At 35.9% G+C, this 53,968-nt stretch carries 47 protein-coding genes and 2 pseudogenes; 26 read left to right on the top strand and 23 right to left on the bottom strand.

The annotated features are described in order from the left end of the window. The 20 genes and pseudogenes from C6H17_RS00250 to C6H17_RS00160 form a co-directional block, all read right to left on the bottom strand. Positions 1-2,393 (bottom strand): annotated as a pseudogene (locus tag C6H17_RS00250) (autotransporter domain-containing protein); the annotation flags it as partial. A gap of 150 nt (positions 2,394-2,543) precedes the next feature. Continuing rightward, positions 2,544-3,203 (bottom strand): histidine phosphatase family protein, encoded by a 660-nt coding sequence (locus C6H17_RS00245; RefSeq protein ID WP_004088620.1) that lies wholly within the window; start codon positions 3,201-3,203, stop codon positions 2,544-2,546. 35 nt (positions 3,204-3,238) lie between these two features. Beyond that, the gene (locus C6H17_RS00240) at positions 3,239-5,731 is read right to left on the bottom strand and encodes an LPS-assembly protein LptD (protein WP_020995519.1); all 2,493 of its coding nucleotides are present in this window, start codon (positions 5,729-5,731) and stop codon (positions 3,239-3,241) included. Between the two features lie 8 nt (positions 5,732-5,739). Then, positions 5,740-6,291, bottom strand: a complete 552-nt coding sequence (locus C6H17_RS00235; protein ID WP_005217184.1) for an RDD family protein — start codon at positions 6,289-6,291, stop codon at positions 5,740-5,742. 300 nt (positions 6,292-6,591) lie between these two features. Next, the gene (locus C6H17_RS00230; protein WP_005217182.1) at positions 6,592-8,034 is read right to left on the bottom strand and encodes an NADH-quinone oxidoreductase subunit N; all 1,443 of its coding nucleotides are present in this window, start codon (positions 8,032-8,034) and stop codon (positions 6,592-6,594) included. Positions 8,035-8,036: 2 nt separating this feature from the next. Continuing rightward, positions 8,037-9,707, bottom strand: coding sequence for a complex I subunit 4 family protein (locus C6H17_RS00225; RefSeq protein WP_020995518.1), 1,671 nt, complete (start codon positions 9,705-9,707; stop codon positions 8,037-8,039). A 13-nt stretch (positions 9,708-9,720) separates the two neighbouring features. Then, positions 9,721-11,571: an NADH-quinone oxidoreductase subunit L gene (gene nuoL / locus C6H17_RS00220; protein ID WP_005217178.1), complete on the bottom strand. Its 1,851-nt coding sequence runs from the start codon at positions 11,569-11,571 to the stop codon at positions 9,721-9,723. 20 nt (positions 11,572-11,591) lie between these two features. Beyond that, positions 11,592-11,894, bottom strand: a complete 303-nt coding sequence (nuoK, locus tag C6H17_RS00215; RefSeq protein WP_005217175.1) for an NADH-quinone oxidoreductase subunit NuoK — start codon at positions 11,892-11,894, stop codon at positions 11,592-11,594. After that, positions 11,891-12,502 carry an NADH-quinone oxidoreductase subunit J gene (locus C6H17_RS00210; protein WP_005217174.1) on the bottom strand — a complete coding sequence of 204 codons (612 nt, stop codon included), beginning with the start codon at positions 12,500-12,502 and terminating at the stop codon, positions 11,891-11,893. The genes nuoK and C6H17_RS00210 overlap by 4 nt, the downstream gene beginning before the upstream one ends. Before the next feature lie 12 nt (positions 12,503-12,514). Beyond that, positions 12,515-13,132 (bottom strand): annotated as a pseudogene (gene nuoI, locus C6H17_RS00205) (NADH-quinone oxidoreductase subunit NuoI); the annotation flags it as partial. Between the two features lie 9 nt (positions 13,133-13,141). After that, positions 13,142-14,128, bottom strand: a complete 987-nt coding sequence (gene nuoH, locus C6H17_RS00200) for an NADH-quinone oxidoreductase subunit NuoH (protein ID WP_005217170.1) — start codon at positions 14,126-14,128, stop codon at positions 13,142-13,144. Continuing rightward, the gene (locus C6H17_RS00195; protein ID WP_005217169.1) at positions 14,125-16,890 is read right to left on the bottom strand and encodes an NADH-quinone oxidoreductase subunit G; all 2,766 of its coding nucleotides are present in this window, start codon (positions 16,888-16,890) and stop codon (positions 14,125-14,127) included. The genes nuoH and C6H17_RS00195 overlap by 4 nt, the downstream gene beginning before the upstream one ends. Position 16,891: 1 nt before the next feature. Further along, positions 16,892-19,330 carry a 2Fe-2S iron-sulfur cluster-binding protein gene (locus C6H17_RS00190; protein ID WP_005217168.1) on the bottom strand — a complete coding sequence of 813 codons (2,439 nt, stop codon included), beginning with the start codon at positions 19,328-19,330 and terminating at the stop codon, positions 16,892-16,894. Continuing rightward, positions 19,327-22,113, bottom strand: coding sequence for an FAD-dependent oxidoreductase (locus C6H17_RS00185; protein WP_005217166.1), 2,787 nt, complete (start codon positions 22,111-22,113; stop codon positions 19,327-19,329). The genes C6H17_RS00190 and C6H17_RS00185 overlap by 4 nt, the downstream gene beginning before the upstream one ends. Before the next feature lie 19 nt (positions 22,114-22,132). Next, positions 22,133-22,360, bottom strand: coding sequence for an NADH-ubiquinone oxidoreductase subunit E family protein (locus C6H17_RS00180; RefSeq protein WP_005217164.1), 228 nt, complete (start codon positions 22,358-22,360; stop codon positions 22,133-22,135). A 20-nt stretch (positions 22,361-22,380) separates the two neighbouring features. Then, positions 22,381-23,610 (bottom strand): NADH dehydrogenase (quinone) subunit D, encoded by a 1,230-nt coding sequence (nuoD, locus tag C6H17_RS00175; protein WP_005217162.1) that lies wholly within the window; start codon positions 23,608-23,610, stop codon positions 22,381-22,383. 8 nt (positions 23,611-23,618) lie between these two features. Next, positions 23,619-24,425 (bottom strand): NADH-quinone oxidoreductase subunit C, encoded by an 807-nt coding sequence (locus C6H17_RS00170; protein ID WP_005217159.1) that lies wholly within the window; start codon positions 24,423-24,425, stop codon positions 23,619-23,621. A 49-nt stretch (positions 24,426-24,474) separates the two neighbouring features. After that, positions 24,475-24,660: a hypothetical protein gene (locus C6H17_RS12020; RefSeq protein ID WP_020995516.1), complete on the bottom strand. Its 186-nt coding sequence runs from the start codon at positions 24,658-24,660 to the stop codon at positions 24,475-24,477. A 74-nt stretch (positions 24,661-24,734) separates the two neighbouring features. Then, a complete protein-coding gene (locus C6H17_RS00165; protein WP_004085715.1) occupies positions 24,735-25,244 on the bottom strand; it encodes a NuoB/complex I 20 kDa subunit family protein in 510 nt (169 codons plus the stop codon). After that, a complete protein-coding gene (locus tag C6H17_RS00160) occupies positions 25,226-25,624 on the bottom strand; it encodes an NAD(P)H-quinone oxidoreductase subunit 3 (RefSeq protein WP_004085718.1) in 399 nt (132 codons plus the stop codon). Before C6H17_RS00160 ends, C6H17_RS00165 begins: the two co-directional genes overlap by 19 nt. A 409-nt stretch (positions 25,625-26,033) precedes the next feature. Here C6H17_RS00160 and C6H17_RS00155 point away from each other — a divergent pair, with 409 nt between their 5' ends. The 12 genes from C6H17_RS00155 (at position 26,034) to C6H17_RS00100 (ending at position 37,951) form a co-directional block, all read left to right on the top strand. After that, entirely contained in the window at positions 26,034-27,092 is a 1,059-nt protein-coding gene (locus C6H17_RS00155; RefSeq protein ID WP_005217158.1) for a GDP-L-fucose synthase family protein, read from the top strand. A 2-nt stretch (positions 27,093-27,094) separates the two neighbouring features. Continuing rightward, positions 27,095-28,303, top strand: coding sequence for a replication-associated recombination protein A (locus tag C6H17_RS00150; protein ID WP_005217157.1), 1,209 nt, complete (start codon positions 27,095-27,097; stop codon positions 28,301-28,303). A 178-nt stretch (positions 28,304-28,481) separates the two neighbouring features. Further along, entirely contained in the window at positions 28,482-29,195 is a 714-nt protein-coding gene (locus C6H17_RS00145; RefSeq protein ID WP_005217156.1) for an outer membrane beta-barrel protein, read from the top strand. Positions 29,196-29,455: 260 nt separating this feature from the next. Further along, the gene (nhaA, locus tag C6H17_RS00140) at positions 29,456-30,751 is read left to right on the top strand and encodes a Na+/H+ antiporter NhaA (protein ID WP_005217155.1); all 1,296 of its coding nucleotides are present in this window, start codon (positions 29,456-29,458) and stop codon (positions 30,749-30,751) included. Between the two features lie 50 nt (positions 30,752-30,801). Beyond that, a complete protein-coding gene (yajC, locus tag C6H17_RS00135; RefSeq protein WP_004085733.1) occupies positions 30,802-31,134 on the top strand; it encodes a preprotein translocase subunit YajC in 333 nt (110 codons plus the stop codon). Between the two features lie 20 nt (positions 31,135-31,154). Next, positions 31,155-32,813 (top strand): protein translocase subunit SecD, encoded by a 1,659-nt coding sequence (secD, locus tag C6H17_RS00130; RefSeq protein WP_005217153.1) that lies wholly within the window; start codon positions 31,155-31,157, stop codon positions 32,811-32,813. 14 nt (positions 32,814-32,827) lie between these two features. Further along, positions 32,828-33,802, top strand: a complete 975-nt coding sequence (gene secF, locus C6H17_RS00125) for a protein translocase subunit SecF (protein WP_005217151.1) — start codon at positions 32,828-32,830, stop codon at positions 33,800-33,802. 34 nt (positions 33,803-33,836) lie between these two features. Further along, a complete protein-coding gene (locus C6H17_RS00120) occupies positions 33,837-34,628 on the top strand; it encodes a plasminogen-binding N-terminal domain-containing protein (protein ID WP_005217149.1) in 792 nt (263 codons plus the stop codon). Between the two features lie 158 nt (positions 34,629-34,786). Further along, positions 34,787-35,761 carry an aldo/keto reductase gene (locus C6H17_RS00115; RefSeq protein WP_005217148.1) on the top strand — a complete coding sequence of 325 codons (975 nt, stop codon included), beginning with the start codon at positions 34,787-34,789 and terminating at the stop codon, positions 35,759-35,761. A 52-nt stretch (positions 35,762-35,813) separates the two neighbouring features. After that, on the top strand, positions 35,814-36,233 hold the full coding sequence (locus C6H17_RS00110; protein ID WP_005217147.1) for a MerR family transcriptional regulator: 420 nt from the start codon (positions 35,814-35,816) through the stop codon (positions 36,231-36,233). A 208-nt stretch (positions 36,234-36,441) separates the two neighbouring features. Next, positions 36,442-37,305, top strand: coding sequence for a carboxymuconolactone decarboxylase family protein (locus tag C6H17_RS00105; protein ID WP_005217145.1), 864 nt, complete (start codon positions 36,442-36,444; stop codon positions 37,303-37,305). Between the two features lie 148 nt (positions 37,306-37,453). After that, a complete protein-coding gene (locus tag C6H17_RS00100; protein ID WP_020995514.1) occupies positions 37,454-37,951 on the top strand; it encodes a cupin domain-containing protein in 498 nt (165 codons plus the stop codon). Between the two features lie 332 nt (positions 37,952-38,283). Here C6H17_RS00100 and C6H17_RS00095 read toward each other — a convergent pair whose 3' ends face one another. Next, on the bottom strand, positions 38,284-38,616 hold the full coding sequence (locus tag C6H17_RS00095; RefSeq protein ID WP_005217141.1) for a hypothetical protein: 333 nt from the start codon (positions 38,614-38,616) through the stop codon (positions 38,284-38,286). Positions 38,617-38,872: 256 nt separating this feature from the next. Here C6H17_RS00095 and C6H17_RS00090 point away from each other — a divergent pair, with 256 nt between their 5' ends. The 8 genes from C6H17_RS00090 (at position 38,873) to C6H17_RS00060 (ending at position 44,885) form a co-directional block, all read left to right on the top strand. Continuing rightward, positions 38,873-39,307: a flagellar FliJ family protein gene (locus C6H17_RS00090; RefSeq protein ID WP_020995513.1), complete on the top strand. Its 435-nt coding sequence runs from the start codon at positions 38,873-38,875 to the stop codon at positions 39,305-39,307. Positions 39,308-39,351: 44 nt separating this feature from the next. Beyond that, positions 39,352-39,987, top strand: a complete 636-nt coding sequence (gene ribE, locus C6H17_RS00085; protein ID WP_005217136.1) for a riboflavin synthase — start codon at positions 39,352-39,354, stop codon at positions 39,985-39,987. Positions 39,988-40,189: 202 nt separating this feature from the next. Next, entirely contained in the window at positions 40,190-40,336 is a 147-nt protein-coding gene (locus C6H17_RS12660) for a hypothetical protein (RefSeq protein WP_194146753.1), read from the top strand. Positions 40,337-40,338: 2 nt separating this feature from the next. Next, positions 40,339-40,476 (top strand): hypothetical protein, encoded by a 138-nt coding sequence (locus C6H17_RS12015; RefSeq protein WP_020995512.1) that lies wholly within the window; start codon positions 40,339-40,341, stop codon positions 40,474-40,476. 258 nt (positions 40,477-40,734) lie between these two features. Continuing rightward, on the top strand, positions 40,735-40,974 hold the full coding sequence (locus tag C6H17_RS00075; protein ID WP_020995511.1) for a PKD domain-containing protein: 240 nt from the start codon (positions 40,735-40,737) through the stop codon (positions 40,972-40,974). 763 nt (positions 40,975-41,737) lie between these two features. Beyond that, a complete protein-coding gene (gene panC / locus C6H17_RS00070; RefSeq protein WP_005217134.1) occupies positions 41,738-42,565 on the top strand; it encodes a pantoate--beta-alanine ligase in 828 nt (275 codons plus the stop codon). 46 nt (positions 42,566-42,611) lie between these two features. Next, entirely contained in the window at positions 42,612-43,889 is a 1,278-nt protein-coding gene (locus C6H17_RS00065; protein ID WP_005217132.1) for a hypothetical protein, read from the top strand. 141 nt (positions 43,890-44,030) lie between these two features. Beyond that, entirely contained in the window at positions 44,031-44,885 is an 855-nt protein-coding gene (locus C6H17_RS00060; protein WP_005217130.1) for a transporter substrate-binding domain-containing protein, read from the top strand. A gap of 236 nt (positions 44,886-45,121) precedes the next feature. Here the strand turns inward: C6H17_RS00060 and C6H17_RS00055 are convergent, their stop codons facing one another. Further along, positions 45,122-45,868, bottom strand: a complete 747-nt coding sequence (locus C6H17_RS00055; RefSeq protein ID WP_005217129.1) for an NYN domain-containing protein — start codon at positions 45,866-45,868, stop codon at positions 45,122-45,124. Between the two features lie 217 nt (positions 45,869-46,085). Between C6H17_RS00055 and C6H17_RS00050 the strand changes: the two genes are divergently transcribed. From C6H17_RS00050 to infB, 6 genes are all read left to right on the top strand, one after another. Then, complete coding sequence (locus C6H17_RS00050; protein WP_004085759.1) at positions 46,086-47,255, top strand: DHH family phosphoesterase; 1,170 nt, start codon at positions 46,086-46,088, stop codon at positions 47,253-47,255. Between the two features lie 195 nt (positions 47,256-47,450). Then, complete coding sequence (locus C6H17_RS00045; RefSeq protein ID WP_005217127.1) at positions 47,451-48,245, top strand: ferritin-like domain-containing protein; 795 nt, start codon at positions 47,451-47,453, stop codon at positions 48,243-48,245. A gap of 899 nt (positions 48,246-49,144) precedes the next feature. Further along, positions 49,145-49,621 (top strand): hypothetical protein, encoded by a 477-nt coding sequence (locus C6H17_RS00035; protein ID WP_020995509.1) that lies wholly within the window; start codon positions 49,145-49,147, stop codon positions 49,619-49,621. Between the two features lie 91 nt (positions 49,622-49,712). Beyond that, on the top strand, positions 49,713-50,606 hold the full coding sequence (gene thrB, locus C6H17_RS00030) for a homoserine kinase (protein WP_020995508.1): 894 nt from the start codon (positions 49,713-49,715) through the stop codon (positions 50,604-50,606). Positions 50,607-50,612: 6 nt separating this feature from the next. After that, the gene (locus C6H17_RS00025) at positions 50,613-50,876 is read left to right on the top strand and encodes a DUF448 domain-containing protein (protein ID WP_020995507.1); all 264 of its coding nucleotides are present in this window, start codon (positions 50,613-50,615) and stop codon (positions 50,874-50,876) included. Beyond that, the gene (gene infB, locus C6H17_RS00020) at positions 50,864-53,716 is read left to right on the top strand and encodes a translation initiation factor IF-2 (protein WP_005217121.1); all 2,853 of its coding nucleotides are present in this window, start codon (positions 50,864-50,866) and stop codon (positions 53,714-53,716) included. The genes C6H17_RS00025 and infB overlap by 13 nt, the downstream gene beginning before the upstream one ends. A gap of 27 nt (positions 53,717-53,743) precedes the next feature. Here the strand turns inward: infB and C6H17_RS00015 are convergent. Next, positions 53,744-53,968: hypothetical protein (locus tag C6H17_RS00015; protein WP_158654995.1), on the bottom strand; the 225-nt coding region annotated here is incomplete at its 5' end.

Here is a 53,968-nt window from a genome sequence, read left to right as displayed (position 1 = left end):
GTTGTGCTTATGGTTGTGCCGTTATTGGTATCTTTGCCAAAAGTCGTAGTATAATCCCCTTGTGTGTAAGTGTAGCTTATAGATTCTGCTGTGATTAATTTGTATTCCACAGCATTACTACCATTAAGTTGATTACTTATACTCGATAAAGTCTTAGAATCTGCTATATCTGCTTGTAATGCCCCTGTGCTTCCGGGTGATATGTCTAGTGTTGCTTTGCCTTTGATATTCATACTTGCATTTTTTATTTCATTATTAGAATCATTTGGATTTGCTTGAATGCTAAAAAGGATTTTACCTTTGTTATTAAAGTTTCCTGTTACTTCTATATGTCCATTAGCTCCCAAATCTATTGTATTGTGGTTATTGAGATTACCTGTGAGATAGAGTGTCGGTTTATTTCCATCTACAAAGCCATCATCGATTAGAATCTTTCCATAGTTATTTAATGCACCTTTTGTGAGTTCGGTTTGCTCTATTAAGATATTACCACCATTTGCAACTTGTCCTGTGCTATTTGTAATATTTTCATTTGTCATAATATCTGGTAAGACTAGATAATGTTTGCCATCACTTGTTGTGATATATGTGCCACTTGCGTTTTTGTAGTCTGTTGTATTGCCATTACTTCCATTTGCTTCAGCTTTTTTAATGATTTCAGCTATCTCATCACCACTCATATTTTTTAAATCTTTAGAATCTACGCCAACATTTAGATATTTGTCAAATTCCTGTTTTATCTCTTCACTGCCATTTAGCTCAATTTTCATAACACCACTATGTTTGCTAGAATCTTTTATATGCAAAAGCTCATTGACATTTAGGGCGTTAGCTGTGATTTTTGAAGCACCATTTGTGATGATTGTCTGTCCTTTTTTGTTTGTAATGGTGTTAAAAATCCCTGTTTTCATATAAATATCAGCTTCCATTGCACTCAGCTCGTTGATATTTACTTGTTTAATATCCCCAAAGTTTATATAGCTTGTAGGTCTTGCGGCAACATAGTTAATATTTAGGATATCACCGCCACCTTTAAACCACAAAGCCGCAGAATCTGCTGTATGACTTGTGCCTATTTCCATTGACAGATTATTGATGAAGCTTTTACCGATATTTTCACTCACGGTTGTATATGCACTGCCATCAGTTGGATGCTCAAAACCCACACGATTTGCATTTGCTTTCCACACAGTGAAGTTATTAAAGTGAAAGTTTTTTGCTTTGAGTGTGCCATTTCTAAATTGCAAATCATCAATAAAGGTGGTGTTTTTTACACCGCTTAAATCAAGATAGCTATTATTTAGCGAAGTAACCAAAGAGATTGCTTCCACTTTACCAGCATAGAAGTTATTGCCTTTGATTTGAAGTGTATTAAATGAGCCAATACCGCTTTCATTCGCTGTGCCACCAGTTACACTTTTTACGATAACATCACCCTCTTTACTATTTAGCTCTATCCAACCCGCACAAGCTTGAGTGATACAAATATCAACGGCAAAACCGACATTCCCTACCACTATATCTTTTTTTGTATTAACAAAGATATTAGAATGTCCCATGCCTTTAATGCTATCTGAAGTAAAACCACCATTATTTGCATTAAATCTTATCTCACTTTTTGGAATCACCGCAAAGCCACCAACCCCATCAATACCATCAAAATACACATCTTTTGCAACAATGTTTTCCTCTGCATAGACGTTTAAAACCTGCGATAATCTACCAGCAGCTTTACCAATCGTAACATTTTTTGCATTTAGGTTGATTTTACCTTGAGAACCAGCAAGTCCATTTTGATTAAAAGATACTCTATCTATTTCTAAATTTTTTGTAAATTGTACCGAGATAGCAGTGGGATTTTGTCCGCCTAGTTTCCCAACACTCACTTCTCGCCCCACATTCACGGTTAGGGTTGTGCCACCACCCGCATTATTATGTGCTAAACCACCGATTTTTGTATTCGCATTAATACTGACACTTCCACCAAAGCCTACCGCACCAGTATGAGAAGTGTAGAGATCATCTATCGTGATTGTTCCATTATGAGGGTTATGTGATTCAATAGTAAGTCCCCTTTCCCCTCCAAAATTATTTGTTTCTAACTTTATGCTTGAAAAATTATAGCTACCGGTTCCATCCCCACCGTAAATGCTTAGTTTATCATATGCAGACTCTCCACCAAGATGACACGCAAAACTATGACAAACAACAGTCCAATCGCTTCTTCCACCAGCTTCCAGCCACTTATCCTCTGCATACCCCACATTACACAGCAATAGCGTAGTTCCAAATACAGAGACACATAAGTATTTTGTCTGCACCCGTTTTAGCAAAATACCACTTAATATAAAAGCTTTGCCCTTTAATTTCATTCCCCAATTTTTACCACTCATTACACTTACTCCCAAAAAGATAAATATTTGCAATAGCAAATAAAAATACTCATGTGATTCTAACAAAAAAAGAATAAATTTAAGTAAATTTACCACCAATTCTAGTTTCTTACTATATTTTACACACTATAATCCCATTTTCTCATAATCTCAAAACACAAAAGGGATTGATTTATCAATACCCCTAAAGATACAATGTATATGATTATTCTCAAGGTAGAGAAATGCACCCTCTAGCATATAGGGCCAGTTAAAGTCATCAAGCTGTGGTTGCAGGTTATGACAATAGCAAACAATGGCGATTAAGAAAGTATCATGCGTGATGAATATCTCCATATCTTCACAAGTTTTATCAGCAAAGATATAGTTAAAGAGTGTTTTCATACTCTCTTCCACACCACGCATACCGGGCAAACTCTCACCACGCAAAAACGCAGATATTATGGAATAAGGCGATTGTGTTTTAAATAACTCTACTGCTTTATCTAAGTCATTGATATAGGTATCTGTAAGTATATTTGTATGGATTATTTCTAATTCTTTATGTTTAGATTCTTTATAGCCTTTTGCAAAAAGATTTGCGGTTTGGATACACCGCTCAATTATGCTTGTGTGTATTTTAGCAATAGAGAAGTTACAATGCAATCCAAAATGCTCTGCCATGACTTCACCTTCACGAGTGAGTAAAATATCATTGCCTGTTTCATTTGGCGGTATCTTATCTCTTAGTGAATGTCGTAAAATCATTTTTGCATTTTTTGGGCTTATGGCTGCACTTTGTGCAAACCCTTTATATATCGTTGCTATCATATTTTTCCTCTATTATTTAGAATCTCTGTTAGAATCTATCTGTCTTGCTGCTCTATAACTGGTCGTAGCCTGTAAGTATAACCAAAGGTTGTTAAAGGCACGAATCTAAATTCTGCTTTCACATAGATATTATCAATTACACTGATTGTATTACCTTGTGATAGCATAGGCGTTCTATTACTCCCAGCCTTTAGTCCAATACCAAAGCATTTAATGTCTTTATATACGCCAACACCCACATTAACGATATTTTGCGTCCTGAAGTCATAACCTAAATCCGCTACTAATCCAAAATAGCCTAAATCTCCACGCAGTGAAGCACTCAAATAATTTGACGAGTCTATGGGCTTATAAGTAAGTGTGGTAGGATCAATACTCCATGCCGCATCATCTCGTTTTAAGAAGTAAGAAATACTTGCTGCATACGCCCCTTTTGTATATGAGGCATTTACCCCTATTTCAGTAAAATTACTATAAAACCATGAGTAAAAAAGGCTAAGATTTAAGCTTAATCCCGGTAGTGGCGTTGTGCCAAATTTATTTTCCATAGGGATACGCAAAGGTGAGATTGTATCATCAAAGTTAAAGGACTGACTAAGCTTCCAATAAAAGATTTCAGCACCATTACGATTATAGATATAGTTTGACATGCTAAGGTCAAGCCGCCTTATCATTTGATAGATATTGCCAAAATTTTGTGGATTCCAAATATTTGCACCATTTTGTATTGCATCAAGCACACCAACGGGTAATTGCGTATAGGTTTTTAGAATCTCTGGACTTAAGATTCCATTTGTAAATACCACTCTATCAACTGGGGCATTAAATAAAACTGCAGTTTGCATAGAGTGGAAAAAGTTCCCATATCTTCGCCCAATATCGCTATTTACAGAGATTCTATAATTAAGATTTGCGTAATTACCCATATTCTCTTGCATAGCGATAGAAGTATTTGGGGCGGTATAGATTATAGTATCTTTTGTATTTGTAGCATAGGTATTCCCCGCAAAGACATTTAGCCATGCTCCAATAGAAAAGTATTTATTGAGAAATGAAAACTGCATACCAATGGGAATGGAAAGCTCATTTGATAAATACGAATAGCCACTATCTCTATACGCATACTGCATTTTATAATCAAGCGAATACAATAATTCTTTTATAAATAAAGATCCCATGTATTTATGATATTGAATATTTGGGAGATTCTGAAATGTCGTTGAGTTATTTTGTGTGTAAAGGTTTAGATAATAGCGTAGATTTAAACCAAAATAGTGATTATCTGTTTGAGCGTAAAGATTTGCCTTTGAGATATATGAGGTTTGATTGAGAAAATATCTCACATCATCAAGTCGCATATAATCAATGTCATTCATAAATGCTAAGTCAAAAAACATAGCATTATCAAGCTTAGTTTTAGCACCAAAATATTTTTGAATCACATTTCTTTTGCTATGTTTGAAATCAAAACCATAAACATGCTGATTGAGTAGATTTAGCTTTTGCATATATTCATCATTATTGTAGAAATACTTGAAATGCAAGATATATTTATCGTTACTGCTATCAATAGCTCTAAACTCAAAATTTGCACCACCACCCCTTGAAGTCCTTACCTGTGGGCTAATAGTCATATCCCAGAAGTTTTGCAATGCTACATAATAGGGCTGAATATAGGTAAAGCCATCAGTGCTTGAGCTACCTAAAGTTGGGTATAAAATACCGCTTGTGCGTTTATTCTCAAGTGAGACTTTAAGGTAAGGCAGATAAAATACCGGCACATCGCCAATGTAGATTCTAGGATTCCATAAAGCAAGTGTATTTTTTTCCTTATCATACGCCCCTTTGCTTGAATCAATACGCCATGCAGGACTTACAAAAGAACAACCTGAAACCATAGAATCTGCAAAGCGATAGATTGACTTTTGAGAGCTAGCACTCTCTGCATGAGTCCAAATGCCTGTGTCTGTGTCCTGTATGTAAAAGGGTCTGATAATGCTAAAATCACTATTGAGATAAACTGTCGCCTGTTTTGCAATCACAGAGAGTGTGTCGCCTTTATAAATGCGGACATTACCCATTAATCTAGCTTGTTTTAACTCGGGATTATAGATAATCTCATCAGCGATGATATAGGCTTCTTTATTTTTCAATATCGCATTACCACGCACAACCATATAATTGTCATAATGCTCTATCTCTTCACCTAAAAGCTCAAAAAGTTTTGAAAAATCTGTATCTTTTTTGCTTACGCCTGTTTGCAAGCCCTTTTCATTTTCCCTCTTTTCACTCTCACTCATAGTTTGTTTTATGTCTTTAGAATCTTCTTTTTTAGTGTCTGAAAATGTCGGCAATACTTGTTGCTCTTTAGAATCATAAAAGAGTGTTGCGCTATTTTGATTCTGTGAAGTTTGTATATCCGTAAGCTGTTCTACTCCATAGACAAAATGAAAAAAAAGCAATACATACAGAATCCATTTTAGGAATATCACATTTTTTTTATGAATCTTAAAGGCAATATAATACATAAGAAACTCTATGCCGTAACCACGATGGTATGACTCATTTTATCATGTAATGCACGATAGAATCTATCCACAAACGCCACAATGAACCCAACATAAAGCACTGCTCCAAAGATACATTTTATTATCGCTCTTTTCATGCTTACATGCAAACTTGGCTTATCAAAGCGATACGCATCCACAACCCTTATACGCAATATAATCTGCCCTAAAGTCGCCCCATAATAATACACAAAGAAGAAATAATACACAATCTCTAGCCCAATGTATATCGCCATATAAAGCAATAATATCTCAAAGGCTTCTTTTGAAGTTTTACGCATATCTTCTAGTATTTTGCTATTATCTGTTGTGCTATTTAGCGTTGTTTGCGTGTTTGGCAAACTATAAGTTTTTTCAATCGTCTCTTTTGCAAGCACTAATCTTTCTTGCTGTGCTTGTGAAAAAAATAGCGTAATAACAAGACTTAATAGAATCATATCAATCAAATACGCACCAATTCTTAAACTAAGCGGTGCTATCTTGATATTTTCTCTAAATAAATCATTCTCCAATCTATCCATAACCTTTCCTACTTTTTTATAATCTTATTTTATCGCCTTTGGTTTATAATCTCTAGGGCTAGATTCTTATGGAATCTATCTTTCATATTTTGCGATCGATAATTACTAGAATCTGGCTTTTTTGTCGTTTTAAACCAATAAGCAAAATATCTCTTGTATAATCTCTATTAGATACTCCGCTTTCCTTTATGTAGCAATTGCCAGAAGCTTAGATTCTAAAAATCCCACTCCAAGCCCCACAACCCATACAAATGCTAACACAATACTAGATTCTATGCACTAACTTTATATATCATCTCTTTATATGCCAAGCATGGGGATATATTGAAACAAATAAGACACAACAAAGATTGAGAAAATACAAAGGATAGCACACATAAAGGCTACAAAGCGAATGGGAGCGGTGCTATTGTCTTCATAAAAGATTTCATTGCTGCCTTGTTTAAAATACATAGCAACGATTAATTTTAGATAATAGCACACTGCAATGGCACTATTTAACATCATCATAAATGCAAGTAGCATTTCATTTTGCTGCAAGGCATTTGTAATGATAAAAATCTTACCCCAAAAGATAGAAAATGGCGGTATCCCAGCAAGAGATAACATAAATAACGCCATGCTTAAAGCCATTATAGGATGCTTTTTCCCAAAGCCATAGAATCTTTGCAAGTCGTAATCATAGCGAGTTTGCGTATTAAGCGGCTTTGCTATCCATAGCATTGTAAATGCTCCAAGATTTGTTATCAAAAACAATACCCAATAAAGTATCAAGGTATCAAATGTCCCAAGATAGATACAAGCAAGGGCAAAACCAGAATGCGAAATCGAGCTAAATGCAAGCATTCTTTTCACATCTTTTTGCACTAGAGCCATAATATTTGGCAAAGTAATAGTAATGAGTAAAAGGATTCTAACAAGATATTCAATGTAATTATGCGATGCGTTCTCACTCTGTAAAAGCGGTAAAAAGAGTATAGCAAAAAGACCAAAACCAGCAATCTTTGGCACAACAGAAACATAACCTGCTAACACAGGATTACTTGCCTCATACACATCTGGCATCCAGCTATGCCATGGGACTAATGAGACTTTAAAGCCAAGCCCTGCAAGCATGAAAAGCATACTAAAAAGCAGCAATAAAACATCTAAAACATGTCCGTGTAATAAGACATTTTTGTATTCAATAGCATTTCTTTGTAATGAAAAATCACCAAAATAAAGATAAAAAAGCATGATTCCAAGTATGAAAAATATACTTGCAAGCGCACTTGCTACAAAGTATTTTATCCCTCCCTCAATGCCATAAATCCTGCGATTAAACGCTAACATCGCCGCTAAAGGCAGACTACCTATCTCTAATCCAAGTAACACTAATACTAAATTATTACCTTGCACCATAAGCATAAAGCCTGATATGGAGAATAGATAAAGCGGATAAAACTCTGGTGTTTGAAACTCAACAAATTTATATTTTGAAAAAGTAAGCAATATAAACCAAAATGATGCGATGAGAATAATATATTCCGCACTTAGAGTAATGGCTGAAACATTCTCAATATGCCCAACGCTAAGACAGAAAAAGAAAGCCGCTGCGATAAAAATCATACATAAAGATAAGCTTGTATTGCGTGAAAATTGACTTGCAAATACATTGCTAAATAGCACAACAATAGCCCCTAGCACTAAAATGACAGAAGGCATATACATGTATAAATAAGTGTAAAAATCTAGCGTATTCATATTTACTCCTCTTTATTTGTGCTATTGCTTTGATTGTCTATACTTTGAGATTCTGTATTAGAATCCATGCTGTCTCTTTGCGGTGTGGGCGGTGGTAATTCGCCAAGATTATCCATTATTGTATTATTTAGCATTGCCCTTTCTATGACTAAGCCATTATTGACTTTAGCGATATGCTCTTTTGTTGCTTTCTCTTGTGCTAGAGTATAGGTTGTGCCTACAAGTTGCTGCACAGAGACTTGCATAGGTTTTAAAAGCGTATTTGGAAACACACCAAGCCATATAATCACAAATGCGATAGGACCTAGCACACAGAACTCTTTAAATCCTAAGTCCTTTAGAGATTGTGTGATATGCGTTTGTTTGAGTGTGCCATAGAATACATTTTTAAAAAGATAGAGCATATAACTTGCCGCGATAATGAGTGTAGTCCCAGCGATAGCCGTCATAATAGGCGAGGTTTGAAAATATCCATAAAGTGATAAAAACTCTCCTACAAAACCGATAGTAAGCGGCAAACCAACATTTGATAGCATAACAATGGCAAAGAAAGTTGAGTAATGCGGCATAACATGTGCGACACCGCCAAAATCATCAACATGCCTTGTCATTGTGCGATAATAAAGCATACCTGCCAACATGAAAAGCCCCCCGCTTGTAACACCATGTGCTACCATCATAAAAATCGCACCGCTAATGCCCTCATTATTAAACGCAAAGATTCCAAGCACAACAATACCCATGTGTGAGATTGAGCTATATGCAATAACCTTTTTTATATCCTTTTGTTTAAAGGCAATAATACCTGCATATACCACCATAATAACGGCTAAAACGCTTACAATCGGCATGAAATGCACGCTTGCATCAGGAAATAAAGGCAGGACAAAACGCAATAACGCATAAGTCCCCATTTTTGAAAGTAAAGCAGATAGCATAACACTGCCAAGGGCTGGGGCTTCACTATAAATATGTGGTAACCATGTATGCAAAGGAATGATAGGAATCTTTACAGCAATGGATACAAAAAAGCCTAAGAATAGCCATATTTGTGTATCTAATGGAATCTTTAAATCTCCACTCAACCACACGCCTAAATCAAAGCTCCAATATCCAAGCTGCTCATAACAGAGATAGCCAATATAAAGGATTGCAAGTAACATCATAAGGCTTGATGCAAAGGTATAAACAAAGAATTTTAAACCAATATAAATCTTTTGTCCGCTACCCCAAACACCAACCATATAAAGCACAGGTAATAATGCAAGCTCCCAGCATGTATAAAACATTAATACATTCTGTGAAACAAAGAGAGCCATAAGTATAGCTTCAAGTGATAGCAAACATACAACAAAAGGCTTTGCGTCATCTCTTCTTTGCAAATAGATATTCGCAAGGAAAATAATAAAAGCGGTCAAAATAATCAAAAACAAAGAGATTCCATCAACAAATACAATATAATCAATACCAAGGGCTGGAATCAAAAATATTTTTGTAAAAAACTGCGTATCCGCTATATCCACACGATAGCTAATCCATAAAGCGATAACAAGCCCAAGCTCAATAAAAGAAATAATTCGCCCAAATCGCTTTGCCCCGCTATCATCAAACATGAATATAAATAAACATGCTACAAGGGGGCAACCAATAATTAAGCTTAATAAATATTCCACTTTTACTCCTTGCTTAATTCATTATAAAATACATAAGCGTTACACATAATAAAATGGCAACACCAGCACTCATTAACCGCAGCATACTGCTTAGATTCCCATTTTGCAATGGTCGCAACATATAGCTACATAGCACAAAGCACTTTGCAATACCATCAACTATTTTATCTAGAATCCCCATATCGATAATATGATATAAGAAATCTGATATAAAGCCAAAAGGTTTCACAATAAAGATTCTATATAAATGCGGAATGTAGTATTCATTTTCTAGAATCTTATGTAAGATATTTTTCTTACCATCTTTATAGCCATTTCTATACATAAAATACGCACTCACAATAGAGAGTATCACAAGCCCTAGAGTAAGTGAGATAAGCATGATAATATTATCTACATGTATTTTTGCTGGAACAAGCACAGATGATAAGAAAGTATCAAATTGAGTATAAAACAACCCAGCAACAATAGCTAAGAATGCTAAAGGAGTCATAGCATATAGCATAACCTTACTTGCTTCATGTGGATGCTCATTGTGATTTTTTGGAGCTAAGAATACTAAAGTAAAAAGTCTAAAGCTATAAAAAGCCGTGCAGATAGCACCAATAAGCAGCACAATCCATAATTCATAGGAGCTTGTAAATGCGACTTCTAGAATCTTATCTTTTGAGAAATAACCAGAAAGTGGCGGGATACCACAAAGGGCAATAGAGCCTATAAACATGAAAATCATGCTAATTTTTAAAGGCTTATTTAAAGCCCCCATTTTTGTAATATCAAGCTTATCATTCATAGCGTGCATAACATTACCCGCACCTAAGAATAAAAGCGATTTAAAAAAGGCATGTGTGAAAAGGTGAAAAAGAGCTATTGTATAAGCCCCAAGTCCAGCCGCTACAAACATATATCCAAGCTGTGAAAGCGTAGAGTAGGCAATAATCCTTTTTAAGTCCTTATTTACAATTGCCATAAGTGAAGCAAACACGGCTACAAATGCCCCAAGACATGCGATAAAGTAAGCAACTTGTGGGACACTATTATAAAGTGGGGCTAGTCTAATGACTAGATATACTCCAGCAGTTACCATTGTAGCAGCATGGATTAGGGCTGAAACAGGTGTAGGTCCCTCCATAGCGTTTGCAAGCCATGTATGCAGTGGAAATTGTGCGGATTTTCCCATAGCACCAATAAAAAGCAAAATAGCCGCCCATGTCAGCACAGAATCTTCTGGTGGATTACTTGCTAATTGTATAAAAATCTCATTATATGAGAGTGAGCCTACACTTGTATAGACTAAAAAGATTCCAAGTAGCATACCTAAATCAGCGATTCTATTCATCACAAAGGCTTCAATAGACGCTGCATTTGCACTCTTTTTTTGATACCAAAAGCCAATGAGTAGATAAGAGCAAGTCCCAACACCTTCCCAACCGATGAAAAGCACCATAAGATTATCGCCACCAACAAGAAGTAGCATTGAGAATACAAATCCGCCAAGATAGGCAAAAAAGCGATTGAAACCTTTATCGTGAGCCATATAGCCGATAGAATAAAAATGCACCATACTTGAAACAAGTGTAACAACTAGAATCATCACTGCATTAATATGATCAAACATGAAAGAAAAGGTTACTTGAAACTGCCCTGTTTGGATAAAATCCCACAGCACAACATGAAAACTCTCGCCACCATTCATTAAAAAATAAAATAATAAAAGCGAAAGGATAAAACTCGCACTAATACAAAGAGAAGAGATATAGCCAAGCATAATGGAGGGTTTTAGGGTAGAGCTAAGCCCAGCCATAAGAGCGGATATAAGTGGAAGTAAGATTAAGGCTATAAGTATTTGTTCTTGATATTGCATAATCGTTGTAAAAAGCATAATTACCCCCTCATGTTACTAAGCTTATCAATATCAAGCGTTTTATATTTTTTATATAGCATAAGCACTAAGCCTAAGCCAATGGCAACTTCTGCTGCTGCTAATGCAATGACAAATAATGCCATAATCTGCCCTTGCAAATCGCCCTTATAATAGCCAATAGCCACAAAGGCTACATTGATAGCATTGAGCATAATTTCAGTAGCAAAGAGTAGAAGCAAGATATTTTTTCGCCTTAAGATTCCATAAAGTCCAATACAAAACATAATGGCACTAAAAACAAGATAATGATTTAATGTAATCATTGTGCCTCCTTCTGTGAGAATTGATTGTGCGGTATTGATTGATTATATTTAAATACATCTTTTTCACTCTCTTTTGATGCTAATAAATCTTTACTTAGTGAATCTTTATTTGATTCTTCATGTGTAAATTCAGGCTTATGAGAGCCTACGCCAATACCTGCTATCATTGCCATTAAAAGCATGATTGCCGCTGCTTCAAAGCATACAAGATAGTCTTTAAAGAGTAAATGTGCGAGTGCGTTTGTGCTATTGTCATTTTGATATGGGATTGTTGTTTGTGTATTGCCAACGACAATTAAAAGACCGATAGCAAAAATACTTACAAGTAGCCATACCATAAATTGATTCTGGAATCTCTCTTTGACTTCCTTACTCACATCAAATAGCATCATACCAAAGGCATACATAACCACAACAGCACCTGTATATACAATAATCTGCACCACACCTAAGAAATCAGCATTCAGTAAAAAGAATAAACCAGATACCAAAATCATACCAAAAGCAAGTGCGGTGAGTGCGTAAAGAATGTTATTTGTCATAACGACAATCAAAAACGCACATAAACACAACGCACCAAATACATAAAATGCGATAGCCTCAAACATACCTACTCCTTAGTAATCTAGCGGCGTTTGCTTGACTTCTTTATCCGCACTTGGACGCACAGACCCAAACCCTGCAAACTCAAGCTGATGATGACTTTTTGCTTCTTCTAAATCTTTTAGAAAATCTTCTTTTAAACCAAAATGCGCTCTTTGCTCACTTGCATTCTCAAAGCGATTCCCCATAACAATGGCAAGTTCTGGGCAGACCTCAGCACATAAACCACAATAGATACAACGACCTAAATTAATCGTGTAAGAATCAATCTTTTTACGACCATCTTCGCCCTCATGCGTTAAGATTCTAATGCAATTACTCGTGCATATCTTCTCGCACAAACCACAGCCAATGCAACGCTCACTACCTGATTCTAACATTCTCTGCAAGTTATGCACGGCACGATAGCGTGGGCTTAAAGGCTGTGTTTCAAAAGGATAGTTAATCGTTACAGGCTTACTAAAAAACTCTTTTATTGTTAAGCCTAAGCCTTTGATAATATCTGCCCCTAAGCTTAACTTCACGCTTCGCTTAAAGCTTTCAAAGCCATTTTCTGGCATTTTCTCCATACTCACAAAATAATAATCTTTCTTTTCTTGTGAATCTGTCTTTGTCTCTGTATGTGTTGTTTGCATACAATCTCCTTATAATAATACAATGCCTGTAATAAGCACATTTGCCAAAGCCAAAGGCACAAGCACTTTCCAACAAGTATTCATTAATTGATCTGGGCGGACATGTGGCAGAGTAGCCCTTACCCACATGAATAAAAAGATGAAAAAGCATACCTTTAAAATGATAGCAATACCACCGGGGATAAAGCCGATAGGATTAAAACCACCTAAGAAAATAAGGCTTACAACAAAGCCAAAGGCAAACATGTGTGCGTATTCAGCGATGAAAAACATACCCCATTTTAAGCCACTATACTCCGTGCAATACCCCGCAATAATCTCTGCTTCATGCTCGAGTAAGTCAAATGGCGTTCTGTTTAACTCTGCATAACTTGCGATTAAGAAAAGCAGGAATGCCAAAGGCTGCTTCCATATAAGCCAATCAAGCACACTGCCGCTTTGATAGCTATTCATAGCCACAAGTGAGAGTGAGCCTACAAGCATAATGGGAGCTAAAATCGCAAGTCCGCTTACAATCTCAAAGCTTAAGACTTGGATACATGCCCTAGCCCCACCTATTAAACTCCACTTATTCCCACTGCTAAGCCCTGCTAAAAGCGGTGCATAGATTCCAACTGCACCAACTGATATAAAAAAGAGTAAGCCGACATTAATATCTGAAATAATCGGCGTTACCTTATAGCCAAAAATCTCAAAATCAGGAAAAAATGGAATAGCAACCATAGAAGTCATCGCACTCACTAAGGCTACAACGGGTGCTAATGTGAAAATAAACTTATTTGCACCTTTAGGGATAATATCCTCTTTTGTAAAAAGCTTAATCGCATCAGCCCCAAACTGCAATAATCCAAAAGGTCCTACATAAACAGGTCCAAGTCGCCTTTGAAAAAATCCTAAAACCTTTCTTTCAAGATATGTTGCAAATCCACCTAAAAATGAAAACACAAGTAAAACAACTAATACCTTTATAATAGTCTCAATGATAAACTCACTCATGCTCTATTCCTTTCTTCCTTATTCATTTCATCTGCCTTTACAATCTCTAGCGATGTGCTAAAATAGCCTTGAAACAATGCTTTTATATTACTAATCATAGGTGAAACAAGCAAAAGCATAGTATCTATTTCATTATCGCAATAAATCTCACTCTCAACGCGTATATCATTGTGTATAAGATATATGGAATCTCCCTCACTCAAGCCATGCTCTTGCATATATGCTTTACTTGCATAAACACCGCTTTTTGATTGTAGATTCTTACTTGAGCGCGTTGTGTTATTAAACTGATTCTGTGTTTCAAGCAATAACGCATTATAGCCTATATTCTCACGCGGACGCAATGAAAACTTCACTTCAAGGCTACTTTGTGCTTCTTTTTTATCTAAAAGCAACATATAGCCGCGATTATCCCTGCCATCTCTCTCAAAACTAGCCTTTAAATCTTTGTGTAGAATCTGTTTATAAGCGACATTATTCATATACAAATATTCTGTAAAATCGCTTAAATACTCTAAATGTGAAATCTCATCAGGCAAAGCTTCTAACTCTCTTGTAATATCGCTTAAATCAAGTCCAGATTCTAAACAAGAATCTAAATAAGGCACACTAGGGATTAAAGGCAGGACTCTATTTTCTAGATTCGTTATACTACCCTCACTTTGTGCGAGTGTAGGCAGTGCAAAATTTGGCTTTATAGTAGGGAGATTAGAATCTAGAGTGAAGCTTCCCTTTGTGCGGATACCTATGCTATATCGAGATTCTATAGTATCACTTGGACTAAGCTTACAAAGATTTGCAACACCTAAAGTATTTGTGCCTTTTGGTATATAAAGCAGGGAAAGATTTAGCCTATTGCATACAAAGGCGATTAAATGAGCTAGAATCTGCAGTTTCACTCCATTATCCATAATATCATGTCGCACAGATTCTGTAATGCCCTCCATAATCGCTGTTGCCACTGCATTTTCTATTGTGGGGGGATTTTTATCTGTGAAATGCGATTGCAATCCATAGCCCTCACTACTTGTAAAATCATGCGCTAAAAACTCATCAAAAACATATTGTGAGATCATTAAGATTCCATCTTTTTTGCTTAATTTAAGGCTACTTAGATCAGTCATATTTAATGCGTTTGCGATTATACTTGTATCATAGGGACTTAGATTATCAACTTCGCTTTTTGTGTCTGCTTGTTTCTCTTCTGCTTGATTTTCATTTTGCTTATTTTCTGCTTGATTTACTTCCACTTGATTTTCAACTTGAGAATCTTTAGATTCTAAACTCTCTTTAGAATCTTGTGTCAAAGTCTCTTCAGCTTCTTTTTGGATATAGAATCCCTCTACCTTTTGGACTTCCTTTTTCATAAATGCACTTAAGCTATTAGGAAAGCATTCTTCAAAATCATCAATTAAATCATTTGCAAATACTAAGCCAAGTATCCCCATAAGTGAAACATTCGCATTATCACCTTGTATTTGTGTAACATTTTTGCCAAGAGATTCTAAAAGCGTATCTTTAAAGAGAGTTATGCTTATCACTTGTGAGTTTTTCTGCATTTTTAGATTATTGTTTAGCTTGTAGCGAACAATTGGTGCGTCATGTTTAAAATAAGTATGTAATGCTATAAAGCTTGGACTTGTTTTAAAGTCTTCAAAAGTAGCAAAGAAGTTTTGTTTAGATTCTGTGCTAAATTGTGTATTATAAAGCTTTCTTGCTTGCAAAAAGTAATTTTCAAAATGCTGCAAACAATAGGCTTCATGATTTATTAATGGAATCTCTAGCTTTTTAGCAATCAGGTCAGCAAGAAAAGCTTCTTCATTACTCACATCACTGCCTATAAATATAGAATCTGCCCTTTGGAATGCTTGGTGCAATGCCGTTGTATTACGAGATCCAATAGATACCATATCAAAGGCAAACCGCCCTGCCCCACAAATAGGATTATATAAAAAGTCATTTTGCACGCGATAGACTTTTTGTAAATCACCCTTTACATCTAAATGCTTTACATTATATATAAGAGAGCAACCCCCCGCACAATGCGTGCAAGTAGAATGTATCTTTTCTAATTCCCACGCATTACTTGTATAGGTAAAATCTTTATAAGTCATAGCCCCAACAGGACATACAGAGATACACTCTCCACAATCTTTGCATTCATTCTTACCTACAAACTCAATCAAGCCTTTTTGCCTTTTCGCCCATACAGAATAGGGATCTTTCCCCATAGAATCTTTATAGTTATCTGGTGTGAAGAGGTTTGCTTTACCTGCTTTCAAGTTTGCTTCACCTATATTATCCTTGCAAGTAGTAACACACCTTTCACACATGATACATAATGCTGGGTCATAAAAGCTTTGAGCAAAACTATATGACTTTTTATCTGCTTCTTGTAAGCCAAATTGTTGCGTATCAACCTTTGTATAAAGTGTGAAATCTTGCAACTCACACTCCCCGCTTTTATCACATACGCCACATTCTAAAGGGTGATTCACACAATAGGTAGTCATAATCTCATTTCTATCTTTTTGTAACTCTTCATTATGGACTACAACTTCCATGCCATCTTTTACTTTCGCATTACAGCTATACACCCTTTTACCATTGACTTCCACCATACACATTTTACATGCTAAAGTCGGGCTACAACCGCTTAAAAAGCAAATGGTAGGAATCTGTATATTATTGCGTCTTGCAACATCAAGGATTGTATCCCCATCATTTGCTTGAAGCACTTGCCCTTCAATCGTAATATTCATACTATGCCTTTAATGTTTTATAATCAAAATATTTTGTAGAAGTGAATACATAATCACTCGCAAGGACTGCTACCATGCCTTTCATAAATGAAGTCTGCATAACTCTCACACTAAGAATAGCATCGCCTACTTGTAGATTGATAATCTCATTATCCTGCAATTTTGTAGCAATGCAAAACTGCTTTGATACCTTTAAGATTCCATGCAATTCTTTGCCATTATAGACTAGATTTTCACTTCTGTATTCATTGCGATAAAAGCTTAAATTGCCACTTAAAGCCGCTTTGTAGATAAAAATACCACTGCCTTCACTCATTACAATTTCTGGATATTCAAGCAGGGCTATATTATCTAAAGTGAGTTTTAAATTTTTAGAATCTAAAGGCATTTTAGATTCTAAAGAGTCAAAATCTTTAATATTTTTTTCTTGTAAAAACTCACTTAAAAAAGGAACTTCACTTGTAATATCTATCATATATTCACAATCTAGCCCTAAATAATCCCTGCTTATATCAAGCAAATCTCTTTGTATGCAATCTTTCGTGCTACTAAAGATATTATCATCTCTAAAACTTGGGTAGAGCTTTATGAGATTCCCATACATATCAATGACACTTCCCTCCATAAACTGCAATGGCATAATGGATAAATGCTTGTGTGGGTTTTTAGATTCTATTTTAGAATCTTTATTTATAGAATCTAGTTTGAAAGGCATGGGGGCAATGCTAAACTCTGCATTTGAGCGGATACCTAATACATTATTATAACTGCCATCATCATACGCTAAATCGCATAACAAACCAATCGCATGGATATTATCATAGCAAAGTGGGATAATAGAGCAATTCTTATTGCAAAGAGAAATAGCAGATAAAATCTGTGCGATAAGTTTATAATGCTTAGAGAGATAGAAATCTTGTCCTATTAGAATCTTTATGTTAGAAGTTTGAGTGATATGAGATTCTAAAGGCTTATTATAATTACATATAGAATCTAAAAGGGCTAATTCTGTTTCACTTACATTGCTTTCTGCCATAAGATAGGCTAAATCTTGTGCTTGTAGCCATGTCAAAGTATTTTGCAATAAGGCTAATGTCTGTGAGTTATTTAAAGCCTGACTAGATTCTAAAGTGCTGATTGTATCTTGTATTTGCTTTGTAAATAGGCTTAAAAGTAGCGTGCTGATAGCAAGCTCACTTGATACTTCATAAGTAATTGCTAAATCACTTTGAAATCTCTCTTCAGCAATAGGGCTTATCCAAATATTTTTCACCCCTTTTTTGAGTGATAGCTTTGAGAGATCACTACGCAATACAGGCATTTCATCATAGAGATAACTACCTAAGATAATCACAACGCCATTATGTTGTAAGTCTTTTATTGCGTTTAGATTCTCTACTTCTGTGTATGTATTACAAATCGCATTAAACTCTTTATAGAATAAAGCCTCGTTGCAATACAGCTTTTTATTTGCTTTTTGTGCTAAAAGATTTGCGATATAGATTTCTTCATTTGTTAGATTTGTCCCAAGACGCAGGGCATTTATTTGTGATAAAGCCTCATTTAAGCTAAAATTATTAGTTGTAGAATCTTGTAGGTTTTTGCGTAAAAAGTTATGTCTTCCAGCATGGCATAACTGCATGATATGGGCTTCATTTTTAATACGATAGACTTCTTTTTTAGAATCTATATTATGCTTTACTTCATAATGCAAAGGGCAGTGCAAACTACAATGGATACAATGTGATTTAGCTTTCTCTAACTCCCAAGCATTACTTGTATAAGTGAAACGCGTAGAAAACATAGCCCCCGTTGGACACACACTCACGCATTCATCACAATCTTCACAATAAGCATTAAAATCTACGCCAATCTTTGAGTGAAAGCCCCCTGCAAGCACGGATAGCACACTATTTCCCACATATTCATTGCAAGTTCTAGCACATCTCTCACACATGATACATAAGGCTTCATTATAGACTTTATTATGAAAATGCACATAGTCATTTTGCTTTTGAATGGCAAAAAATGGCTGGATTGCAACCTTAGATTCCAATACTTTATCCTGCAATTCACACTCACCGCTTTTATCACATACACCGCATTCTAAAGGGTGATTGATACATAAAAAGCTCATAATTTGATTGCGATATTTTTGTAATTTCTCTGTTTGGGTATAGATTCTAAGTGGCTTTGCTACATAGCTTTTGCAACTTGCAATAATATTGCCATTATCCTCTTCTACCACACACATGCGACATGCACCCGTTGGCGTAAGCTTTTTAAGATCACAAAGTGTAGGGATATTTATACCATTATTCCTTGCTACGCTTAATAAACTCTCCCCTTTTTTTGCATAGCATTCCTTATCATCGATAAATACTTGAATACGCTCTGTCTTAGAATCTTCATGCTTTATAGCAATATCTGCCTGTGTCATGTTGTCTCCTTTTGCAAAGCTTCTTTGTCTTTAGAATCTGTATCGCAACCTACAACACACATGCTAATATAATAACACCGCATACATCGTTGCGCCTCAGCTATTGCCATTTCATTATCAAAGCCTAGATTAACTTCCTCAAAGTTACCTGCCCTATATTCTGGCTGCAATTTATCACTTACTGCCCGCGTATTGCCTGATAAAAAGCCCTTAATCTCTCTATTCTTATCAAATACACCAATTTGCTTTAATAAATCCTCCATTCTCTCATCATCATTAATCGCTACCTCGCCTGTTTGTAGGAAATTAGCTACAACGCTTGCTACTCTCCTGCCCTGCCCTACTGCATTTACAATCGTTAAGGGACCGCTTACGCAATCTCCTGCGGCAAAGATTCCCTTTTTTGTTGTTGAGAAACTTGCATCATCAACAGCAATTGTTTTCCATTTGCTTATCTCCACACCAAAGCTAGAATCTAAAGGGAAATCCATCTCTTGACTAACCGCTGGGATTAAAATATCACACTCTAGCATAACCCCGCCATCTTCAATGAGTTTTAACTCGCCCTTTGGACTTGTATCACTTTTTATTAACTCATAGCGATTTATTTTCAAGGCTTTGATTCTAGAATCTTGCTCTATTATCTCATCTACCGCACTTAAAAACTGGAATACAACGCCCTCTTCACATGCCTCATGATACTCTTCTTTTGAAGTGTTTTTAATGATAGTTGCCTCATCTCTGCGATAAAGCATAATCACACTAGAAGCCCCAAGCCGCACGCAACATCTCACAACATCCATAGAAGTGAAACCACCACCAACGCATACCACTTTTTTACCTGCTAGATTCGGTAACTCACCGATATTAAATTTTTGAGCTAGATTTACAGAATCCATAAATTTAATCGCTGGTAAGTAGCCACTTAGAGTTGTATTTTCATTCTTACAGCCAAGCTTTTTACTAGCCCTTGTGCCAACAGCTATCACTAAAGCATTATGCTTAGATTCTAATTCACTAATATTTTTAGAATCTACTAAGAAATTTGTATGAAAAATAACACCTAAAGACTTTAAAGATTCTATATCATGGTTATATTCATTAATTGGCATACGATAGTTTGGCACACCCACAGCTACCTCACCACCTAAAACAGGCAAGGCTTCATACACATCGACTTTAATCCCCCTTAATGCCATGTAATACGCACTGCTAAGCCCTGCTGGACCTGCTCCAATAACACCTACTGACTTATTAGCAAACTCTCTTGTCTCTATATTATTTGGGTGAGAGTAGCCCTGCCATTTGCTTGTCTGCTTCTTATTAAACTCAATATTTGCACCAATTCGCTTTAACTCCATAATGCTAATAGGATCATCTAAAATAGCCCTGCGACACGCATTCTCACAAGGATGCGGACATACACGACCACACACTTGAGCTAGTGGCATACTCCCCCTTGTGCTGCTTAGTGAATCAAGATATCGCATATCTTTCACACCCTCAATATAGGCTGGAATATCCACACGCGATGGACACTCATCAGTGCATGGTGCAGTGATTTTTGATATATATTCTAGGTTATCTATCTTTGTTGTGATTGCACTTTTATATCGCTCTAAAGATTCAAAAGTATTTTCAGTGGAATTGTCTCTCGTAATATTATAAGCTACAGGCATAAGCGTGTGAGTTTTTATCTCTTGCGTTGTCTCTTTGCCACTTTTGCGGGAATCTATGGTGTCGGCTCGGTCATGTATGTTTAATACACTCCCTTCGCCTCCACCTTGATAACCCGCAAAATTGTCTAAAGATACTTCCGCAGTGGGCATTTTGGATTCTTTAGAATCTGAAATCTTGTCATGTTGAGCCTTTGAAAAAGGCGAAACATCTTTGTTAGATTCTATACTAGATATTTCAGCACACGCCTCAATATGACAATTTTTAGAATCTAGATTCTGTGTTGAATCTTTTTTAACTGCGGAATTTAAGGCGTAATTTTTAAAATCTGCATTCCTATCATTTTGCACCCCTGCACCTTGTGTCCGCTCATTTAGGCTAGAATCTACACTCTCTCTTGCTATCTTTCTAGCAGATTCTATCATTATGCTTTCTAAATCTTCTTTTTCTTGTGTAGCCTTTATATTCTCTATTCTTTGCATAACATCATGGACTAAGGAAGCTGGGGTAACTCCGCTTTCAATGCTTTGCTGCACTTTATCTACAAAGTCTCTTGCGTCTTGCAGTTTCTTTGTGCTTTGTTTTAATTGCTCTGTTAAGTCATTTAGACTTTGCGTGCTATTCTCTAAATTAGAATCTTTTTGTTTTGATAGAGGCAGGGCTTTTGCAAAGACTTCTGGTTTTTCTTTTAAAATTTGAAGAATAGGATTTGGTGTGGTTTTACCGACTTCACATTTTGAAGTAGCTTTCATTAACTCACATACTTCCTTTAGCTTCTCAATATCCTTTAATGCCTCACAATCACTGACATAATCATAATTTTGTAGCTTTTCTAAAAGCTCATAAAGCACTTTGCCGCCATATTTACCCGGCGTGCATCTCCCACATGATTGTGCGTAGTTTTGATATTGCTTTGCATAGATTTTTAAAGTTTGTAAAATATCTAGGGAAGGATCAAAGATTACTATCCCATCCCAACCGACAAATGCTTTTATCTCTTTTTGCGTGTTCTCAATAGGCTCTTTTGTAAAAAACTTTACTTGCGGTAAAACTTTAGGAAAATCACTTAAGCTATATGGAATGTTTGGATTTGTTTTCTTTACCATTACGCAACCCTTATATGTCCTATGCTTTTTTTACAACTATTGTCCAATCAACATGATTAAACTGCAAAGAGTTCATAAGCGTATGTCCCCTTTCTTTCACATAGTTTGCACTCTTTGCGACATTCTCATGCTCTCCCTTTTCAAAGAGAAAAATGCCTACTTCGCCACTCTCTAATTGCGTTTCAATCAACTCGCCCATTTTGTCGTAAAATTCACTTTTTAAATGTCGTAAATCAAATCGTTTCATGCCCTACCCTTTTAGAATCTCTATCTATCTATTTCGCCTAAGATAATATTACTATTACCTATAATCGTAATAACATCGGCTAAGTAATGTCCGGGCAGCATTGCCTCTAATACTTGTAAATGATAAAAGCTTGGGGCTTTTATCTTTACTCTGTGTGGATATGGATTCCCTAAAGAGCTTATAAAAAAGCCTAATTCACCTTTTGGCGATTCAGTGGGAGCATAGACTTCACCCTTTGGCGGTCTCATACCTTGTGTTACAAGCACAAAATGCTGCATTAAAGAATAGTTTTGTGTCATCACATCTTCTTTTGGTGCGGAGATATATTGTGGTGCGTGTGCCATAAGAGCTGTATCTGTATCTTTATAGAGTTTCATTGCTTGTCTAATAATGGAGCATGATTGAAACACTTCTTCAGTGTAAAGCACATAGCGACCATAGCAGTCGCCACTATCTGTAAAAGGCACACTAAAATCTAACTCATCATAGATTTCATAAGGCTCTTCCTTTCTAATATCATAAGGGATACCAGACCCACGAAGCATAACACCGCTAAGCCCATAATCTTGTGCCATCTCTTTGCTGATTTTACCCACGCCTTCTAATCTCATACGCCAGATTCTATTCTTATCTAAAAGTCCTTTTATGAGATTGATTGTCTTTGTAACTTCATTTAAACAAGATTCTATATTTTCAAACCAATTATGCGGAATATCAAGCGGCACACCACCTATACGAATAGAATTATGCGTAAGTCTTGCCCCACAATAATCCTCTATCATATCAAGCACATATTCCCTACCCTTAAACGCATATAAAAATACACTCATAGCTCCAACATCAAGGGCATGCGTAGCCATAAAAAGAAAATGCGAGATAATGCGATTAAGCTCTAAAAGGATTGTGCGTATAACCTTAGCACGCCTTGGCACTTCTACCCCTAAAAGCGTTTCTACACCATAGGCAAAGGCGTGATTATTACTACTTGCGGCGGTATAATCCATTCTATCAGTTGTTGGCATAAACTCATTATAAATCATATTTTCTGCCAACTTTTCAATCCCTCTATGCAAGTAGCCAATATCAGGATAAGCCTTTTTTACCATCTCTCCATCAAGCTCTAGAATCAGTCGTAATTGTCCGTGTGCGCTTGGATGCTGCGGACCGAGATTTACAACCATTTTGCCTTCATCTTGCTCAAATATTACATTTTCAAATTGCGTTTGCAGTTTATTAAAATATTGTGCCATATCTACCCCTATACTCGTTTTTCACGCACTTTTGGTTGTGTGTTTGGAAACTTTTGTAAAATCGGTGGTTTATTTGTCTCTTGATAGCTTATCTCATGCACTACATCGCTTGGCGTTGCACCTTTTGGCACTTCTTTCCCTATGCGTGAGAAATTGATACTATCATTTCTATCAATCCTTGCACTATCTCTTTGCTCTGGTCCTACAACATCTCTATATTCTCTACCAAAAATCTTATCGACTTCATACCATGAGGCAAACTCATCGCCTTTTAATGGATAGGTTTTTAATAAAGGATTGCCTACCCAATCAATAGGCATAAGGATTCGCTTCAAAAATGGGTGATTGAGAAACTTTATACCAAACATATCATAGCATTCTCTCTCACTCCAATTCGCACAAGCAAAAATGCCACTCACACTAGGCATAGCCTCATTTTCTTTTAAAGCACATTTTACACGCAATCTGCGGCGGTCTTTATGTGATTTTTCATGTGAAGTAAGCTGATAGAAAAGCTCAAATGTCCCATCACTTGCAAGATTATCAATCGCACTCATTTCAGACATAATGTTGTATTTCATAGATTTTAGAATCTCTAATGCCCTGCAAACATCTTCTTTTGGGACATAAAATACTGCTTGATTAATCTCTACATAGCTATTTAATATATTAACTTCTTTTTGCAGGGATTCTAAAACTTCTTTATAGTTTGAGTTTATAGTCTCTATTTTTGGGGTTGTTATAGGCTGATAGAATCTATCTGTATGATAGACTTTTTTTTGGACATCTTGTTTTTGTGCTTTTCTGCGTATCATGTTGTATCCTTATCTTCCTTTATTCAAACTTTCCTAATTTGAGTTTTTACTAGATTCTAAATCCTCTATGAAACAAAGTTTTACTTAACTGCTTGTAGAATCTACACGCCATATTAAAACTTGTAAATGCAATTTGTCTTATAAAATCTATACAATGCAAGGTTTTTCTATATTTATATAAAGGATATTTACATAAACACGCTCTTTTTGCATTCCTATATGACATGTCCTGCATTCCAAATCCTTTTTAGATTCTCATTCCAATCTATACCTAATTCTTTGACTAGAATCTACCTTATATAAACTTCTCTACACAAGCCTTTTTGGTGCTTCAGTTTTAATCGCCTTTTCAGAGCGAATCTTTTGCTGCAATACCATCATAGCATACTGCAGTGTCTCTGGTCTAGGCGCACAACCGGGCAGATAAATATCCACAGGGATAATCCTATCTACACCCTGCACTGTAGCATAGGTATTAAACATACCTCCAGTATTTGCACAGCTTCCCATAGACACAACCCATTTTGGTTCAGGCATTTGATCATACAATCTTCTTGTAAATTCCGCGTGCTTCTTCGTCAATGTCCCTGCGATAATCATAACATCGCTTTGTCTAGGACTAGCACGAAAAATGATTCCAAATCTATCGAAATCAAACCTTGAACCACCCGTTGCCATCATCTCAATAGCACAACATGCAAGCCCATAAGTAAGGGGCCAAAGAGAGTTACTTCTCCCCCAGTTTAGAATCTTATCCACACTTCCAAGTGCAACAGGCATACCCCTTGGGCTAAGCTCACCTACCTCATGTGTTGCCATGACAATGCCCCCCTTTTCCACGCAAACAAAAAGCCAACTACAAGTAAGCCAATAAATGCAAGCATTTCAATAAATCCTAACATTCCAAGATTACGATACTCTAGTGCCCATGGAATCATAAAAATAACCTCTACATCAAAAAGCACAAATAGCACAGCTATAATGTAGAATTGGTGTGAGATTTTATTTTCTTGCTTGATAGGGATAGGTCCGCATTCATAGGGTGCCGTCTTAAGTTTATCGCCCTTTTTCTGTGCTATCTTTCTTGATACAAGTCTTTGTAAAAAGAAAGTTGCTTGAAAGGCAACAAGCGTTAAAACAAACATAACAAATGCACCAAAATATGGGTGTGCCAACATAGGCTCTAGCGTTTTGGGCATATTCTTCCTTCACTTTCAATTTTGTATGTAATTCTAATTTCAAATTAATAAAAAATAATTTAAACTTAATTTCAATGCGTCATTTTATTGTTATACAAGTTACAAAATGTTACTAAAAGATTTTATCTATACATATATCCAATTCTTATAGATTATGTTATTTTATATACATAAAATTATATATTAAATAATTTTAAGATTATTTTCATAGACTTAAATATGCTTTATTAATCTAAACCCACTAAGGCATATTTAATATAGAATCTAGCTTTAATCTTTTTAGAAACTATTATGCTGCTTAAACTCTCAAGCCTTCCTAAATTTGTAGGACTTTATGTTATAATACTAAGCATTTGAGATTCTAATTTATTCACAACTACTAAGGATTATAATGACTACAAAAACTACTATGACAAAAGATTCAAAAATCTTTGTCGCTGGGCATAATGGGCTTGTTGGTAGCTCCATTGTAACAAGCCTTAAAGAGCAAGGATTCCATAATATTATATGTCGCACTAGGGCTGAACTTAACTTGTTAGATTCTGTAGCAGTGGAGAATTTCTTTGCTACGCAAAACATAGAGTTTGTGTTTTTAGCGGCGGCTAAAGTTGGTGGGATTTTAGCGAATAACACTTATCGTGCGGACTTTATTTATGAAAATCTTGCTATACAAAATAATATCATCTTCAACGCATACAAATTCAATGTAAAAAAGCTTTTATTCTTAGGTAGCTCATGTATCTATCCAAAAAACTCACCTCAACCAATAAAAGAAGAATATCTACTCACAGGGGAGTTGGAATACACAAATGAACCCTATGCTATCGCAAAGATTGCAGGGCTAAAAATGTGTGAGAGCTTTAATATTCAATATAACACAAATTTTATTTCCATAATGCCTACAAATTTATATGGAAATAATGATAATTTTAATCTTTTAAACTCTCATGTATTACCCGCTTTAATCCGCAAATTCCACCTTGCAAAGCTACTAAGCGAGAATAAAAAAGATTTAGTATATAAAAATCTCATGCAAGATTGTGTTAAGAGTGAGAGTGAATGCGAAGCCCTTTTAAAAGAGCTTTTAATCACTAGAGATTTTGTTGGAATATGGGGTAGTGGAAAACCTAGAAGAGAGTTTCTACACAGCAAGGACATGGCAGATGCGAGTGTGTATATCATGCAAAATGTTGATTTCTCTGATTTAGCAAAAAGTGAAAATGTGCGTAATACACATATTAATGTGGGTTATGGAAGCGATATTAGCATAAAAGAACTTGCAAATCTTGTAAAAAATATTATAGGATATAGTGGCGAGATTGTCTTTGATACGACTAAGCCTGATGGCACATTTCAAAAGCTTATGGATTCAAGTAAGCTAAACTCACTTGGCTTTACGCCCAAAATCTCACTAGAAGAAGGCATAGCAAGCGTCTATCAACACTATTTGCAAAAATACAATGGATAATCATGCGAAATCTAGCCTATAAATTTCGCCCCACAACACTTGAAAACTTCATAGGACAAAAGCATTTATTAGCACAAGATGCACCGCTAAGAATAATCATCGAGAAAAACATACAAGATTCTAATATGCTACCAAATCTTTTATTTTTTGGACCACCGGGCAGTGGCAAAACAAGCCTAGCCCACATCATCGCAACACTTAGCAAAAAAACCTTTTTATCCTTTAATGCAACAAATTTTAAGCTAGATTCCCTAAAAAAAGAGCTAAGTCTATATGAACACACAATGAATAAGCCGCTTTTATTTATCGATGAAGTCCATAGACTAAACATAGCACAACAAGAGTTTTTACTGCCTATTTTAGAAAAAGGACAAGTCGCATTCATAGGGGCTAGCACAGAGAATCCATTCTTTACCCTAAGCCCAGCCTTAAGAAGTAGATCCTTTCTCTTTGAGCTAAAAGCCCTGCAAACACAAGATTTTGAAGAGCTTTATAACAGGGTATTAAAAGCCTATCCACCAAAGCATAGCTTTGATTCCATAAAATCATGGCTTTTAAGCCATCACAATGGCGATTGTCGTGCGTTTTTGAATCTACTTGATATTGCCCTTGATATAGATTCTAAGCAGGAAGTAAGTGTATCCATGCTTCAATCTCTAGTCCAAAACGCACAGGGTGTAAAGTCGCAAAATACGCATTATGACTACATATCAGCCCTTATTAAATCCATACGAGGCAGCGATGAGAATGCAGCATTATATTATCTCGCATGCCTCATACAAACAGGGGAAAATCCAGAGTTTATAGCACGCAGACTAGTCATTCTAGCAAGTGAAGACATAGGCAATGCAAACCCAAATGCACTAAATCTAAGTGTAAGCACAATGCAAGCAGTGAGTAAAATCGGCTATCCAGAAGCAAGGATCATTCTCTCTCAATGCGTGATTTATCTAGCATGCTCTCCAAAAAGTAACACCGCATACACAGCGATAAATCACGCCCTAGAAGATACAAAAATCCGCCTAGAATCTGTGCCAAGCTATCTAAAGACAGATGCAAAAGGCTATAAATATCCACATGACTTTGGCGGCTTTGTAAAGCAAATCTATCATCATGGAAAAAAGTATGTATTCCTTAAAAACATCGGCTTTGAAAAGACCTTGCAAGAATGGATAATGAAAATAAGAAATAGCAATACTTTTAAAAGGTAGATTTATATGCCTACGACCATTCCAACACCTGCTGTAACCTACAAAGTAAAATACCTAGCATAGATCTATAAAGAAGAGATTGTAGTTTATGGCTCAAATGATAAAAGTTTAAATTTCCATAATCAACTAATGTAATTTTTTGTCGATACTACTTCTTTGAAAAAGCAAAGGAGTTTATATGAGATATGTAAGTGCAATATTGTGCGGTATAACTTTATCAAGCGTGGCGTATGCACAAGTTTATAAACGCACACAGCCTAGATTGCCCGAACCCACAAAAGAGATCACAAAAGATTCAAAGACTGGGGCTATGCTTGGTGTTGATAGCGGGTTTAATCTTGTAATGGGACATGATAGCGATAGGTTTGTTGTAGATGCTGGTTTGAGGCTTGGCTATAATCTATTTTTCACAAAAACATGGGGTATGCGACTTTATGGTAGTTATAGCTATAGCTTTAGTGATTTTGTAACAGCATATAGAGATGTAGCAGTTATAAATGATTTATATGCAAATACGCATACATTTTTGTTCAATGCTGATGTGCTATATGATTTTTATAACAACAATGACTTGAAATTGAGTTTGGGTATTATATTTGGCTTGGGTGCTGGTTATGAGCTTGGCGCACAAAAGACATATAGAGATAACGGGAATTTGCAACATACGCAAAACTATACAAAGAGTGGATTTAAAGCGGTGGCAAATGCGGGCTTTTCGCTCACATTTGAAAGCCGACATAGGTTAGAGATTCTCTATCGATATGCAATATTGCAACCTGATTTACGCAATATCGTGAGAGATACCAACAATCCGCCAAATGTAATTCGCGAGGAAATATATAAGCCTCAAAGCCCATTTTCTTTCCATCTTGGGTATAGTTATACATTTTAGACAATATGCTGATTCTACAACTTGTAAGTTATAGAACATATTTACTTTACCAAGAATAGGCTAGACCGCCTTAATAGCACTCTCTCAGGGACAATTTTCTGCCTTAATTTTTTAAGTTATAAATAATGAACAAAACTCTAAAACAAACACAACTATGACAATCGTAAGACATAAAAACGCAGAAAAATACTTCTTGTTTTTATTATGCTTTAAGTTTTTTATTATAATAGTTTCATTTTTGATGATAGAGAAGGAAACTAATGCGCGTTACACAAGTTTTGATGAATTTTATCCGTAGTGAATCTTTTGGCGGTATTTTTCTTGGGATAAGCACGATTATGGCACTTGTTGTTGCTAACTCGCCATTATCTCATATATATCACACGATTTTTGAAACACCTTTTGGTTTTCAGTTTGGCGAACATTTTGTGGGTATGGAGCTAAAAATTTGGGTGAATGATGTGCTTATGTCGTTTTTCTTTCTGCTTGTTGGCTTGGAGATTAAGAGAGAAATGCTTTTTGGCGAGTTAAACTCTTTTTCAAAAGCGGCATTTCCAGCTATTGCAGCATTAGGGGGCATGATAGTCCCGGGTGCGATATATTATGCACTCAACATTGGCACGGCTTCAAGTCATGGTTTTGGTATCCCGATGGCAACAGATATTGCATTTGCATTAGGTGTGTTGCTTATACTTGGCAAACGCATTCCTATTGCCTTGAAAGTTTTTCTTGTTACCTTAGCTGTTGTTGATGATTTGGGTGCGATTGTGGTTATTGCGTTATTTTATGGAGATTCTATACATTTGATGTGGCTACTTGCTTCAGCCGGAATCATTGTGCTACTTGTGCTATGCAATATGCGTGGCATTAAGCATTTGATTGTATATCTTGGACTTGGAATCTTATTATGGTTTTTCGTGCATGCAAGCGGTATCCATGCGACTATTGCCGCAGTAATTTTAGCATTTTGTATCCCTGTGAAAGCAAAAAAAGATTTTCAAGCATTTTATGAGCAAATGGGCGTATGGGCGAAAAACTATCAACACAAGCAAAATAAACAAGATTCTATACTTTTAGACCATGATAAATTAGAGTTTGTGCAAGAAGTCCAGCATAGTGCCATAAACACACAGAATCCACTCTTAAGACTAGAGCATTTCTTGCAGCCTTGGAGTGCGTATTTTATCATGCCTTGCTTTGCGTTTGCAAATGCGGGGGTAAGCATTGAATCTAATTTTAATTTTAATATAGACCATATCTTTCTTGGTGTATTCTTAGGCTTAGTTGTAGGGAAGCCTATTGGAATCTTCCTTGCGTCTTTCTTGTGTGAAAAGTTGGGTATTGCAAAACGACCTGATGGAATCTCTTGGACTTATATCTTGGGGGCAGGTATGCTTGCTGGGATTGGCTTTACGATGTCGCTTTTTGTATCCGAGCTTGCCTTTGATATACATGAAGCAAAAGAATTATCTAAAATCACTATATTACTTGCATCGCTTACTTCATGTATTATTGGTGTTATATTCTTGCTTTTATCTGGTAAAGCGAAAAATTAACATTTTTTGTGTTAGAATCCTTGCTTTATTTTTAAATACGAAGGATATATATGCAAGAGCTTATTAGTTTTTTGCCATTAGCGGTTCTTATTTTAGTGTTTTATTTTCTTGTGTTTCGTCCGCAGCAGCAGCAAAGAAAGAAACATGCAGCTATGGTTGAATCTTTAAAAAGAGGGGATAAAATCGTTACAAATGGTGGTTTTGTATGTGAGGTAATCAAGCAAGATGATAGATTTATAGTTGTAGAGTTAGGCGATACTCAAGTGCGACTTGCAAGGGAATTTGTAGCTTACAAAGTTGATGAAATGGCAGAAGACGATGATTCTAGCACAGATTCAAAGAAAGAGGAAAAAGAATCTAAAAATAAGCATGATAAAAAATAGATTTTAGGTTAGATTAGCGTATGGCAAAGATTCACACAAATACACAAAAACCCTTTAATTACAGGTTGTTAGCCTTTATTCTTGCATGTTGTTTTGGAATCTTTTTTAGCATTCCATCGTTTTTTCAGGATTCTAGCAAATACCCCTTTTTTGATGGTTATAAAAAGATTACGCTTGGACTTGATTTGCAAGGTGGGTTAAGTCTTTTACTTGATGTTGATGTAAATGAGGCAGTTGGCAATAAATATAGCAGTATGCTTAGTGATTTAAAGCATCAAACAGATAAGAAAAATATTTTTATTAATAAGCTTAGAATGCAAGGTGATTCTATAAGCTTTATCTTACTTGATTCAAGTAGAACAAAGGATATGGAATCTATCCTTAGCAATATGGAAGGTGTGGCATGGTCTCAAAGTGGTAATACCTTTAATATAGCACTGAATGAAGAGGCTATAAAAAAGGTGCAAAAAAATGCCCTAGATCAAGCTATTTTTACCATTCGCAATCGACTTAGTGGTTTTGGTTTAACAGAGCCAAATGTCTTGCGTGAGGGGATTAATCAAATACGCGTAGAAATGCCGGGTGCACAAAGTGAGGAAGAGCAAAAAAGGCTTATAAAGTTAATCTCACAAAACGCACAGCTAGAGTTTATGGCAGTAGATGAAGATTTGGCTAGACGCATGATGAATGGTGAAGTAATCAGCGATGAAGAGGCTATGAGATATAACTCTGTGCTATTGCCTTATGCTGAAAATGAAATGGCAAAGCTCCCCTTGAAAGCCGTCCCTATCCTTGATGGAAGCTCCATTGTAAAAGCAGATTCTACAATTGATGAGAATAAAAATGATGCGGTAAGCTTTGTGCTAGATTCTAAAGGGGCTGAAATATTTGGTGATTTCACAGGGCGAAATATTAAGAAAAGATTGGCGATTGTGCTTGATAAACGCATAATTTCTGCACCTAGCATTAATCAAAGAATTGGTGGTGGCAATGGCATTATTACTGGTAGTTTTGATAGAAAAGCAGCAAGTGATTTAGCCATAGCGCTTAGGTCTGGTGCGCTTCTTGCCCCCGTTTCTGTGATAGAAAAAAGGGTTGTAGGTCCTAGTCTTGGTGCAGATTCTATACAAGCTTCTGTTATAGCCCTTATCAGTGGCTTTATATTGGTTGTGGGCTTTATGATTGTATATTATGCTATGGCAGGTGTCTTTGCTTCTCTTGCCCTTGTTATCAATCTCTTTTTGATTATCGCCGTTATGGCGTTATTTGATGCGACACTGACACTCCCGGGTATGGCTGGTATCGTGCTAACCGTGGGTATGGCGGTAGATGCAAATATCATCATTAATGAGAGAATTAGAGAAGGGCTTAAGTCTGGCATGGGGGTAATAAAGTCATTACGCATTGGCTATGAGAATGCTTCTCGTGCCATTTTTGATGCAAATATTACTTCACTTATTGCTTCAGTTTTGCTTTATGTGTATGGGACAGGTGTTATAAAAGGCTTTGCGATTACTACCGGTATTGGCATACTAGCTTCTATTGTTACCGCCATAATTGGCACACATGGAATCTATCTATGGCTTGGTAATCGTATAGAAAGAAGTAAAAATCTAGCCTTTTGGTTTGGCATTAAGCTAGATTCTAAGACTGAAGTAGCAGCAAAGCAAAAGCGTTAGTAAGGAAGTGAAATATGGAGATTTTTAAACAGCAGAAAATTTTTGATTTTGTGCGTTGGAGTAAGTATGGACTAATTGCTTCTATTTTACTAACACTTGCTTCATTTTATCTATTTTTTGGGGTGGGTTTTAATCTTGGCATTGACTTTGCAGGTGGTAGCACAGCGCAGATTCAATACACACAGCAAAATGCCCCTATGGCAGAAATACGCAAACTTTTAGCGACAGACGAGCGATTTAAGAATGCTCAAGTAAGCCGCTTTGGTGCGGATAATGAGATTATTATTAAGATCCCATTTAATGAGAACTTAAAAGCAAATGAGATTGATACCACTTTACATACATTGTTAGAATCAAGCGGTGAGTTTAGCATAAGAAAGCTTGATACAGTCGGTCCAAAGGTCGGCGATGAATTGCGTAAAAGTGCGATATTATCACTTGTTTTAGCGACTATTGCAATGATGGCGTATGTGAGTTTTCGCTATGAGTGGCGGTTTGCTCTTGCTTCTATCATCGCCTTAGTGCATGACATTGTCATTACCGCAGCAAGTGTGATTATCTTTAAGATTGATTTAAATCTTGAAGTTATAGCGGCTTTACTTACCCTGCTTGGCTACTCAATCAATGATACCATCATCATCTTTGATAGAATCAGAGAAAAAATGCTTGAAGGCAAAAAGATGAATGCAAATGAAGTGATTAATGAAGCCGTATCAAGCACACTAACAAGGACAACGCTTACTTCACTTACTATGTTTTTTGTCGTCTTGACACTTTATCTTTTTGGTGGGCAAATTATCGTAGGGTTTTCTTTGCCACTTCTTGTTGGTGTTGTCTTTGGGACATATAGCTCAATGTTTGTAGCACCAAAACTTGCGATTTTACTGAATTTCTCTGTCGAAGCCTATTATGCAAAAGAAGTGCAAAAAGCTAAAAAACAAGAGGAAAAGAAGCGTATGCGACAGCTTTATGAGGGCGGTAGAGTGTAATACATGAATGATTTAAGATTCTAAAGGTTTATAAATGAAAAGATATATTACAGCATTGCTTATGTTAATAATGAATAGCATATTATTTGGGAATCTTGCATATAGTAATGAAAGTATAGAAGATGAAACAAATACAAAAGATTCTATAAAGCTTATCACACAACCTGAAATAAGCGAGATTCTAGAGATAAATAAGCAAGGCGATGATACACTTATAACTTTTACAAATATCAATCTTAAAGTCGGTGAGAGTGGCATTATCCTGCGTGATTTATCATCTTACAAAGCGATTGTAGCAAGCGTAGTTGTGATAAAACTAGAAGGCACAAAGGCTATTGCAAAAGTCTCCCCTTTTACACAATTAACCCAGCCCTATCTACCAACACCAAACATGACGCCTGAAACTGGCGATATGGTGATATTTAGAAGTTTTAACAACAAGGCATTCCTTATAGCCCCAAATGAGATAACCTATAAAAACATTACTGAAAAATATGATTTTATAGAGTTTGTAAGCTCTGATTTACTCATGGGATTCCTAAACTCACAAGGCAAACACGACCCAACGCCAAAGCTACTCCCAAAGGCATGTAATGAATATGGTGTTGGACTTTTATTTGTTGTGGGAAGCAAGGATATTGGAATCTTTAGTTGCCAAAATGTTGCTAGGATTGCAAAATACAAAAATACACTCACAGACACAACGACAAAATCCCCATTCTACACACGCACAAATTTTGAAGGCGGCGGCTCACTGACTTACTCACTCTCATCAAAGAAAAGCAAAGATTATTTTCTATACTACGATGAGTTTTTAAAAGATTAATCATGTAAATATTTTTTGACTAAATACACTTTGAAATAGCCTTTGACACAATATCCCTTTTTAAATAGTAATTTCTAACATTTTGTATTGTAGCAAGCACTAGATTCAAACACCCATTGATATATTATTCAAAGCTATTTTGATATTAAAGGACAACAATGCAATATATCACTTTAAATAATGGCATAAAAATGCCTAGTATTGGACTTGGGACTTATGGACTGCAAGGGCAAAAGGGTGTGAAAATAATGCAAAATGCCCTGCAGGCTGGATACAGACTCTTTGACACTGCACAAATGTATGAGAATGAAAAGGAAGTAGGCATAGCTCTAGCTACGCAAAGCCTAAAAGATTCTAACTCACAAACAAAAGAATCTGGGGCTTTTAGCATTCATTCCACGACACATTTAGATTCTAATAGCGTTGTAGATTCTAGCACCACGCCAATTTCAAACCCACACAAGCAATCAGCCCATAGGGAATCTAGCGAAGTTAGCTCAAATGATTTAAGCCGCCCATTGCAAAGAAATGAGCTTTTCATCACCACAAAGCTTTCATCTAATATGCCCTATAAAAAGGCGTGGCAAAGCATAGAGGGTAGCCTACAAAATCTAGGGCTAGAATATGTAGATTTGCTTGTAATCCACGAGCCTTACGCAAATGCTAAAGAAATGTATAAAGCCTGTGAAGAGGCGTATCGCAAGGGGCTTATCCACGCGATTGGAATCTCAAATTTTTATGGCAGATTTTTGGAGGATTTTTTAGATTCTGTGCGTGTTAAGCCTGTGCTAAATCAAGTCCAAGCACATATTTTCTTTCAACAGCACACATTGCAAAAATTTTTAGAATCTAAGCATATTCACTTGCAAGCGTGGAGTCCTTTAGCTTGTGGGAGAAATGGCATTTTTACAAATGAGACTTTGCAAAGTATAGCAACAGCTCATCATAAAAGCACCGCACAAATTGCTTTGAAATTTCTGCTAGATAAAGGAATGAGTATTATCCCAAAGGCTTCAAGCTTAAAGCGACTCCAAGAAAATCTCACACTTTTTGACTTTAGCTTAACGCAACAAGAGAGAGATTCTATCACGCAGCTTGATACAAATAAAAGCCTTTTTGGCTGGGACTGCTAGGGGATTATTCACTTTTTACCCTATAATTACAGGAAACAACAAGGACAAACAAATGGCATATACAATCATAGAAGTTGAGAGGGCAACAAATATCCCTTCAAGAAAGATTAGATTCTGGCTTGATAAGGGGCTATTCCCCTTTGTGGAACGCGATGAAAATGGGGTGCGTTACTTTGCAAAAAGCGATATGGAGTGGGTGAAGTGGATAGAGTGGCTTAGGCAGTGTGGAATGAGCTTGAAAGAAATTAGAGAGTATGCGGAGGCTTTAAGCGGGGGTATTAAAACTGCACCAAAACGCAGGGCATTATTGCAAAAAAGCTATGCAAATTTACAAGCACATATCGCTTCATTGCAAGAGATTTCACAAAGACTAGAGACAAAACTTAGAATGTATGATGAGATGATAGAAAAGGGCGTAGATACCTTTAATCCACAAAGTAGGGATTATAAAGAGTGTAAAAAGCAGTGTTAAGCTACTGCTAAATCGCCCTTAGTCAAATAGGCTATATTTCCTTAGCCTTAAACTTAACTTTGAAATTCTAGCCGCTTTCAAGCCCTAGTCTAAATAAGTTCAAAAATCTTGCATTTTCCCCTTGACAGACACTAGGTGTCAGGCTTTATACTTTCACACAGAATCAATAAGATTCTAAATATTTCACATTTATTTTAAAGGACACATAATGAAAACAAAACAAAATCGCAGAGATTTTTTACAAAAAGTTAGCATAGGAGCAGGAGCGTTGCTTATGGGTGATATTGTTTTTGCAGAAAATATACATAAGAAAAAGGAGATAAAAATGCAATTAACACAGAGAGCAAAAGAGCATTTTGCTCAGCTTTTTTTGGATATGGACATCGCAGATGATGCAGAGTTTTTTGAAATATTTATGAACTTTGCCCTTGATGAAGCAATCTTAGAATCAAAGCTAGAATTGCAAGACTATATCAAGCTTACATTAGCAGCACTGATAGCTACACAATCGCTGGAAATGTATAAAACTATGCTTCAAGCAGCACTGAAAAATAGTATAAAGCCCATTGTGATTAAGGAGATTATCTATCAAGCCGTGCCTTATGTGGGGTTTGGGCAAGTGAGTGCGTTTATAGGTATAACAAATAGCATTTTTACAGCCCATAATATTACCCTGCCTTTAGAATCTAAACGCACAACCACAAGAAAAAACAGGCAAGAAAAGGGCTTAAACATTCAGCGACAAATCTTTGGTGCAACAATTGACAAAGCCAACGCACAAGCCCCGCAAGATGAGAAGCATATAAGGCGATTTTTATCAGCAAATTGCTTTGGGGATTATTACACAAGAGATGGTATAGATCTTCAATTTAGAGAGCTTTTAACTTTTGTATATCTTGCAGCTTTAGGCGGGGCAGAATCACAGCTAAAAGCCCATATAAGCGGGAATCTTGCTATGGGTAATAATAGAGAAAGGCTACTTGGTGTCATCACGGCATTGGTGCCTTATATTGGGTATCCAAAAAGTCTTAATGCCATTGCAGCACTTGATAGCATAACACTTAAAGGCTAAGGGGTTGGGTATGAGATTTAGCACAAAATGCAGAAGCATTATGCAAAGCCCCTTGAGCTACACTAGGTGTCAGGCTTTATACTTTTATTTTAGAATCTAATATTTGCTTAAAAACTTAGATTCTATCAAATACTCAAAGGAGACAAATATGCAAGTAAATAGGTTTATCCTATCAGGTATATTAGCAAGTATGGTATCAATATGTTTCGCACAAGGAGAAAAATCTATGCAAGAGATTATAAAAGAGGCAAAAGAGATAAAGGGAGATTCTAGAATCTTTAGCGGTGAAGTTGGAGTTACAATGCTTTTTGAGAAAAATGCGTGGCGAGATTTTAGCGGTGCAAAGGTGCATTTTAGCCCAAAGGCTAGGAGTGCTTGGCATACTCACCCCGCTGGACAGACACTCATTGTTACGCAAGGTGTGATTTACACAGGCACAAAAGATGGCATTATCCACAAAGCAGAAGTAGGGGAGAGCATTTCTTGTCCGCCAAATGTAGCGCATTGGCACGGAGCTGGGCTAGAATCTAGCGGCACACATATCGCCCTAACGCAATATAACAAGGATTCTAATGTGATATGGGGCGATAAGCTAAGCGATACAGAGTATTTACAAGCGATTAAACAAGCAGAGAAAAGGAAGTGATATGCGGGATAAAAGATAGATTCTAAAGATAGGGTAAAATAACATATTACATTTTCAAGGCACAGGGGGTAGAAATTGCTTGTTGGTTTCTCATCAAACTTCCCCTTGACAGACACCAAGTGTCAGGTTTTATACTTTGATTTAGATTCTTGTCGTTTTAAGCCATAGGTGAAAAATCTTTATTTGAATCTGTTTTAGAATTTAGGCTTTGCTTAGATTCTACATCAGATGTTTTGCTCCGCTCAATACGACAACTTTTATAATCTAGAATCAAATCTTAAACATAGAATCTAAAAGTATGCTATATGGCTTTAATCAAAGTCTATTTGGTATCACTTTGTAAGGCATATCTCTTGTAAATATTTAATTGCTTGGCTAATGCTTTTAAGTTTGTCCGTCTCTTCTAAATCTTTATTTGTTAAGGCTTTATCATTAAAGCATTTAGCGCTTATAAACTTGCCGCCTTGTGTTTTAATCAAGGTTAGCAGCTTTTTATCTTCCGCGTAGAATCTCATATCTCCACGCAATAGATTATTTAAAACTGATGATTCTAATCGCAATTTTCCATTTTCATCATACCTTTTTTCTATGCTTTCTATTTTGTCATTTTTGTATGGTCTTTCTACCCAAAGATCCCCATTGTAATAATATTTTCTCTCTAACAACCGCTTATAAAATCTTCCTTACCTTTACATTTTTTTAGTGTGTCTGCATGCAAAATAGAAAATGAAAGAAAAACTATAAACACACTTTAGCAATATAATTTCCCTTTTAATTGAGATAATAGATTCTATTTTACAAAATAAGTATTAGAAGCAAAGTGAGATTTAGCCAAATATAGAATCTAGCCATAGCGTTTTAATGTAGTTTCAAAATCACATGCTATAATGCAGAGTGCTTATTTGTATTCAAGGACATGTTATGACAAAACAGCTTGTTAATCTTGTAAAAATCGCAAAGCAACAACTCGATATGCAGGAAAAAAACCTATTACGCAATCAAACATTAATCACGCGTAAATATGCTGATATAGATTCTATCAATACGCAGATTGCTAGTATTCCTATGCCCTCATCTGGTAGCTTCAGTGCTTATCAAAGTCAAAAAGATTCTATCCAAGCCTATCTCTATGAAATACGCGAGATTCAAAGGCAAATAGGCATTTTGAAAGAAGAGCAAGAATACATTAAGCAGCAAATCCGCATAGCACACCTAGAACATGAAAAAACGCTATATCTCTACAACAAAGCCAAAGATGCACAAACGCTAGAAAACAACAAACAAGAGACAAAACAGCTAGATGAAGTTACAATCATGCTACATACAAGACAAAAAAACAGCACAAATATTGAGTAGCCACATGATTATGGTAAGATTACGCATTTAGTATGGAGAAAGTTATGTTTAGCGGACTTGTGAGACAATTTGCAAAAGTGCGTTTTTATCGCGATCAAATCCTGTGTTTAGAATCTGATTTAAACCCAAATATAGGCGATAGTATAGCAGTTAATGGAGCATGTCTTACCGCCATAGAAAGCACAAAAACGCATTTTAGCGTAGAGCTTAGTAAAGAGAGTGCCTCATTAATCGCCACAGAAAACTTGCAAGGGCTAGTGCATATCGAGCCAGCCTTGCGTTTAGGCGATGGATTGCATGGACATATCGTGCAGGGGCATATTGATTCTATCGGCGTGATAAAGTCTAGAGAAATGCAGGCAAATCAGCATGTTTTCCACATAGAAACAACGCAAAAAGCCCTATCTTACATGGTAGATAAGGGCAGTGTATGTATTGATGGCATTAGCCTTACGATACATGAAGTGCAAGATTCTAGCTTTAGTCTTGTGATAATCCCACATACAATGCAGAATACACTTTTTATGGATTACAAGATAGGTCGCAGAGTAAATATTGAGACAGACATTATCACACGAAGCATTGCAAATATGTTTCATAAATATATGCTAACTCACAATAATCCTAGTAAAAAACAAGCCATGCAGGATATGTATGATTCTATAACGCTTTTGTATTGATAAAAGTTCGCAGGTTGTTTCTTAACTGCATTACACAAGAGAATTTTGATTTTCAGAATCTTAGTTTTTTATAGAAGCTAAGATGAAAGATAGCTAAATTATAAAGACGCCTTAGATAGCTTTATAAAGTATATGCCAAAATATGTTTTAATAGAGCTACGCTTTTACAGATGACCAAAAAGCCCTAGCTTATAGTGATTTTATGGCTAAAACATTTTTAGGAGTATTTCAAAGTGCAGTCCAAACAGCATTAACCATAGACCAAAACGAAGTAGCCACAAGAGACGCACAAAATCAAAGTGCTTTAGGCATATTAGGCAAAATAACAATAAAAGAGAGAAAGAAGTAGCAATGCTATCAAATCAAGTGAAAGAAAGCTTTTTTAAGATACAAGCAAGTAAAATGCAAACAGCTCAACTTCAAGCTCAAGCCTTGCAAGATAAAATCAAGGCAGAAGTATTACATAAAAGTGTCAATGATAACGCATAGATAAATAAGGCTAATTGCCAAAAAACATCAATCAGTAATAGCTATCAAAATGTCCTATCAAATGCAAATAAACCAGACTTACTTAAAAGCTATGATATGCAGCAAACAACTGTTAATGCACTCAAAGCAATAGGTGAAGCTCCAATCAGTGATTACACAGATGAGTGGAAAAAGGTGTAAATACCTGACTACAATACAGACTTTGATACTACTATACTAGAGATATATGCTACTAAGAGTGTTATAGCCATTGATGAAGTGATAGGATTTCATATTGTTACTTCTATTGAGTTAGTAGAAGTTGAATGGGATTTTGGAGATGGTGAAGTGAGTAGTCAAAAGGATAATATCTTAAAGTCTTTTAATAAAGAAGGCTCATATAATGTGAGATTAAAAGCTTTGGTAGAAGTTGAGAATAAAGACTATGTTAATGATAAGAGTCAAGATAAATTTGTGCTTAAAAAATACTTTAGAGACTTAGAGATTTTGGTGTGTTAGGGGGTTTGGCGTGGGAGTTAGATTCTTTAAATTTTGCACCCCCTACCTTGCACCTACCCACTTGGATAAAAATCTCGAATCTTGTCATATTGAATTCAAGACACAAAGTATCTCTTTTGCAACGAGTTAGAAAGATTAGCTTACTCAATATGACAATTATAAGATTCTAAAGCCACGCAATAAAATCTTGCACTTTTCATCGTAAAATCCACAAAAGATTTGAATAAATCGCTACAATAGCGTTTTATTTCTACAAGCGATAAGGGCAAATATTATGTTACAAAACCAACAAGATTGCGATTATAAAAACTACGACTATAAGGCATTTAAGCAACAACATAAAAATTGCATTATAGCAACGACAAAAGAGGAGCTACAAGAAGCCTTGCAAGTAAAGCAACAAGAATATATTGCTTTTTTACAAACAAATATTCAAACAGATAACACGAAACGAGATTTAAATTACAATCACATAGATGATACAAAACACACTCCATGCCATATGCAAACAAGCAATACAGAAAAAGCTTTACACGACACACAGGCAGATGAAGCAAAACAAATTGTAAGCTACAATCAAGTAGATGAAACACAACAAGCCCCATATAATAATCACATAAAAAACACCAAACAAACTTTGCAAGACAATCACACAGAAGACACAAAGCGACTATTACATTACAGCCAAACAGACAATACAAAACAAGTTTTAAATCATAATCAAACAACCAAACCAAATCAAACTATATGTATCCAAACGGGCATGAGTCATGCAAAATTGCATAATGAAAATAAAGATTCTAATATACATTTCACTTCGCTTGATATTGGTTTCACGCCGACTATGGGGGCTTTACATAACGGACATAAAAGCCTTATAGAATCTAATGTCGCACAAAATCATATAGCCGTTGTCTCTATCTTTGTGAATCCAACGCAGTTTAGCCCAACAGAAGATTTATCCACTTATCCACGCACACTTGAGAGAGATATTGAAATATGCAGGGAAGTAGGCGTTGATATTGTATTTGCGCCAACGAGTGAGATTCTATACACAGATGATGATGAAATCACAATAGAACCGCCCAAAAAGATGGGCTATATCCTTGAGGGATACTATCGTCCCACGCATTTTAGAGGGGTATTGCAAGTCGTGCTAAAGCTTTTTAATCTCATTTCGCCTACAAGGGCATATTTTGGACAAAAAGACGCACAGCAGCTACTCATTATCAAGAAAATGGTGCAACATTTATGCCTACCAATAGAAATCATAGGTATGCCAATCGTGCGTGATTATGACAATCTAGCCTTAAGCTCAAGGAATGTATATTTGAGTGAGAGTGAGAGACAACTAGCCCTTGCGATTCCCAAAACGATATTTCATTTACAAGATCTCATCACACAGCAAAATATAAGAGATATTGCTATATTAAAACAAGAAGCAGAAAAGATTCTAGGGAATCTAAACATAGATTATATGGATTTTTACAATCATGATTTAACTTTTGCTACAAAAGCACAAAATTGCATTTTTTTACTTGTAGTTCGCATTGGAAAGATACGATTGCTTGATAATCTTTGGATAGAATAACGGATTTATTTTCACCATATTTAGATTCTATGCAACAAGGAATGTTATGCGTATTTTTATTTTATTTTTTTTAACGATTGCTTTAGCTTTTGGGCAATATAAAACACTTGATTCTGCCCTGCTTAATGGCACAAAACAAGTTGATATTGTGTTATATGGGAATTTTATGTCAAGTGGTGGCGGTGGATATTATACAAATAATCTTTATGGCTCAAGTAGATTCTTAGGTAATACAGGATTGCTTAATGCTTCTGTTGGGCTTGGTTATACCACTGGATTTTATTATAATTTGCGTGCGGCAATATCTTTTCGTGCCGCTCAAGGCTTATTAAACTATAACGATGGAGTGAAAAAATACTTCTATAACAATACAGGCAATGAAGTCTTAGGTGGTAGCAGTGTAGCTTTAGGGGAATCTTTTATAGAATATTTTGATGGTGATACAGCGATTAAAGCAGGGAGATTTCAGCCTATTAGCCCATGGATTAATCACTTAATTGATGGGATCTGGGTGAGAAATGGGAGTGTGAGAAATCTTGTGATTGAAGCGATATGGGCGTATAATTTTGGTCGTGTAAGCTATTATGAAATGACACGATTTATGCCCCTTGATAAAACAGGTTGGTTTAATGTTGGGGTAAAATACTATTTTAATGGCGATCAAAAAGATATAAAAAATAGTGCGTATATGAGTGGTTTTACCACCTTTATACCAAGTGTGTTTGCGACTGCGGGCATAAGAGGGCATTTTGCTACAAGATTTAATGGTGGCAATGTATGGTGGTTTGGTGCTGACTTGGGTTTTGCTGGGAGTTTTGAAGATCATAAAAGTCTAAAGTCTTTTCATAATAATACATTCCTTTTTGATTCTAAAGTTACCATTGGATATAAAAATATTGATGCGATGATTGGCTATGTTGCAAGTGGTAACGCAGGAATGGGTAGTCTTGGAATCTTAGGCGTGGGTAATGGCACACAAGCAGATATGTCAAACACTTTTTATACAAATATTCAGCCCTTTTTTGTATGGGGTGGTCGTGCTATCAAAATGGGAAATAACGCACATTTAATCTATGCGGCAACAAGGCTTGGTTTGCTTGATAATAAGCTCAATATGTATTTTGCCTATGGTGCAACTTTCTTTAATGGCTCAAATTATTATGGTGGCAATAGAAAAAATCTTACACAAAGCGAGTTTAACGCCATGCTTGAGTTTGGTATCACACAAACTCTAAGTGCTATTACGCATATAAGCAGCACGCATTTTAGCAGGGGTGTGCCAAGCACATTTGAGATTAATGGCGGATTGCGATTTATGTTCTAACTATATTGTAAATAAACTCTAAAATATGAAGTTTTTATATACAAGATTCTATAACAATGCAATATTTTTATAATTTTGTTGCATATAAGGCAAGAATATGCTACACTTGCAACTTTATTTTATTTTAGAAAGGGAGCAGTAATGGCTTTTAATTTTAAAGGGATTTTTCGTTCTAGTGCGGCGTTAGTTTTAGGTGGTGCAATTATGCTTGGACTACTTGCATGTGGTGATTCTAAACAAGAAGAGACAAAAAAGCAAGAAAGTGCCATTGAGACAATCAAAAATAATGGCAAGATTCGTATCGGTGTATTCAGCGATAAGCCACCATTTGGATATTATGAAAATAATGAATACAAAGGCTTTGATGTCTATATCGCAAAGCGTTTTGCAAAAGATTTGCTAGGCGATGAGAATAAGATTGAATTTGTGCCTGTTGAAGCGGCAGCTAGGGCTAGTGCTTTAAAAGCAAATAAAGTAGATATTATCATGGCAAACTTTACAAAAACACCAGAGCGAGAAAAGCAAGTAGATTTTGCAAAGCCTTATATGAAAGTAACGCTAGGTGTGGTTAGCAAAGATGGTGCTATCACAAGTGAAGAGCAATTGCAAGGTAAAACTTTGATAGTCAATAAAGGCACAACAGCAGACATTTATTTCAGTAAGCAAAGCGGTATAAACTTACTTAAATTCGAGCAAAACACAGAGACTTTCCAAGCATTCCAGCAAGGAAAAGGTGATGCGCTTTCTCATGATTCTACAATGCTTTATGCGTGGGTAAAACATAATCCAGACTATAAAGTGGGAATCCAATCTATCGGTGAGCAAGATGTAATCGCCCCAGCAGTTAAACAAGGTAATAAAGAATTGCTAGATTGGCTTAATACTGAAATTGATACCTTACAAAAAGAAGGCTTTTTTAAAGAAGCTTATAATGCAACTTTAGCAAGTGAATTTGGCAGTGAAATCACAGCTGATATGGTTATCTTTGCGGAGTAATTTTAGGTCTTAGAATCTTAATGTTCGCTAGAGATTCTATGGAATCTCTAGTATCGTTGCGTAAAACTACTTTCCACAATACTCTAAAAGATTCTTAGGTATTCATGCAATGCAATAAAGGTAAGCAACTTATTTGCTGCAACCTTTTATCTATAACTCCCCAACTATTAGAATCTTTACTAGCTTATATCAAAATTTAACCCCAACAAACTCTCGTGTTTTAAATCTTTTAACTCTTAGTTTTTAATACACACAATAAGAGTGCTGTTATTTTTACCGGTAAGCTCGTAATGTAGATTTGAGGGGTATCTATCAAAAACATTTGCCCATTTTTTTGCCCTAAAGATTCCTTGTAGTGTGTAGGTGTTATCTTGCCGTGCTAAATACCTTGCAAGCTTGGCAACTTGACAGAATCCTTGTTTATCTTGCAGGGCTTGAATGGCATTTTCTAAAATCATTAATTCTTTAGGTTTTGGTGGTGTAGCACTTTTTGTAGATATTTGTTTGCTATTAGTAGTGGGGGTTTTATTTGTGGCGGATTTATTGGTGATTGCTTGGTTATTATTCGTTATTTTGCTTTGTAGGTGGATAAAATGCGTATAGGCATTTTGCAGCGATTCTGGCGTTTTCATCTCGCCAAAACCAATTGAAATCTTACCTTTTGCCTGAATCTCTAGGGCTATATCTCTAAAATCACTATCGCTTGAGACGATACAGATATGCTCTATATTGCTTTCATACAGAATCTTATAGGCACTTGCTTGGATTTTTAAATCACTGGTATTTTTAAAATTTTTGTGTCGAAAAACCTGAATGGGTATCATACCATATTCTTCAACCACTTGTTGTGTCCAATCGCTTTGCCTACTCCAATCCTTAAAGGCATACTTAAGGACTACTTTACCAAATCGCTTTAATCTTTGAAGGATAAAGGGAATATGCGTAGATGATACATTTTCACAATCAAATAAGATAGCTATCATAATTGTATTACTCCATGTTATAATGTGAGAATCTACTTGTTGTTACCATATTTCTATTCACAATGATACATGAAATTTTGCCTAATATTTGTTAAAATCTTTGAATAAGTAAATATAAATGAACTTTTACTTAACGCTTATTTTCGTTTGCAATAGTAAGCTTTTTTGCTATAATTTCACGGATTGATTAAATATATTTTCTACAAAAAGAGCTATTATGAAAGTTTATCATTTATCACATATCGATTTAGATGGCTATGGCTGTCAGTTTGTTTCGCGTGAATTTTTCAAAGACATTACATTCTATAATGCAAACTATGGCAGAGAAGTCATGGTGAGATTACAAGCTATTTTGCGTGATATAGAATCTCACAAGGCACAAACAGAAAATGTGAGTATGCTATTTGGCAAACCAGTAAAAGTTGAGCGAGAGAAAAGTAGCACCCCGCAAAAAGAGCAGTTTATAATCCTTATCACAGATTTAAATCTCACACTAAATGAATCAAAATTTCTAAGCGAACAAGTAAAAGAGCTAAAAATGGCACAAGTAGATGTTGAGATTGTGCTGCTAGACCATCATGCTACAGGCGAAGAGAGTGCGAATATGTATAGCTGGTATTATCTTGATATTAATCGCTGTGCAACAAAGATTACTTATGAATATTTGCTAGATCGCTTTGGCTTAGATACTTCTGTGCAGCAGTGGCTAAAGCCTATCGTTGAGATGATTAACTCTGTGGATATATGGCTTGAAGATGGCTTTGGCTTTGAGTTTGGCAAGGTGGCTATGAGTCTTATTGCATCAAGTAATGAGTTTAATCGCTTTATGTTTGATGATGAAAATAGAAATTATAAGCTTAAATTACTAGATTTTGCGCGTAACTTTTTCATTGAATATAGCACAGAAAAAAGCGGCGGTTTAATCGATGGAAAAGCTTTCGATGAAGTGGGCTTTGATAATGCGCTATTTTTTATCAAAAAAGAAGTGCTAGGCGGAAATAAAGATAGTGAAACAATGGATAATATCATCTCACGCGCACAAGTCAAACTGCTTGAGACAAAGAAAGAGCAATGCAAGGTGTATTTTGAAGATAAGGTTGGCTTTCTAAGCTATGGCATGGGTGGCATTTCTGTTGTGGCAAATAAGTTTTTGCAAGAGAATGAAGAGTTTGATTTTTACATGGATGTAAGCAATAGGGGTAATGTGAGTTTGCGATCAAATGGGAATTGCGATGTAAGTGCATTAAGTCAAATGTGCTTTAATGGCGGCGGACATAAGAATGCAAGCGGCGGTCGAATTGATAGTTTTAGAGAGAGCTTTGTGTATGATGACATTAAAACGCAAGTGCAAGGACATTTGCAAATGAAAGACGAGTGGGAATTGTAGGGGTATTATAGTATTTTATATTGTGGGTTTTTGAAATATAATTGCAGTAATTGTCATGTTGAAGCAGCAAAGTTTGCAATGCAACTTTAGATCTTAATTCTCTCTTAAAACATAAATGTGAATCTCACGCCAAAGTCCTAATTACACCTTGCACCAATGTTATGTTAGAATCTGAAAGATAGAAATGGAGCATAAATGGAGTTTTTTACCGCAGTTTTTGATGCACTCACCACTACGCAAATTGATTTAAAATTACAAAAAGTAGAATATTTACAGGCAAATTTCTACACATATAATATGCAGCATGATATTGAAATTAAGAGTATAAAAACACCTTCTTATGCCCCTTTTTGCAAGGTTATACACCCTACGCGTTTGCAAAGACCAAAGGGCGGAAACTCAAAAGAAGCCCTAGCAAAAATCCTGCATTCAGTCGCACATATAGAATACAATGCGATTGATTTAGGGCTTGATGCGGCATATCGTTTTCGACATTTACCGCTTGAATATTATTATGATTTTATCACTCTTGCTGGTGAAGAGGTTTTGCATTTTAAGCTTTTAGAATCTTTACTAAAAGAGATCGGGTATAACTATGGGGATTTTTTCGTGCATGATAATCTGTTTTGCGCTATGCAAAGCACACAGACTTTAATTGATCGTATGGCACTCGTGCATAAGGGCTTAGAAGCCTTAGGACTTGATGCAAATCCATTTGTAAGAAAGAAGATAGAACAAGCACAAACACCGCTAAAATCACAGATTCTTGCTGCACTTGATAGAATCTTACATGATGAAATAGGGCATGTCTCAAAAGGTGTAAAATGGCTCAATTACGCACAAAAGCTTTATAACGATAATCGCAGTTTATGTGAGATATTGCAAGGCTATGACTTTAATATCATAGGCAAGATTCCAAATATAGAGGCAAGACTAGAGGCTGGATATAGTATGCAAGAAATAGAATCTTTGCAGCAAACTTTAAGGTAGTCACTAAAATATAAAAGCTTGTAAAACTTTGTAGGAAAAAGAATCTGTAAAATATGAGTTAATATTGCAATGATTTTGGCTTATATTATGCTGGATATTATATCTTATGAAAAGACACAGTATGTCATTACCATTCATGATAACCATAGTGGTTACAGCTATTGCGGATGGGATTTTAGAACTTAAAGCATTCCATCAATATTATTATTGTGTAGAAGCCTCAATGGTCGGCGCTATAAGATTTGATGCTGCTGGGCTTATAAAATATCATTACAGATGGAAAATCATCTTTATTGCATTGTGTCACTTGGATACTTATATGCTAGGCTCATAATGCGGTTAAGTATAGTTTCATCTAGAATCTTTGGTGATATGGAAGTTTTTGTATTGGTATAAGAACTTTAATTTTATTATTTTAGATGTATATATGCCAGCATTCTGTATTTACCATCCACTCTATATTTGATTTAATACCGCCCGAATTCGCTAAAATCATGGAAAGATATTGCAATAAATTAGATTAAAGTATTGAAAAGTGCGATTTATCATGTTTATGTGGAATCATAAGAAGGTGTTAGCCAAATAAATGCAAGGTTGTTTTGGAGCGCATTAGAATTACCCGAAATCTATATAGTTTGGTTCGAATGATTTGCAAGTCTTTAGCATTTAAGCGGTGTTTATTTACCATCATTCATGAAAAAACATAAAATCATTATCTTGCTTACTCAATGTAAATACAATCTCACTAAATTCTAAGATAAAGCATGCTGAGGGTTAAGAAGTTGATATAAAATTTAGATATAATGAGAACTTATAAAGCATGTTTTAAAGATTCTAAGTCTAGTTTCTTTACTTAGTTAAATACAACAATGCTTTATCACATAAGCTCAAGGAAATATATGGATTTTTTAGCTAATCTTTTTCAAACTATCACTTCACTCATTCATATAGACCAGATTGTGTTTTTGTTACACGACTCGCCTTTTATCTATATTATTACGATTGCTTTATTTTGCTGTGTGATGCTGCTTATGAGTGTTTTTTCATCATATAAGATTCTAAATTTACAGATATTATTTGCTTGGATTCTCTCTTGTGTTATAACCTTTATCTATCTTGTCAATTCACACACGGATATGGAGCAGATAAAGCTTAGTGCTGCACTTCACTCACAAATTATTTTATCATTTTCTAGCATTATTATATTGCTTATATTTTATCTCTTGGGGTTAGTTAGCACAAAGCCTTTTAAGGCTAGGAAAAATTTTGGACGACATACATGGTGGGTTAGCATTGTCCGCTTTATTGTTGTGCTTGCATTTTGTTGCGTGTTTAATATCGGCTTATTTGTAGCTTCTGCTTTGTTTTATTTGTAGTAAAATAGAGAATCCTTTGCTATAATACCACGATATCTTTACAAAAGCCTTGTAACCTTAAAAACAGATTAAAAATATGGAGAATTGAAGTTTGAATTTTTCAGTGCCTGCTACCAGTGCAAATTTAGGACCGGGATTTGATTGTCTAGGCATATCATTAGGGTTTCGCAATTATTTTAGCATAGAAGAAGCAAAAGAACAGCATATTACCATCAGCGGTGAAGGGAAGATGAATCCACATTTCACGCAAGATAATACATTTGTAAGAATCTTTATGCACACATATAAAAAGCTTGGTGGCAAGTCCCAATTTCACTTTACATTTCAAAATAATATACCTGTGGCAAGGGGTATGGGATCATCGAGTGCTATTATTGTTGGGGCGATTTTTAGTGCGTTTAAAATGGCAGGAAAAATACCAAATAAAGATGAAGTATTAAATCTGTCTTTGCATCATGAAAATCACCCTGATAATATCACACCAGCGACTATGGGCGGCTTTAATGCAAGTTTTTTAAAGACACATAATAATAAATCAAAAGTAGTCTATTTGCGACAAAATATGCCAAAGAATCTTAAAGCTGTAATGGTAGTCCCCTATCAGCCTATGTCTACCAAAAAAGCAAGAGGCGTATTGCCAAAAGCTTATAGTGTGCAAGATTGTGTCTTTAATCTCTCTCATGCTTCGGTTTTAAGCCTTGCCTTTGGTATGCAAAGATGGGATTTACTGCGTGAGGGCTCACTTGATAGAATGCACGAGCAAGTTCGTATGGCAACCTTTCCCATACTTTTTGAGATTCAAAAACATGCTTTGCAAAATGGTGCGCTTATGAGCACACTTTCTGGCAGTGGCTCTTCTATGTTTAATCTATGTTATAGCGATGATGCAAGGCGATTAGCAAAGCAACTTATGTCTAGATTCTCAAAATTTCGCGTTTTAACACTTGATTTTGACAATGATGGTGTTAAGATTGAGAAAGGATAGGTGCATGTGAGTAAGGTTACACGATACTATGCTACAAAAAGTGTGCGTATGTGTGTTGTATGCAGACAAAGGGATTTGCAAAAAAATCTCATACGATTTAAGGTTTTAGAATCTGCATTGCAACTTTATGATGGTAGCGGGCGAAGTTTTTATGTATGCTATATGTGTTTGCCACAACGCAAAACACAGCAAATTATTAAAAGGATTGTTAAAAAAGCAGAGAATCTGCAAGAACAAATCGAGGAGATAGCACAAATATGTCAAAAGTAAGTATTAAAGAAATCGCAGATGAAGCTGCAAAAAATCCAAAAGATATACTCGATAAAGCTAAAGAGCTAGGTTTTAAAGTGCGGAATGTATCAAGCACCATTACGACAGAAGAAGCAGAAATGCTTTATAACTACATTACAACAGGAAGTTTGCCTGATGGTTTTGTGCCAGCGACTGAAAAAACAAAGGCTAAAAAAGATTCTAAGGCTAAAAAAACAGATAAAAATGATGACGCACAAACTGAAGCAGAAACTGACATTACAGCACAAAAAACCACAAAAAAGCAAAAATCAACCAAAAAAGATACACAAGAAACATTAAACAAAGATGAAACACAAGCTACACCAAAAGCGGTGCAAACAAGTGATATTAAACCTAAAAAATCTATCCAGATTGTAAGAAGGAGTGATGAAGAGCCACAAAAAGTAGTAGCTAAAACACAAACAGAAAATACGATAAAAAAAGAGCAATCCAGCACAGCCATCATCGAAACAACAGCTAAAGAAACCATACACACAGAAACAACATTAAAAGAAACAAAGCAAGAAGCACCAATAAAGCCTATAGAATCTACACCAAGCACAGAGGCAAAAAGAGATTCTGAACTCCCACAAGGAATAGACCCAAGTCAGTTAAAAAAACCACGAATAAGTGCAATCCGTGTAATCAGTAAAAATGACGAAGTCCAAACTACAAGCAAAAAGAAAGATGATTCAAATTCTAGTTTGCGTAGCGCTACACAAATACTTGATACCTTAAAGAATGTTGAACGCAAAGAAAAGGTAAAAAAGAAAAAGGACAAAAACACAAATAAACCGCAGCAAAAGCACTCTTCACATATCATCAGCATGGAACGCGATATGGGCGGCTTTGGCTATGATGATGAGCAAGATGAAATCATGCTTATTGATTTATATGAAGATAATAGCCCAAAAGAGAGTTTTGAAGAAGAAAGGGTGAAGAAAAATGAGCTAAACGATAAGATTAAAGTCAATCGCTATAGCCCATGGATGAAAGAAGGCTCAATTGCTAGACCTTCAAAAGGCAAGGGTAAAAAAATGCGTAATAATAAAGGTAAAGAACAAACTGAAGCCATAACTTCACTTGTATTACCTGAAGAGATACGCGTATATGAGTTTGCTGAAAAGGCAAATCTAGAGTTAGGCAATGTGCTTGGCAAACTCTTTTTGCTTGGTGTGAAAATGCTAAAAAATGACTTCCTTGATAAGGATACAATCGAGATTCTAGCAAGTGAATACAATATTGATGTAAGCATTCAAGCAAATGTGCCTTTAGTCGAAGAGGAAGAGATTATAGAATCTGATTTAGAGCATAGACCGCCTGTTGTTACGATTATGGGACATGTAGATCATGGTAAGACTTCACTGCTAGATTATATTAGAAACTCACGCATTGCAAGTAGCGAAGCAGGGGGAATCACCCAGCATATTGGTGCATATATGGTGCAAAAAAATGATAAATGGATAAGCTTCATTGATACGCCCGGACATGAAGCATTCGCACAGATGAGAAGTCGTGGCGCACAAGTTACAGACATAGCTATCATTGTAATAGCCGCAGATGATGGGGTAAAACAACAAAGTATTGAAGCCCTAAATCACGCAAAATCTGCGAATGTGCAAATCATTATCGCTATGAATAAAATGGATAAAGAAGGTGCAAATCCAGATAAGCTAAAAGCAGAGTGTGCGGAGCTTGGCTTTACACCTATGGATTGGGGCGGTGAATATGAGTTTATCCCTATCAGTGCAAAGACAGGTGAAGGCGTAGATGTGCTTTTAGAAACAATCCTTATACAAGCAGAGATTCTAGAATTAAGGGCAAGTAAAAAGGCTAAAGCAAAAGCTATTGTGCTAGAGGGTAGTCAGCAGGTAGGTAAAGGGTCTGTGGCGACTATTATCGTGCAGCAGGGTGTGCTAGAAATCGGGCAAAGCATTGTGGCAGATACTGCCTATGGTAAGGTAAGGACGCTAAAAGATGACACGGGCAAAAGCATTACTAGACTAGAGCCAAGCGGTGTAGCACAAATCACTGGACTATCAGAAGTGCCAAGTGCAGGGGCTTTGCTGCAAGTGGTAGAAAATGATTCTATCGCAAGAGAGATGGCAAACAAAAGAAGTGCATATTTAAGGCAAAAACAACTCAGCAAAAGCACAAAAGTAACCTTTGATGAGTTAAGCTCAATGGTGGCAAAAGGACAGATTAAAAGTGTGCCTGTTATCTTGCGTGCTGATACGCAAGGAAGCCTTGAAGCTATTAAAGCAAGCCTAGAAGGGCTAAATAATCAAGAAGTAGAAATCAATGTCATTAGCTTTGGTATCGGTGGAATCACACAAAGCGATCTAGACTTAGCAAATGCAAGTAGCAATTGTGTCGTGCTAGGCTTTAATGTCCGCCCAACAAATGAGATTAAAAACCTTGCAAAAGACTTAGGCATTACCATTAAAAGCTATGCGATTATTTATGATTTAATCGATGATATGAAAGCCTTATTAAGCGGGCTTATGTCGCCTATTATCGAAGAAGAAGTCGTGGGTAATGTGAGTGTAAGAGAGACTTTTGTGGTAGCAAAGCTTGGGACTATTGCAGGTTGTATGGTGCTTGATGGCAAGGTTGAAAAGAATTTAAGTGTGAGAGTTTTACGCAATGGTGTAGTGCTATGGAGTGGCAAGATAGCAAGTCTCAAACGATTTAAAGATGATGTAAAAGAGGTGAGTAAAGGCTATGAATGCGGCATTATGCTTGAAGGCTTTAATGATATTTTGGCACAAGATGAATTTGAAATCTACAAAGAGATTGAAAAACAAAGGGTGTTGTGAGATTTGGATTCCATATATGTTTAGGTGCTATAAACTTTGAATCCTAACCCCCATGCACCTGTTTAGATAAGAGTCAAAAGTCATATTTTCATCAGCATTGAGAAATATGCTTGAGTTTGCGGTTGTGCTATGATTATTAGCAGCAAATACATCAATATCCTTTGCCACTTTTTTTGCGTAAAACATCGCCCAATATGCTCTTGTCTCTCTCCTTTTATTATTGCATGAGAATCCCCCTGTATAGATTCTGTA

Origin of the sequence: Helicobacter rappini, assembly GCF_900198625.1 — a bacterium.
GTDB lineage: Bacteria > Campylobacterota > Campylobacteria > Campylobacterales > Helicobacteraceae > Helicobacter_A > Helicobacter_A rappini.
The sequence above is the reverse complement of the archived record's forward strand: the minus strand, read 5'-3'. Positions and strand labels throughout refer to the sequence as shown.

What these genes read in the sequence shown, in the direction of transcription:
- C6H17_RS00100 (WP_020995514.1), top strand. Translation starts at nt 37,454, where the DNA reads ATGCAAGTAAATAGGTTTATCCTATCAGGTATATTAGCAAGTATGGTA.
- C6H17_RS00120 (WP_005217149.1), top strand. Translation starts at nt 33,837, where the DNA reads ATGAAAAGATATATTACAGCATTGCTTATGTTAATAATGAATAGCATA.
- nuoK (WP_005217175.1), bottom strand. Translation starts at nt 11,894, where the DNA reads ATGATTACATTAAATCATTATCTTGTTTTTAGTGCCATTATGTTTTGT.
- C6H17_RS00050 (WP_004085759.1), top strand. Translation starts at nt 46,086, where the DNA reads ATGAAAGTTTATCATTTATCACATATCGATTTAGATGGCTATGGCTGT.
- C6H17_RS00230 (WP_005217182.1), bottom strand. Translation starts at nt 8,034, where the DNA reads ATGAATACGCTAGATTTTTACACTTATTTATACATGTATATGCCTTCT.
- nuoD (WP_005217162.1), bottom strand. Translation starts at nt 23,610, where the DNA reads ATGGCACAATATTTTAATAAACTGCAAACGCAATTTGAAAATGTAATA.
- C6H17_RS00060 (WP_005217130.1), top strand. Translation starts at nt 44,031, where the DNA reads ATGGCTTTTAATTTTAAAGGGATTTTTCGTTCTAGTGCGGCGTTAGTT.
- secD (WP_005217153.1), top strand. Translation starts at nt 31,155, where the DNA reads ATGGCAAAGATTCACACAAATACACAAAAACCCTTTAATTACAGGTTG.
- C6H17_RS00035 (WP_020995509.1), top strand. Translation starts at nt 49,145, where the DNA reads ATGGATTTTTTAGCTAATCTTTTTCAAACTATCACTTCACTCATTCAT.
- C6H17_RS12020 (WP_020995516.1), bottom strand. Translation starts at nt 24,660, where the DNA reads ATGCAGGACATGTCATATAGGAATGCAAAAAGAGCGTGTTTATGTAAA.
- C6H17_RS12660 (WP_194146753.1), top strand. Translation starts at nt 40,190, where the DNA reads ATGGCTAAAACATTTTTAGGAGTATTTCAAAGTGCAGTCCAAACAGCA.
- C6H17_RS00110 (WP_005217147.1), top strand. Translation starts at nt 35,814, where the DNA reads ATGGCATATACAATCATAGAAGTTGAGAGGGCAACAAATATCCCTTCA.
- C6H17_RS00210 (WP_005217174.1), bottom strand. Translation starts at nt 12,502, where the DNA reads ATGTTTGAGGCTATCGCATTTTATGTATTTGGTGCGTTGTGTTTATGT.
- ribE (WP_005217136.1), top strand. Translation starts at nt 39,352, where the DNA reads ATGTTTAGCGGACTTGTGAGACAATTTGCAAAAGTGCGTTTTTATCGC.
- C6H17_RS00170 (WP_005217159.1), bottom strand. Translation starts at nt 24,425, where the DNA reads ATGATACGCAGAAAAGCACAAAAACAAGATGTCCAAAAAAAAGTCTAT.
- C6H17_RS00235 (WP_005217184.1), bottom strand. Translation starts at nt 6,291, where the DNA reads ATGGATAGATTGGAGAATGATTTATTTAGAGAAAATATCAAGATAGCA.
- infB (WP_005217121.1), top strand. Translation starts at nt 50,864, where the DNA reads ATGTCAAAAGTAAGTATTAAAGAAATCGCAGATGAAGCTGCAAAAAAT.
- C6H17_RS00190 (WP_005217168.1), bottom strand. Translation starts at nt 19,330, where the DNA reads ATGACACAGGCAGATATTGCTATAAAGCATGAAGATTCTAAGACAGAG.
- C6H17_RS00150 (WP_005217157.1), top strand. Translation starts at nt 27,095, where the DNA reads ATGCGAAATCTAGCCTATAAATTTCGCCCCACAACACTTGAAAACTTC.
- C6H17_RS00240 (WP_020995519.1), bottom strand. Translation starts at nt 5,731, where the DNA reads ATGTATTATATTGCCTTTAAGATTCATAAAAAAAATGTGATATTCCTA.
- C6H17_RS00055 (WP_005217129.1), bottom strand. Translation starts at nt 45,868, where the DNA reads ATGATAGCTATCTTATTTGATTGTGAAAATGTATCATCTACGCATATT.
- secF (WP_005217151.1), top strand. Translation starts at nt 32,828, where the DNA reads ATGGAGATTTTTAAACAGCAGAAAATTTTTGATTTTGTGCGTTGGAGT.
- C6H17_RS00065 (WP_005217132.1), top strand. Translation starts at nt 42,612, where the DNA reads ATGCGTATTTTTATTTTATTTTTTTTAACGATTGCTTTAGCTTTTGGG.
- C6H17_RS00245 (WP_004088620.1), bottom strand. Translation starts at nt 3,203, where the DNA reads ATGATAGCAACGATATATAAAGGGTTTGCACAAAGTGCAGCCATAAGC.
- nuoL (WP_005217178.1), bottom strand. Translation starts at nt 11,571, where the DNA reads ATGCAATATCAAGAACAAATACTTATAGCCTTAATCTTACTTCCACTT.
- C6H17_RS00115 (WP_005217148.1), top strand. Translation starts at nt 34,787, where the DNA reads ATGCAATATATCACTTTAAATAATGGCATAAAAATGCCTAGTATTGGA.
- C6H17_RS00155 (WP_005217158.1), top strand. Translation starts at nt 26,034, where the DNA reads ATGACAAAAGATTCAAAAATCTTTGTCGCTGGGCATAATGGGCTTGTT.
- C6H17_RS00165 (WP_004085715.1), bottom strand. Translation starts at nt 25,244, where the DNA reads ATGGCAACACATGAGGTAGGTGAGCTTAGCCCAAGGGGTATGCCTGTT.
- C6H17_RS00160 (WP_004085718.1), bottom strand. Translation starts at nt 25,624, where the DNA reads ATGCCCAAAACGCTAGAGCCTATGTTGGCACACCCATATTTTGGTGCA.
- C6H17_RS00180 (WP_005217164.1), bottom strand. Translation starts at nt 22,360, where the DNA reads ATGAAACGATTTGATTTACGACATTTAAAAAGTGAATTTTACGACAAA.
- C6H17_RS00145 (WP_005217156.1), top strand. Translation starts at nt 28,482, where the DNA reads ATGAGATATGTAAGTGCAATATTGTGCGGTATAACTTTATCAAGCGTG.
- C6H17_RS00185 (WP_005217166.1), bottom strand. Translation starts at nt 22,113, where the DNA reads ATGGTAAAGAAAACAAATCCAAACATTCCATATAGCTTAAGTGATTTT.
- nhaA (WP_005217155.1), top strand. Translation starts at nt 29,456, where the DNA reads ATGCGCGTTACACAAGTTTTGATGAATTTTATCCGTAGTGAATCTTTT.
- C6H17_RS00105 (WP_005217145.1), top strand. Translation starts at nt 36,442, where the DNA reads ATGAAAACAAAACAAAATCGCAGAGATTTTTTACAAAAAGTTAGCATA.
- nuoH (WP_005217170.1), bottom strand. Translation starts at nt 14,128, where the DNA reads ATGAGTGAGTTTATCATTGAGACTATTATAAAGGTATTAGTTGTTTTA.
- panC (WP_005217134.1), top strand. Translation starts at nt 41,738, where the DNA reads ATGAGTCATGCAAAATTGCATAATGAAAATAAAGATTCTAATATACAT.
- yajC (WP_004085733.1), top strand. Translation starts at nt 30,802, where the DNA reads ATGCAAGAGCTTATTAGTTTTTTGCCATTAGCGGTTCTTATTTTAGTG.
- C6H17_RS12015 (WP_020995512.1), top strand. Translation starts at nt 40,339, where the DNA reads ATGCTATCAAATCAAGTGAAAGAAAGCTTTTTTAAGATACAAGCAAGT.
- C6H17_RS00045 (WP_005217127.1), top strand. Translation starts at nt 47,451, where the DNA reads ATGGAGTTTTTTACCGCAGTTTTTGATGCACTCACCACTACGCAAATT.
- C6H17_RS00090 (WP_020995513.1), top strand. Translation starts at nt 38,873, where the DNA reads ATGACAAAACAGCTTGTTAATCTTGTAAAAATCGCAAAGCAACAACTC.
- C6H17_RS00195 (WP_005217169.1), bottom strand. Translation starts at nt 16,890, where the DNA reads ATGAATATTACGATTGAAGGGCAAGTGCTTCAAGCAAATGATGGGGAT.